54 protein-coding genes, 1 tRNA gene and 1 pseudogene (2 of these 56 only partly in view) are annotated in these 56,749 nt (G+C 65.4%); 34 read left to right on the forward strand and 22 right to left on the reverse strand.

All coding sequences use genetic code 11. From position 1 onward, the window contains the following. From C486_RS15000 to C486_RS15015, 4 genes are all read left to right on the forward strand, one after another. Positions 1-603, forward strand: partial view of an ABC transporter permease gene (locus C486_RS15000; protein ID WP_008457557.1) — the 3' portion only. It extends 549 nt beyond the left edge of the window; the window shows 603 of its 1,152 coding nt (coding positions 550-1,152); the start codon falls outside the window, past its left edge; it ends in the stop codon at positions 601-603. Further along, positions 603-1,706, forward strand: a complete 1,104-nt coding sequence (locus tag C486_RS15005; protein ID WP_008457559.1) for an ABC transporter ATP-binding protein — start codon at positions 603-605, stop codon at positions 1,704-1,706. Before C486_RS15000 ends, C486_RS15005 begins: the two co-directional genes overlap by 1 nt. Further along, complete coding sequence (locus C486_RS15010) at positions 1,703-3,043, forward strand: ABC transporter ATP-binding protein (RefSeq protein ID WP_008457561.1); 1,341 nt, start codon at positions 1,703-1,705, stop codon at positions 3,041-3,043. Before C486_RS15005 ends, C486_RS15010 begins: the two co-directional genes overlap by 4 nt. 72 nt (positions 3,044-3,115) lie before the next feature. Continuing rightward, a complete protein-coding gene (locus tag C486_RS15015) occupies positions 3,116-3,643 on the forward strand; it encodes a hypothetical protein (RefSeq protein ID WP_008457562.1) in 528 nt (175 codons plus the stop codon). 174 nt (positions 3,644-3,817) lie between these two features. On the opposite strand, the gene C486_RS15020 is transcribed toward C486_RS15015, so the two are convergent. From C486_RS15020 to C486_RS15030, 3 genes are all read right to left on the reverse strand, one after another. After that, positions 3,818-3,892 (reverse strand) — tRNA-Met (locus C486_RS15020). Positions 3,893-3,958: 66 nt separating this feature from the next. Then, the gene (locus tag C486_RS15025; RefSeq protein ID WP_008457565.1) at positions 3,959-4,405 is read right to left on the reverse strand and encodes a GtrA family protein; all 447 of its coding nucleotides are present in this window, start codon (positions 4,403-4,405) and stop codon (positions 3,959-3,961) included. Positions 4,406-4,565: 160 nt separating this feature from the next. Further along, the gene (locus C486_RS15030) at positions 4,566-4,844 is read right to left on the reverse strand and encodes an HAH_0734 family protein (protein WP_007107822.1); all 279 of its coding nucleotides are present in this window, start codon (positions 4,842-4,844) and stop codon (positions 4,566-4,568) included. 146 nt (positions 4,845-4,990) lie between these two features. On the opposite strand from C486_RS15030, the gene C486_RS15035 reads away from it, so the two are divergent. The 5 genes from C486_RS15035 to C486_RS15050 are packed head-to-tail and all read left to right on the forward strand — an operon-like array spanning position 4,991 to position 7,201. Further along, positions 4,991-5,272, forward strand: coding sequence for a 50S ribosomal protein L44e (locus C486_RS15035; RefSeq protein WP_006186272.1), 282 nt, complete (start codon positions 4,991-4,993; stop codon positions 5,270-5,272). Between the two features lie 5 nt (positions 5,273-5,277). Next, complete coding sequence (locus tag C486_RS15040) at positions 5,278-5,451, forward strand: 30S ribosomal protein S27e (RefSeq protein WP_008457568.1); 174 nt, start codon at positions 5,278-5,280, stop codon at positions 5,449-5,451. Beyond that, positions 5,448-6,248, forward strand: coding sequence for a translation initiation factor IF-2 subunit alpha (locus C486_RS15045; RefSeq protein WP_008457570.1), 801 nt, complete (start codon positions 5,448-5,450; stop codon positions 6,246-6,248). Before C486_RS15040 ends, C486_RS15045 begins: the two co-directional genes overlap by 4 nt. Continuing rightward, positions 6,248-6,427, forward strand: coding sequence for an RNA-protein complex protein Nop10 (locus C486_RS20395; RefSeq protein WP_008457572.1), 180 nt, complete (start codon positions 6,248-6,250; stop codon positions 6,425-6,427). The genes C486_RS15045 and C486_RS20395 overlap by 1 nt, the downstream gene beginning before the upstream one ends. A gap of 6 nt (positions 6,428-6,433) precedes the next feature. Beyond that, entirely contained in the window at positions 6,434-7,201 is a 768-nt protein-coding gene (locus C486_RS15050; protein WP_008457574.1) for a proteasome assembly chaperone family protein, read from the forward strand. 97 nt (positions 7,202-7,298) lie between these two features. Here C486_RS15050 and C486_RS15055 read toward each other — a convergent pair whose 3' ends face one another. Beyond that, a complete protein-coding gene (locus tag C486_RS15055) occupies positions 7,299-8,078 on the reverse strand; it encodes a DUF7839 domain-containing protein (RefSeq protein ID WP_008457576.1) in 780 nt (259 codons plus the stop codon). A 130-nt stretch (positions 8,079-8,208) separates the two neighbouring features. Here C486_RS15055 and artA point away from each other — a divergent pair, with 130 nt between their 5' ends. Both artA and C486_RS15065 read left to right on the forward strand, forming a co-directional pair. Beyond that, positions 8,209-9,279 (forward strand): archaeosortase A, encoded by a 1,071-nt coding sequence (gene artA / locus C486_RS15060; protein WP_008457578.1) that lies wholly within the window; start codon positions 8,209-8,211, stop codon positions 9,277-9,279. Beyond that, on the forward strand, positions 9,272-9,988 hold the full coding sequence (locus C486_RS15065) for a metallophosphoesterase (RefSeq protein WP_008457580.1): 717 nt from the start codon (positions 9,272-9,274) through the stop codon (positions 9,986-9,988). The genes artA and C486_RS15065 overlap by 8 nt, the downstream gene beginning before the upstream one ends. Before the next feature lie 420 nt (positions 9,989-10,408). Here the strand turns inward: C486_RS15065 and C486_RS15075 are convergent, their stop codons facing one another. Together C486_RS15075 and C486_RS15080 are read right to left on the reverse strand one after the other, a co-directional pair. Then, on the reverse strand, positions 10,409-11,764 hold the full coding sequence (locus tag C486_RS15075) for an NAD(P)/FAD-dependent oxidoreductase (protein ID WP_008457584.1): 1,356 nt from the start codon (positions 11,762-11,764) through the stop codon (positions 10,409-10,411). 138 nt (positions 11,765-11,902) lie between these two features. Continuing rightward, positions 11,903-12,916, reverse strand: coding sequence for an MBL fold metallo-hydrolase (locus C486_RS15080; RefSeq protein WP_008457585.1), 1,014 nt, complete (start codon positions 12,914-12,916; stop codon positions 11,903-11,905). Positions 12,917-13,134: 218 nt separating this feature from the next. Here C486_RS15080 and C486_RS15085 point away from each other — a divergent pair, with 218 nt between their 5' ends. Then, positions 13,135-13,656: an ArsR family transcriptional regulator gene (locus C486_RS15085; RefSeq protein ID WP_008457586.1), complete on the forward strand. Its 522-nt coding sequence runs from the start codon at positions 13,135-13,137 to the stop codon at positions 13,654-13,656. Positions 13,657-13,758: 102 nt separating this feature from the next. Here C486_RS15085 and C486_RS15090 read toward each other — a convergent pair whose 3' ends face one another. Together C486_RS15090 and gatB are read right to left on the reverse strand one after the other, a co-directional pair. Continuing rightward, positions 13,759-14,244: a DUF6789 family protein gene (locus tag C486_RS15090; protein ID WP_008457587.1), complete on the reverse strand. Its 486-nt coding sequence runs from the start codon at positions 14,242-14,244 to the stop codon at positions 13,759-13,761. A 222-nt stretch (positions 14,245-14,466) separates the two neighbouring features. Next, positions 14,467-15,963, reverse strand: coding sequence for an Asp-tRNA(Asn)/Glu-tRNA(Gln) amidotransferase subunit GatB (gatB, locus tag C486_RS15095; RefSeq protein ID WP_008457588.1), 1,497 nt, complete (start codon positions 15,961-15,963; stop codon positions 14,467-14,469). Between the two features lie 113 nt (positions 15,964-16,076). Between gatB and C486_RS15100 the strand changes: the two genes are divergently transcribed. Further along, the gene (locus C486_RS15100; protein WP_008457589.1) at positions 16,077-16,322 is read left to right on the forward strand and encodes an AbrB/MazE/SpoVT family DNA-binding domain-containing protein; all 246 of its coding nucleotides are present in this window, start codon (positions 16,077-16,079) and stop codon (positions 16,320-16,322) included. Then, positions 16,323-16,756 (forward strand): annotated as a pseudogene (locus tag C486_RS20405) (type II toxin-antitoxin system VapC family toxin). Here the strand turns inward: C486_RS20405 and C486_RS15115 are convergent. After that, positions 16,757-18,832: an AMP-binding protein gene (locus tag C486_RS15115; protein ID WP_008457592.1), complete on the reverse strand. Its 2,076-nt coding sequence runs from the start codon at positions 18,830-18,832 to the stop codon at positions 16,757-16,759. Positions 18,833-18,994: 162 nt separating this feature from the next. On the opposite strand from C486_RS15115, the gene C486_RS15120 reads away from it, so the two are divergent. From C486_RS15120 to C486_RS15150, 6 genes are all read left to right on the forward strand, one after another. Continuing rightward, the gene (locus C486_RS15120; protein ID WP_008457593.1) at positions 18,995-21,646 is read left to right on the forward strand and encodes a PAS domain S-box protein; all 2,652 of its coding nucleotides are present in this window, start codon (positions 18,995-18,997) and stop codon (positions 21,644-21,646) included. A 151-nt stretch (positions 21,647-21,797) separates the two neighbouring features. After that, positions 21,798-22,112, forward strand: coding sequence for a DUF7518 family protein (locus C486_RS15125; protein WP_007107798.1), 315 nt, complete (start codon positions 21,798-21,800; stop codon positions 22,110-22,112). Positions 22,113-22,198: 86 nt separating this feature from the next. Continuing rightward, positions 22,199-25,771 carry a chromosome segregation protein SMC gene (gene smc, locus C486_RS15130; protein ID WP_008457594.1) on the forward strand — a complete coding sequence of 1,191 codons (3,573 nt, stop codon included), beginning with the start codon at positions 22,199-22,201 and terminating at the stop codon, positions 25,769-25,771. Further along, positions 25,764-26,873 carry a segregation and condensation protein A gene (locus C486_RS15135; protein WP_193787476.1) on the forward strand — a complete coding sequence of 370 codons (1,110 nt, stop codon included), beginning with the start codon at positions 25,764-25,766 and terminating at the stop codon, positions 26,871-26,873. The genes smc and C486_RS15135 overlap by 8 nt, the downstream gene beginning before the upstream one ends. Before the next feature lie 189 nt (positions 26,874-27,062). Further along, positions 27,063-27,800: an NAD(P)/FAD-dependent oxidoreductase gene (locus C486_RS15140; RefSeq protein ID WP_008457596.1), complete on the forward strand. Its 738-nt coding sequence runs from the start codon at positions 27,063-27,065 to the stop codon at positions 27,798-27,800. A 504-nt stretch (positions 27,801-28,304) separates the two neighbouring features. Next, positions 28,305-28,499 (forward strand): hypothetical protein, encoded by a 195-nt coding sequence (locus C486_RS15150; RefSeq protein WP_008457597.1) that lies wholly within the window; start codon positions 28,305-28,307, stop codon positions 28,497-28,499. A gap of 18 nt (positions 28,500-28,517) precedes the next feature. Here C486_RS15150 and C486_RS15155 read toward each other — a convergent pair whose 3' ends face one another. Next, complete coding sequence (locus tag C486_RS15155; protein ID WP_008457598.1) at positions 28,518-29,450, reverse strand: Vms1/Ankzf1 family peptidyl-tRNA hydrolase; 933 nt, start codon at positions 29,448-29,450, stop codon at positions 28,518-28,520. 29 nt (positions 29,451-29,479) lie between these two features. Next, positions 29,480-29,872, reverse strand: a complete 393-nt coding sequence (locus C486_RS15160) for a DUF5802 family protein (protein WP_008457599.1) — start codon at positions 29,870-29,872, stop codon at positions 29,480-29,482. Between the two features lie 391 nt (positions 29,873-30,263). Between C486_RS15160 and C486_RS15165 the strand changes: the two genes are divergently transcribed. Beyond that, positions 30,264-31,394, forward strand: coding sequence for a hypothetical protein (locus C486_RS15165; RefSeq protein WP_008457600.1), 1,131 nt, complete (start codon positions 30,264-30,266; stop codon positions 31,392-31,394). Positions 31,395-31,470: 76 nt separating this feature from the next. Continuing rightward, positions 31,471-32,130, forward strand: coding sequence for an ArsR/SmtB family transcription factor (locus C486_RS15170; protein WP_008457602.1), 660 nt, complete (start codon positions 31,471-31,473; stop codon positions 32,128-32,130). A gap of 7 nt (positions 32,131-32,137) precedes the next feature. On the opposite strand, the gene C486_RS15175 is transcribed toward C486_RS15170, so the two are convergent. The 4 genes from C486_RS15175 to C486_RS15190 form a co-directional block, all read right to left on the reverse strand. After that, positions 32,138-32,770: a hypothetical protein gene (locus C486_RS15175; RefSeq protein ID WP_008457603.1), complete on the reverse strand. Its 633-nt coding sequence runs from the start codon at positions 32,768-32,770 to the stop codon at positions 32,138-32,140. Positions 32,771-32,948: 178 nt separating this feature from the next. Further along, positions 32,949-35,291 (reverse strand): phosphoenolpyruvate synthase, encoded by a 2,343-nt coding sequence (ppsA, locus tag C486_RS15180; protein ID WP_008457605.1) that lies wholly within the window; start codon positions 35,289-35,291, stop codon positions 32,949-32,951. 135 nt (positions 35,292-35,426) lie between these two features. Continuing rightward, positions 35,427-36,326 carry a PhzF family phenazine biosynthesis protein gene (locus C486_RS15185; protein ID WP_008457608.1) on the reverse strand — a complete coding sequence of 300 codons (900 nt, stop codon included), beginning with the start codon at positions 36,324-36,326 and terminating at the stop codon, positions 35,427-35,429. A gap of 103 nt (positions 36,327-36,429) precedes the next feature. Then, positions 36,430-37,782, reverse strand: coding sequence for an alpha/beta hydrolase (locus C486_RS15190; RefSeq protein ID WP_049910612.1), 1,353 nt, complete (start codon positions 37,780-37,782; stop codon positions 36,430-36,432). Positions 37,783-38,303: 521 nt separating this feature from the next. On the opposite strand from C486_RS15190, the gene C486_RS15200 reads away from it, so the two are divergent. Both C486_RS15200 and C486_RS15205 read left to right on the forward strand, forming a co-directional pair. Further along, complete coding sequence (locus C486_RS15200; protein WP_241432513.1) at positions 38,304-39,374, forward strand: hypothetical protein; 1,071 nt, start codon at positions 38,304-38,306, stop codon at positions 39,372-39,374. A 96-nt stretch (positions 39,375-39,470) separates the two neighbouring features. After that, positions 39,471-39,977 carry a hypothetical protein gene (locus C486_RS15205; RefSeq protein WP_008457616.1) on the forward strand — a complete coding sequence of 169 codons (507 nt, stop codon included), beginning with the start codon at positions 39,471-39,473 and terminating at the stop codon, positions 39,975-39,977. A 343-nt stretch (positions 39,978-40,320) separates the two neighbouring features. On the opposite strand, the gene thiC is transcribed toward C486_RS15205, so the two are convergent. Continuing rightward, a complete protein-coding gene (gene thiC / locus C486_RS15210; protein ID WP_008457618.1) occupies positions 40,321-41,766 on the reverse strand; it encodes a phosphomethylpyrimidine synthase ThiC in 1,446 nt (481 codons plus the stop codon). A 134-nt stretch (positions 41,767-41,900) separates the two neighbouring features. Between thiC and C486_RS15215 the strand changes: the two genes are divergently transcribed. The 5 genes from C486_RS15215 (at position 41,901) to trkA (ending at position 46,691) form a co-directional block, all read left to right on the forward strand. Beyond that, entirely contained in the window at positions 41,901-42,599 is a 699-nt protein-coding gene (locus tag C486_RS15215) for a phosphoribosyltransferase (protein ID WP_008457620.1), read from the forward strand. Between the two features lie 138 nt (positions 42,600-42,737). Beyond that, positions 42,738-43,466, forward strand: coding sequence for a sporulation protein (locus tag C486_RS15220; protein WP_008457622.1), 729 nt, complete (start codon positions 42,738-42,740; stop codon positions 43,464-43,466). 126 nt (positions 43,467-43,592) lie between these two features. Then, entirely contained in the window at positions 43,593-44,447 is an 855-nt protein-coding gene (gene mtnP / locus C486_RS15225; protein ID WP_008457624.1) for an S-methyl-5'-thioadenosine phosphorylase, read from the forward strand. 145 nt (positions 44,448-44,592) lie between these two features. Further along, complete coding sequence (locus C486_RS15230; protein WP_008457626.1) at positions 44,593-45,114, forward strand: SRPBCC family protein; 522 nt, start codon at positions 44,593-44,595, stop codon at positions 45,112-45,114. Between the two features lie 239 nt (positions 45,115-45,353). Continuing rightward, the gene (gene trkA, locus C486_RS15235) at positions 45,354-46,691 is read left to right on the forward strand and encodes a Trk system potassium transporter TrkA (protein ID WP_008457628.1); all 1,338 of its coding nucleotides are present in this window, start codon (positions 45,354-45,356) and stop codon (positions 46,689-46,691) included. On the opposite strand, the gene C486_RS15240 is transcribed toward trkA, so the two are convergent. Both C486_RS15240 and C486_RS15245 read right to left on the reverse strand, forming a co-directional pair. Then, on the reverse strand, positions 46,675-47,760 hold the full coding sequence (locus tag C486_RS15240; RefSeq protein WP_008457629.1) for an NAD(P)/FAD-dependent oxidoreductase: 1,086 nt from the start codon (positions 47,758-47,760) through the stop codon (positions 46,675-46,677). The genes trkA and C486_RS15240 overlap by 17 nt on opposite strands. A gap of 77 nt (positions 47,761-47,837) precedes the next feature. Continuing rightward, positions 47,838-48,572: a histidine kinase N-terminal 7TM domain-containing protein gene (locus tag C486_RS15245; protein WP_008457631.1), complete on the reverse strand. Its 735-nt coding sequence runs from the start codon at positions 48,570-48,572 to the stop codon at positions 47,838-47,840. 136 nt (positions 48,573-48,708) lie between these two features. Here C486_RS15245 and C486_RS15250 point away from each other — a divergent pair, with 136 nt between their 5' ends. From C486_RS15250 to C486_RS22595, 5 genes are all read left to right on the forward strand, one after another. Next, a complete protein-coding gene (locus C486_RS15250; protein ID WP_008457634.1) occupies positions 48,709-49,488 on the forward strand; it encodes a prephenate dehydrogenase/arogenate dehydrogenase family protein in 780 nt (259 codons plus the stop codon). Further along, positions 49,485-51,035, forward strand: a complete 1,551-nt coding sequence (locus C486_RS15255; RefSeq protein ID WP_008457635.1) for a small ribosomal subunit Rsm22 family protein — start codon at positions 49,485-49,487, stop codon at positions 51,033-51,035. Before C486_RS15250 ends, C486_RS15255 begins: the two co-directional genes overlap by 4 nt. Before the next feature lie 51 nt (positions 51,036-51,086). After that, positions 51,087-51,908, forward strand: coding sequence for a 5'/3'-nucleotidase SurE (surE, locus tag C486_RS15260; protein WP_008457637.1), 822 nt, complete (start codon positions 51,087-51,089; stop codon positions 51,906-51,908). Between the two features lie 315 nt (positions 51,909-52,223). Further along, positions 52,224-52,616: a helix-turn-helix transcriptional regulator gene (locus C486_RS15265; protein WP_008457639.1), complete on the forward strand. Its 393-nt coding sequence runs from the start codon at positions 52,224-52,226 to the stop codon at positions 52,614-52,616. 282 nt (positions 52,617-52,898) lie between these two features. Continuing rightward, positions 52,899-53,024, forward strand: a complete 126-nt coding sequence (locus C486_RS22595) for a hypothetical protein (protein ID WP_008457641.1) — start codon at positions 52,899-52,901, stop codon at positions 53,022-53,024. A 63-nt stretch (positions 53,025-53,087) separates the two neighbouring features. Here the strand turns inward: C486_RS22595 and C486_RS15270 are convergent, their stop codons facing one another. From C486_RS15270 to C486_RS15285, 4 genes are all read right to left on the reverse strand, one after another. Then, on the reverse strand, positions 53,088-53,414 hold the full coding sequence (locus tag C486_RS15270) for a TRAM domain-containing protein (protein WP_008457643.1): 327 nt from the start codon (positions 53,412-53,414) through the stop codon (positions 53,088-53,090). A gap of 471 nt (positions 53,415-53,885) precedes the next feature. Beyond that, entirely contained in the window at positions 53,886-54,269 is a 384-nt protein-coding gene (locus tag C486_RS15275) for a DUF4870 domain-containing protein (RefSeq protein WP_008457645.1), read from the reverse strand. A 155-nt stretch (positions 54,270-54,424) separates the two neighbouring features. Then, complete coding sequence (locus tag C486_RS15280; protein WP_008457648.1) at positions 54,425-55,924, reverse strand: DHH family phosphoesterase; 1,500 nt, start codon at positions 55,922-55,924, stop codon at positions 54,425-54,427. Positions 55,925-55,970: 46 nt separating this feature from the next. Beyond that, positions 55,971-56,749: the 3' portion of an NADH-quinone oxidoreductase subunit N gene (locus C486_RS15285; RefSeq protein WP_008457650.1), read on the reverse strand. 760 nt of this gene lie beyond the right edge of the window; only the last 779 of its 1,539 coding nucleotides appear in the window; the start codon falls outside the window, past its right edge; the stop codon is at positions 55,971-55,973.

The raw sequence follows: 56,749 nt of genomic DNA on the forward strand, positions 1-56,749 counted from the left end.
TCGCTGGCGTTGGGCGTCGGGATTCCCCTCGGCGCGATCGCCGGCTATTTCGGTGGCCGAATCGACGAAATCATCATGCGTCTCGTCGACGTCTTGTACGCCTTTCCGTTCCTGATTCTCGCGATCGGGACCGTCGCGATCCTCGGACGGGGCTTCTGGAAACTGGTCGTGGCGCTGGTCGTCACCGGCTGGATCGGCTACGCAAGGCTGTTGCGCGGCGAAGTCCTCTCCGTCCGCGAACGGGAGTACGTAACGGCGGCCAGAGCGCTCGGCATCCCCGACCGAACGATCATCCGTCGTCACGTCGTCCCGAACGCGATCACGCCCGTCGTCGTGCAGGCGACGCTCAACGTCGGCACGGTCGTTCTCACGGCGGCGGCGCTTGGCTTTCTCGGGCTCGGCCTGGAAGCCGACACCGCCGAGTGGGGTGCGATGCTCTCTCGAGGACGGGACTCGCTGCTCCAGGGCCACTGGCACGTCACTGTCTTCCCCGGAATCGCGATCTTCCTGTTCGTGCTGGCGATCAACCTCGTCGGCGACGGCGTCAACGACGCGCTCGACCCCCACCGGGACGCAAGCGACGACCGGAGGCGGATGCGCTGATGGCGCTGCTCGAGGTCGACGATCTCGTCGTCCAGTTCTACACCGACGACGGCGTCGTCCGGGCTGTCGACGGCATCAGCTACGAGATCCGCGCGGGCGAGACGGTGGGGCTGGTCGGCGAGAGTGGGGCCGGCAAGAGCGTCGCCAGCCTGGCACTCCTCCGCCTGCTCCGTTCCCCCGGCGAGATCGTCCGCGGGGAGATCCGATTCGACGGCCGCGACCTCCGCGAGTGCTCGGCCGCCGAGCTCCGGGAGCTCCGCGGCAACGACATTGCCATGGTGTTTCAGGACGCCGACGCCGCGCTCAATCCGGTCTACACCGTCGGCGAACAGATCGCCGAGGCGATTCGCGCCCACGAGCCCGTCACTGATCGCGAGGCCCGCGAGCGGGCGATCGATCTCCTCGAGCGGGTCGGGATCGCGGATGCGACAGCGAGATATTCCGACTACCCCCACGAGTTCTCCGGCGGCATGCAACAGCGGGCCGTCATCGCGATGGCGCTGTCCTGTGACCCCGCCCTCCTGATCTGTGACGAACCGACAACGGGACTCGACGTCACCGTGCAGGCCGGCATCCTCGAACTGCTCGCGGACCTCGCCCGGGAGTCGGAGACGGCGATTCAACTCGTCACACACGATCTCGGCGTCGTCGCGGAACTCTGTGATCGGGTGCTGGTCCAGTACGCGGGCGAGATCGTCGAACGCGCGCCGGTCGAGGATCTGTTCTACGACCCGAAACACCCCTACACCGCCGGACTGCTGGCGTCGATTCCCCGACTCGGCGACGATCGGCCCCGCCTCGCGACGGTCCCCGGGACGATGCCGAGCCTGGTCGATCCGCCGACAGGCTGTCGGTTCCATCCGCGCTGTCCCTTCGCCGAGGACGCGTGTGCCCGCCGGAATCCGTCGCTCGTTGAGGCCGAATCGGGGTCCCCAGCCGTCGACGCTGGCCCCGACACACACCTCGCCGCCTGCCTCGAGTACACCGGCGACCTCGTGGGCGGGCTGGACTACGAGGTCCGGGTCCGAGACGAGAGCGAGGACGTGGCGGACGATCCGTGTCGCGAACGGAAGCCGGAGAGTCGGCGGGGTGACACGCGGTGACGACGGCCGAAGACGCCCCGCTCCTCCGGGCTGAGGGACTCGAGACGTACTACTCGACCGACGACGGTTTCCTCGATCGGTTGCTCGGCCGTGGCGAGACGGTCCGAGCGGTCGACGGCGTCGACCTCGAACTCCGTGCGGGCGAGACGCTCGGACTGGTCGGCGAGAGCGGTTGTGGGAAGACGACCCTCGGTCGAACGCTCCTCGGACTGCAGGAGCCGACCGGCGGCTCGGTCACGTACCGCGGCACCGAACTGACGGGCCGCTCGCGATCGGCCCTGCGGGAGCTCCGGACGGAGATTCAGTACGTCTTCCAGAACCCCACGGCCAGCCTCGATCCGCGGCTGACGATCGGCGAGAGCGTCGGCGAAGCCCTCGCGGCCCACGATATCGTTCCCCCAGACCGCCGCGACGAGCGCGTTCGGGAACTGCTCGAGACGGTCGGGCTGCGGGCCGGCCACGCGAGTCGGTATCCCGACGAGTTCTCGGACGGGCAGCGCCAGCGGATCGGGATCGCCCGCGCGCTCGCGGTTGAACCCGAACTCGTCGTTTGCGACGAGCCGGTCTCCGCGCTCGACGTCTCGATCCAGGCCCGCATCCTCAACCTGCTGTCCGATCTCCAGGCCGAGTTCGGCCTCTCGTATCTGTTCATCGCCCACGATCTCTCGGTCGTCGAGCACATTGCCGACCGCGTGGCCGTCATGTACCTCGGCGAGATCGTCGAAACCGGGCCGACGGCGGATGTCTTCGACGACCCGTCCCACCCGTACACGGCGGCGCTGTTGTCGGCGATTCCCGAACCCGATCCCTGCTGGGAAAGCGATCGGACCGTGCTCGAGGGAGCGGTGCCGTCGCCGACGGACCCGCCCGCCGGCTGCCGGTTCCATCCCCGCTGTCCGAGGGTCGTCCCGCCCGCGGCCTACGAGTTCGAGGCCGACGCGTTCCGCGCCGTGATGGCGTTACGGACCCGCCTTGCACAAGCGGACGCCGACGCCGGACGCGAGGCATTGCTCTCCCGCCCCGATGACCGCGCGGACGTCGTGGCGGCGCTCCGGGACGCCTACGGGCTTCCCGACCGACTTTCCGATCCAGACGCGGACGCCGTGCTGACGGCCGCGCTCGAGACCGCCGCAGCCGGCGACCTCGACGAAGCACGACGCCGTCTCGCGTCGGCGTTCGAGACACCCTGCGAGACGACCGCGCCGGTGTTGGAACCGGGGACGGCCGACCACCCGATCGCCTGTCATCGGTTCGACGACCGAATCGCGGGCGACGCCGGGTCGGACGAGAGCGACACGAATTCGGACGACGCCCACCAAGGTCTCGCCGATGACTAGCCCGATCACCGACGTACAAACCGGCTGCAGAGCGCGGCCCGTGAGAATGGCTGCCCGACGAGAGAGCCCGCGATGAGACGGATCTACGAGTCTCGCGCGCTCGAGCGGACGACCGACGACCCGTTCGCCCCCGACGAAGACGAGTCCCGGGACGGACCGCGAACGATCGACTGGGCTGCGTTCAGCCACGCGTTCACGCCAACAGCGCTGCGCCATCGGGCGCTCGAGGTCAGCGTGTCGACGGACGCACAGCGATACGAGTCCGGCGACCCGGTCGCAATCACGGTCACGTTCCGCAACCGACTCCCATTCCCGATTCGGCTCCGCACGGAGTCGCCGAACCGCTGGCACTGGACCGTCGACGGCCTTCGAGCGGCGTCGAAACTGCCGCGTGCGGTTCCGGATCGACCCGCCGCGTTCTCCTTTACCCGCGGCGAACGCAAGACGTTCCGACGGCAGTGGCCCCAGCGCATCCGGGTCGCCGACGACGAGTGGGAGCCCGTCGATCCCGGCACCTACACGATCGCGGTCCGGATCGCGCGGGCCGACGCGGCCGATCGCGGACTCGTCGACAGCACGACCATCGAGATCACGGATTGACGCGCCGGCTCGCTCGAGCATCGGTGTCGGGGGGTCTCACCCCTGGCCGTGCTCGTCGGTGACTCCGAAAAGTATGCAAGAGGGGGTTGAACCACGGTCGCGGCGATGTCGCTTCTCGGTTCAGACAGCTACGGTGCTATGGATGACGTTCACGGGTTCGTTCGCGCCAAAACATAGCGGGAGGTAGATTTGAACTACCGGTCTGCGGGTTATGAGCCCGCCGGAATCTCCTGGCTATCCCATCCCGCTATCACATCATACCCGAGTGCACTAGTTAAGGGTTGTGATTCGGGTGCCGTATGCGGGTTTGTACCGCTACTCCTGGTGAACCTGCCAGGTGTAGAGGCTCTCACAGGTGTAGTTGACGAAGAAGCCGACGCCGATCCCAACCACGTTCGCGGCCACGTACCAGACATCGAACTGCCGGACCAGAACGCGCAGGACGGCCAGCGTCACCAGAAACCCGCCGAACCGGACGCCGTTCGAGCGGAGAAACCGCCTCGCCAACGGCCTCAATCCGACCTGCCCGTAGTCCGCGAACGTCCACCGTTCGTTGATCGCGAAGATAATCGCGATCCCGGGCTCCCAGGAGAGGATCTTCGCCACGACCGGTCCGAGAAACGTCGCCTCGACGAGCACCACGAAGACCACCATATCGACGGTCGCACCGACGGTCCCCACCCCGACGAACTGGGTAAACCGCGTCGTCGAAAGCAGCGCACGAACCCGCGTCCGGATGGCCTCAGAGAGTGAATCACTCATCGTCGTGTTCGATCTCGAGCGGGCCGGTCGTCGTCTCCCGGGTCGCGGTCGGGAGACGGACAGCCACTCGCGGGACCTAGTCGTCCGCATGTTAGCCGCGGAAAGAAAAACGTTCTGAGACGACTCGAGGAACGGGCCGCCGACCGAGCCGCGACGGCGCTCAGACTGCGAGATCGCTTTTCGCTCGGACGACTTCGACATCGTCGGCGTCGACGCGGTCGACATCGAGGAAGTGGGGCGTGAAGTTTCGCTTCTCGTAGTCCTCGTACTCGTCTTCGCTGCCGACGGTACACCAGAGTTGGACCCGATCGGGACCGTGATACTCCCCGTTCCGATTGATCCCGAAACAGACCACCTCGGAGTCACCCTCGTCCCCCTCGTACCGAACGATGGCCCCGTTGCGGATTCCGGGATCGCCGTGAATGATGAGCTGCTTCATGGACGGTCGTTCACAGGAGAGCGGATTAAACGCTTCGGACCCGGGAGTCGCCGTCCGCATCGAAACGACAGCCGGCAGTAACGAGCGACGACGAACCAAACGGGTTTTAAACAGCGCTATCTTAGGCCACGGCAAGTGAGATAACTATGCAGATGCCACGTCGATTCAATACGTACTGCCCGCACTGCAACGAACACCACGAACACGAAGTCGAAAAGGCCCGAACCGGCCGCTCCTCGGGTCTGAAATGGGACGCTCGCCGCACTCGGCGGAGCACCTCGAGCATCGGTAACTCCGGTCGCTTCTCGAAGGTGCCAGTCGGCGAGAAGCCCACCAAGAAGACAGACCTCAAGTACCGCTGTGGCGAATGCGGCAAGGCCCACCTCCGCGAGGGATGGCGTACCGGCCGACTCGAGTTCCAGGAGTGATTCCAATGGCAGGAAATTTCTACAGCGTTCGATGCGATGACTGCGAGAACGAACAGACCGTCTTCGGCAAGGCCTCCTCGGAGGTCGCCTGTGCCGTCTGTGGCACGACGCTCGTGCGGCCGGCCGGCGGGAAAGCCGAGATCGAACACGAGATCGTTGAGACAGTCGAGTCACGATGAAGTACAGCGGCTGGCCCGATCCCGGCGAACTCGTCGTCGGTAAGATCGACGAAATCGAGGACTTCGGTGTCTTCGTCGATCTCGAGGAGTACGAGGACAAGCGCGGCCTGATCCACATCTCCGAAGTCGCGAGCGGCTGGATCAAGAACGTCCGCGATCACGTCCGCGAGGGCCAGATCGTCGTCTGCAAGGTCCTGGACGTCGACGAGGGGTCCCAGCAGATCGACCTCTCCCTGAAAGACGTCAACGATCACCAGCGCTCCGACAAGATCCAGGAGTGGAAAAACGAGCAGAAAGCGGACAACTGGATGGAACTGGCCTTCGGCGAGGAGATCGCCGACGAGGACTACACCGCGATCGCCAACGACCTGATCGCCATCCACGGCGGGCTCTACGAAGGGTTCAAGCAGGCCGCGATCCACGGCACTGAGGCTCTCGACGACACCGATCTCGACGACGACGAAATCGCATCGATCGTCGAAACGGCCCGCGAGAACGTCTCGGTGCCGTACGTCAACGTCACCGGCTACGTCGATCTCGAGAACCCGACCGAGACCGGCGTCGACGGCATTCGCGAGGCCCTCGAAGCGGCCGAAGGCAACGGTGAGGTACCCGAGGAAGTCGATCTCGAAGTGAGCTACGTCGGCGCACCCGAGTACCGCATCACGGTTCGAGCGCCCAACTACAAGACCGCCGAATCCCAACTCGAGGACAGCGCACAGCGAGCGGTCGCGGCGATCGAAGGCCACGGTGGGGCGGGCGAATACCACCGCGAGCGCCGGACCGACGACGAGTAATGAAATCCGACATTCGGGTGTGCTCGGCGTGGCGCGAGGCCCACGACAGCCCGATCTATACCCTTGCCGATAGCTGTCCCGACTGCGGTGCGGACACGGAAAACAGCGCTCCAGCGCCGTTCGATCCGAACGACCCACACGGAAAGTACCGACGCGCTCTTAAACGTCGCCGCCGCTGATACGGTATGGACGAACTCGAGATCGACGCAGTCGCCGAGGTCGAACTGGACGACCCCGTCCTCGTCGAAGGGTTGCCGGGTGTCGGACACGTCGGCACCCTCGCGGTCGAGCACTTACTCGAGGAACTCGAGGGCGAGAGCACGCTCGTCCGGCGGCTCTACTCTCGGGAGTTCCCGCCGCAGGTCAGCATCGAAGACGGTATCTCGGAGTTGACCTGTGCGGAGATCCACGCCGTCGAGGTTCCCGAGGGCCGTGATCTCCTCTTGCTGACCGGCGATCATCAGGCACAGAGCAACGCGGGTCACTACACGCTGACCGACGCGTTCCTCGACATCGCCGAGGCGTTCGGTGCGACCGAGGCGTACGCGCTCGGCGGCGTCCCGACCGGCGAACTCATCGACGAATACGCCGTTGTCGGGGCCGTCAACGACGAGTCGCTGCTCGAGGCGCTCGAGGACGCGGGCGTCGAGTTCCGCGAGGACGAACCCGCCGGCGGCATCGTCGGCGTCTCGGGGCTCCTGCTTGGACTCGGCGATCGCCGCGGCTTCGAGGCGGCGTGCCTGATGGGCGAGACCAGCGGCTATCTCGTCGATCCCAAGAGCGCCCGCGCGGTGCTGGAAGTGCTCGAGGACGTACTCGGCGTCGAACTCGAGTACGAGTCCCTCGACGAACGGGCCGACGAGATGGAGGAAGTCATCGGCAAGATCCAAGAGATGGAGCAACAACAGCAGATGGACGTGCCGACGGACGACGATCTGCGTTACATCGGCTGACAGCAGCGCCGGACGACGCGTCGCGAGTCTTTTTCTGAACGGGGAGCGCTCGCCGTCGCGTGGCTCGCGTATCCGCCGGAGCGAACGGCCGATCGACTCAGCCTTCGAGCACTTCGTAGGAGACGTCGGCGTCCCGGAGCGCGTCGGTGACGCGGCCGACGGCGTCGGTCGTGGCCACGGCGGTGACCTCGAGTCCATGGTTCGCGGCGTCGGCCGCAACCTCGCCGACGGCGAACGTGACGTCGGGATCGGCAGCCGTCTGTCGGCAAGCGACGATGGCTTCGACGCCCGCGGCGACCACGATATCGGCATCGTCGCAGGCGTCGGTGACCGTTTCGTCGTCGATCGCGCGGCTGCCACCGGTGCGGATCGAGGGGACCTGCAGAACGGTGACGGAGCCGGGAACGAGGTCCATGACGCCTTCGAAGCTAGTGACGCCGACGTCGGTTCCGGCCGCGGCGTCGGTCGTCGCGATGCCGGTCGCGGGTCCGTCGCTGCCCGGCGTGGCGTGGAGCAGTCCGTCTTCGACGGTCAGCGAGACGGTTTCGCCTTCTTCGATGTCCGTGGTCGCGATGTAGGCGTCTTCACTCATCGCGCCGAGTACGTCTCCGGTGACGTGGTCGGCGAACCGGCGGACGTCGTCGGCTGCCCGGAAGAGCCAGTCGACACCTTCACGAGTGACGCGATAGCGCGATCGGCCTTCCTTCTCGACTAGGCCGTCGTCGACGAGCTCGCGGATGTACTCGCTGACGGCCTGGCTCGTCACGCCGACTTCCCCGGCGATCTCCCCCTGGCTGACTGCGGGCTGGCGCTCGGCGATCTGAACGAGGATCCGGAACCGCGTCGCGGCCCGCTTGTTATCGAGGACGTCGACCATGTAGCTAGCGTTTTCTCGAGCGACGGAAAAAGGTACGCGGTCGGCGGGTCGGCCGCCCGGACGCTCCGCCCGCCCGAGCGTTCCGAGGCGTCAAGTTGATAGCGGGAGAGTCCATCGGATGTACGTGAGTATGTCGGCCCTCTCAGCGACGACCGCCGCAACCGCGCCGGCCGTCGATTTCGTAGCGACCATGTCATTCATTCCGGCAGTCGTCGGCCAACTCGGACTCTCCGACTGGGTCGCCTGGATCGCGATCGGAACCTTCGTCGCGGCGATGGTGCTGCAGTGGTCCGGTGCCGTCGATCCCGCGCGATACGTCGCCGCAGCGGCCTGGTCCGTCTTCGGCGTCTACTGGCTCATGTTGGTTCCGTACTACTACGGCCACCTGCAGAGCCCACTCGAGACGCTGTTGGCACTCGCCGCGCTGCCGCTGTGTCTCTATACCGGCTACCTCCTCGTCACGGGCCGGGAGTCGCTGCTCTTGCTCTCGAAGGCCGTCGCGTTCATGGGGCTGATCTACCTGCCCGCCGAGACGATCCCCGTCGTTCGCACATGGCTGATCGAGACGACCGCGGCACAGACCCACTTCGGGATGGAGTTGCTGGGGCACAGCCCCGGACTGACCGAAGGCGCGGACGGGTACATGAGCAAGTTCGACTTTGACCCGGACAAGACGGTCACCGGGCGGACGACCTACATCATCATGGCCTGTACCGGAATCGGTAGCATGGCCATCTTCGGCGGCCTCATCGCCGCGGTCAACGCACCGCTCAAGCGGAAAGCGATGGCCTTCGCGAGCGCGATCGGCGTCATCTGGATCCTCAATCTCTCCCGGAACGTCTTTATCGGGCTGGCCTCGCCGTGGGGCTGGTTCCAGCAGGACGTGTTCATCTACATCGCGAGCGACCTGATGGGGTCCCCCGCGAGTCGGACGTCCTATCTCGTCGCCCACAACTTCATCGCCCAAACGCTGTCGATCGTCGCCCTGCTGGGCATTACCTACCTCGTCGTTCGCATCCTCCCCGAAGTCCTCGAGCCCCTCGAGGACGTCCTCTTCGTGCTGACCGGCTCCGAGTACGACCTCGCGGCCGCGCTCGGCGAGGAGGGACGCGCCGACGGCGGGGCGGATACGTCCCAGTCCGACCAGCGGTCGCCGCCCGACTCCGACACCGCGTCCGGGTCCGGGCCCGACGATGACTGACGACACCGCCGTCGATGTTCCGTTTTCGATCCACGACCGCGCCGTGTTCGTTCCCGCGGCCGAGACGCTCGTCGTCGCCGACATCCACCTCGGCAAGGCGGCCGCCTCGCGCGTCGAGGCACCGATCGACGACGGACGCGATGCCGTCGAGCGGCTTCGGGGACTCCTCGCGGAGACCGAGCCCGCTACCGTCGTGGTCGCCGGCGATCTGTTACACTCGTTTTCGCGGCTTCCGCGGGGCGTCGAGCGCGATCTCGAGCGACTGGTCGAGACCGTCGAGGCGGCCGGTGCCGAACTGATCGTTACGCCCGGCAACCACGACACGCTGCTCGAGGACGTGTTTTCGGGCACGACCGTCGAGGAGTACCGGCTGACCGACGGCGACACGGTCGTCTGTCACGGCCACGAGCGCCCCGCCGCGACGGCTGACCGCTACGTCGTCGGCCATGACCACCCGGCGCTGTCGATCGAGGGCCGCAAACTGCCGTGTTTCCTCTACGGGCCGGCGTGCCACGAGGAGGCGGCCGTCCTTGTCCTGCCGGCGTTTACGCGCCTCGCCGCCGGGACGACGGTCAACGGACTGTCCGGCCGGGACTTCCAGACGCCGCTGGTCCAGTCCGCCGACGCGTTCCACCCCGCGGTCAGGGACGACTCGAGCGGCGAGGTCCTGTGGTTCCCACCGTTAGGGGAGCTACGACGGGTGCTGTGACCGTTTGGGGGACTCCTTCCCGCTCAGGTCGACGACGCACGACCCAGCGACGCTCGAGTGCACTGGTCGACGGCACGGTCACGAGCAACAGTGTGCCGACTCGAACGCCGGCCGCATCGGCGGTCGCCACCAAGTTTTTGAAGAAATCGCTAAACGTGATCAGTACGATCGCGGCGGTGATGATCAAGATAAGGAACGCGAAGAAGATGATCGCCGCTTGTCGCCCGGTCAATGCCGTCCCTTCGAGGAAGTCGTCCATGGCCATGGCGGTTCCGTCCGTATCCCGAGGGGACGAGACGAGCCGAAGTTAGTATTTTCCCGCTCGTCGATGACTGTCGTCGGTCGACGCACGTCTCGGCGCGGCGGCGACACCAGGACGCCGCGAGTACCGGTCGCCGACCGACTCGGATGCGAGTGCAGTCACCGTGACAGGTCGTCGATCACGGCTTTGGCCGCCTGCCGACCGCTCTCCATCGCGCCCTGAATCGACGACCACTGCGTGTAGTCGCCGGCGAGGTAGACGGGACCGGCGGGCGCGCGAACGTCGGGCAGCCGGTCGTAAATCCCCGGCGGCTGGTCGAACTGCGCGAACGGGACGCGCTCGGTGTGGAGCGCCTCGAGCGCGGCGAACTGCCGGTCGGGATACCACGACTCGAGGGCGCGTTGCGTCCGCTCGACGAGGGCGGCGTCCGACGCGTCCGGGCCGCGGTCGGCGTCGCTTTCGGTCGCAGACCTGGAGTCCGCGAACTGCTCGTCGAGGTAGGTCGCGCTGAGCAGCGTCGTCCCGTCGGGGGCGTACTCGGGTGCGACCGCACTATGTGGGACGACGTGGTTCGGCCCCCGATCGGTCGCGTTCAACAGGAGTCGCCGGCCGGTCTCGAGGTCGATCTCGGCCGGCAGCGCGTAGTATTGGGTGACACACCCTCGCCCGGCGGTCGGGATCGACGGAACGCCGGTGAGGTCGCGAGCGGTCGGCGGGTCCGTCGCGACGACGACCGCGTCGGCGTCGATCGGTCCGCCGTCGGTCTCGAGCGTGACGCGGCCGTCCGCGCGCTCGGTACCGCTCAAGGCGGCGTCGTTCGCTGTGACCGACTCAACGTCGACACCCGTTCTGATCGTGCCGCCGGCCTCGCGAACGCGGGCGGCGAGTTGGGTGGGGATCGCTTCCATACCGGTCGCTGGGACCACTGTCTCGCCCGCCGCGAGCGTCCGGAAGGTGTACTCGAAGACGCGTCTCGAGGTCGCGAGCGATCGGTCGAGCGTGATCCCCCCGTAGAACGGAGCGATGAACCCCTCGATGAACGCCTCGGAGAAGCCGCGGTCGCGGAGGAACGCGTCGATTCGCTCGTCGTCGCCGGCGAACAGGGCGTCCGGCTCGGTCCGCCGAAGGTCCCACCAGAGCCGGGCGATCCGGAGCGCGTCGCCGGCGGAGACGTACGGACTGGACAGCGTCGACGGGATCGTTTCGGGCTCCCGAAGCGGGTCCGCCAGTATCGATCGCCCGGTCGGGCCGACGACGGTGGCACCCGGGGCGAACCGCCGGAGGTCCAGCGCCTCGAGATCGAGTTCCGTTCGGACCGCCGGATAAGCGGTAAAGAGGACCTGAAAGCCGCGGTCGAATCGGTAGCCGTCGCGCTCGAGGGTTCGGACGCGCCCCCCGACCGTCTCTCGGCGTTCTACCAGCGCCACGTCCACGCCGCCGCCGGCGAGGTGCCGCGCGGCGACCAGTCCGGCGAGTCCGCCACCGGCGACGACGACCTGCGGAGTCGAGCGCATGGGTGCCCATCCGGCCGGCGGCGAATAAAATGGTCGACCCAACAATGCAGGCGCGTCGACGGCGGTCCGGCCGGTCACCCCGCGAGACCGTGGAGCCGATCGCCGTTTCGGACGACTGTACCGTTGTGGTAACCCCGATTATCGTCCGCCGCTCCCGCCGCTCCCGCCGCGATGACGCCGGACCGACGGGACGACATCCTCGAGATCGATCGTCCCGTCTCGGAGCCGGTAGTCGCCGTTTTCGCACGCGAGATACCCCTCGTGGCGGAGGTGGTCGAGATGTGCGAACGCCTCTCCGGGGCCGTGAACGATGTGGATGCCCTCGAGGTCGCCAAACAGGTGGGCACTGACCGTCCAGGCGTCGGCCGGTCCGTTCGCCGACAGGAACTCGAGGACGGTTTCGGTCCGCTCGCGGTGGTGCTCGAGGATCGCCAGTGCGCGGGCGGTCGGCTCTGAAATCGAGTCACGGTGCCCGGGCCAGACCCGCTCGTAGTCGCGGTCGGCGAGCCGCGTCACGGCGGCCGTATACTTCTCGAGGGGGCGGTCGACCCGGACGTCCGCTCCACCGACGTTCGGCGTGTACACCGGGAGGACGGCGTCGCCGACGAACGCCTCGTCACCGCCGTCGAGTTCGAAACAGCAGAGACCAGCCGCGTGGCCCGGTGTGTGGATCGTCTCGAGGGTTCGTCCGCCAACCGTGAGCACGTCGCCGTCCGCGATCGGCGTCGGATCGACCGGCCGCCCCTCTACTTCCGCCGCCTCGAGAAAAGCAAGCAGTTCCGCCCGTGCGTCCTCGGGCACGCCCCACTCCTCGAGTCGGCTCCGGCGGCGGTCCTCGACGGCCGCGGTCGCGGCGGGTTGCTGGGCGACCAGCGGGGCGTCGGCTTCGTGGACGTAAACCGTCGCGTCGCTTTCGGCCTGGATCTCGCCGGCCAGTCCGGCGTGGTCTGCGTGGAAGTGCGTCAGGACGATGTCGTCGACGTCCGCGATGTCGTAGCCGCGCTCGGCGAGGCCGTCACGGAGGTCCCGACGAACGGGGTCGGTTGCGAGTCCGGTATCCACGAGTGCGAGTGCGTCAGCGTCGTCGTCGGCGAGCACGTAGGCGTTGTTTCGCCCCTCGAACTCCTCGTTGCCGAGCGAAATGCGGTCCATGTCGGCTATCGACATGCTTCCTGCTAATAACTCACGCGGTCGCGGAACGCGGTTTCCAACGACGGGGAAGCCGATCGGTCGGCCCGCCACCGTGCGGGCACCGCTCACTCGGTCACTCGAGTCTCACCGATCTCAGTCAGCGCGCTCCCGGGACCGGGACATATCTCTCGAGTTGTCCCCGCCGAGACTTATGAGACCGCGTCTCGAAGACAGTTCGTATGGGAACTCCGCCGTCCACAGCCGAGACGTTCGAGTGTCCCTCCTGTGGCAACCTCGGCTTCGGTCGGGGCGAGATCGTCTGTTGTGATCGGCCGATGGAGCGGGTGGCTGACACGGATGTCGGTGTCACCCAGCCGGAACTCGACGACGTGATGCGGTCGGTCTTCGGGATGTCGGAAACCGAACTGGACATCTGTCTCTGTGTCATGGAGGGTGGTGAACAGACCGTTTCGGAACTGGCCGAACAGGTCGAGTACGATCGGAGCGTCGTCTCCCGCCATCTCAATCACCTCGCCGAGCTCGGTGTGGTTGATAAACACCGCCGACTCCTCAAGGAGGGCGGTCAGGTCTACATTTACGCGCCCAATGACCCGGACGCTGTGAGACACACCCTCGCGGGCGCGTTCGTGACGTGGGCTCGAGAGGCCCTCTCGCTCATCGATTCGCTGAGTCGCGAAAAGACCGAAGCGATGGTCGACCGCGAAACGGAGGACGCGCAGTGGCGAATCTATCAGGAGTAGCACCGCCGTGCGTCGTTCTCGCCGGATCGGAGATATGGTCACTACTGAAACGGTCGACACGCTGACCGCACCGCCGTCATGCAGTCAGGTGTGCAGTGACGTTCAATGGCTACTGTAGGGCCCGTCTCCGAGCACGCCGTAGACGCCGCCGAGCACGAGACCGTACACGGCGTGCCAGAGCAGCGACGGCGGCGCGAAGTTGGGGACCGGCGGCGACGCGGGAGAGCCGACCGCGCTGAGCCAGACGGGCATGAGAAGTCCGGCCAGCACGACCCAGATCACGACGCCCCAGACGAGACCGAGGCCGACGACGTTCCCTATCGAGTCGACCCCAAGCACGCCGGCGAGTCCGGCGAAGGCGAGCCCCAACACTGCGCCGTGAAAGACATGAACCGCCATCCCCACGGGGACGGTCGCCGGGGGTGCCAGGAAGTACAACGACGGAATCGCCACGGCGATCACCGCCTCGTTCATCACGAGCATCAGCGCCCCCATGACGATGCCGCCCGCTACGCCACCGCCGATGCCCGCCTTCCAGTTGCTTCTGTGTGAAATCGTTCGGACACGACGACCGGTTTCGATGGCCATACCGAACGGAGGACCCGCGTTTTCATAGGCGTGCTGAGGGTGTGGGATAGGGACCCACGTTCGCGAAACACTTATAAGGTCGTCCGTCTCGAGTCGCATAGAGCGTCGAGTGGGTCCACCGCTTCGATTCTCGTCGGGCGTTCCGATGGGTGTCGCGAGCGAACTCGACCGCTCGCGGTCACCGGTGAGCCGGCGTCGCAGTCGATGGACTCGGCTCGCGGCTTAGCCCTCGAGTTCGCGCCGCAGAAGCTGATTGACGTCGCCGGGGTCGGCGCTGCCGCCGGTCTTTTGCATGACCTGTCCGACGAGGAAGTTGATCGCACCGTCGTCGCCGCTCTCGTAGTCGCCGACTGCGTCGGGATTCTCGTCGATCGCCTCGACGACGGCTTGCTTGACCTCGTCCTCGCCGGTCTTCCCCAGCCCGTCCTCTTTGACGACCTCGTCTGGCAGCCGACCGTCGTCGAGCATCGATCGCAGGACCGTCTCGCGGGCGTTCTTCGCCGTAATCTCGTCGTCGGCGACGAGTTCGACGAGCCGTTTGATCTCCTCGAGTCGCCCCTCGATCTCGGTGATCTCGATATCGCGATAGTTGAGTTCGCCCAGCAGGTTGTCCGCGACCCACGTGGCGGCGAGGTCGGGATCGAACTCGCCGGCGACGTCCTCGTAGAAGTCCGCGACCTGTTTCGTCGAGGTGAGCTTCGAGGCGGCCTCCTCGCTGAGGCCGTATTCCGTCTGGAACCGCTCGCGGCGGGCCGTGGGGAGTTCCGGAATCGCGATTTCGTCTTTCCAGCCCGAGACGCGCAGCGGCGGCAGGTCGGCCTCCTCGAAGTACCGGTAATCCTTCTCCTCCTCTTTCGACCGCATCGAGACCGTGATCCCGCGGGATTCGTCCCAATGGCGGGTTTCCTGCTCGACCGCGCGCCCGCGTTGAATCGCGTTTTTCTGACGGGTTTCCTCGTAAGCCAGGGCTTTCTCCGCGCCCTTGTGACTCGAGATGTTCTTGACCTCCGTTCGGTTCGCGGCCTCGAGGGCGTCCATCCCGATCTCGTCGGTGTCGTCGCCGTCGATCTCCGCGTCGGGAATGATCGAGAGGTTGGCATCGATCCGCAGGCTGCCGTCGCGCTCGGCGTCGAAGACGCCCAAGTACTCCAAGACCTCCTCGAGTTCGGCGAGGAACGCCCGCACTTCGCTCGGACTGCGGAAGTCGGGTGCCGTGACGATCTCCATCAGGGGCGTGCCGGCGCGATTGTAGTCGACGAGGGTGTACTCTGCCGAATCGATACCGCCGCCGCCACCGACGTGCTGGAGGCTACCCGGGTCCTCCTCGAGATGGGCGCGCTCGATCGCGACGGTGCGTCGCTCGCCCTCGACGGCGATCTCGAGTTCGCCGTCCTGACAGATCGGCTCGTCGTACTGGGTGATCTGGAAGTTCTTGGGCAGGTCGGGGTAGTAGTAGTTCTTCCGGTGGAAGCGGGTCTCTTCGGGGATGTCGGCGTCGATCGCCTTCCCGATCTTGACGGCAGCCTCGACGGCCCCCTCGTTCAGTACCGGCAGCGCCCCCGGCAGGCCGAGACAGACCGGACAGACGTTGTCGTTCGGTTCGTCGCTCGGCTCGGTCGAACAGCCACAGAAGATCTTCGTGTCGGTCTCCAGCTGGACGTGGACCTCGAGGCCGATGACGGTCACGAGGTCGCCCTGCTGGGCGGTCTGGGCAGTCATTGAAGACCGATTCGGCCCCACAGGGGTAAAACGTAACGGGACGCGCTCAGTCGGTTCCGATCGGGTAGTGTGCCACCACACTAGATTTGTCTCGTCGGTCACTACCGTCGAGTATGAGTACCGATCGGGTCGACGCCGAAAGCAAGGTCTCCGGAAATCAGGCCAACATTCCCGCGCGAATCCGACGGCGGCTCGGCATCGACGACGGCGATCGACTTCGGTGGAACGTCGAAGACGACGGAGCGGTCCGAGTGGAGGTCGTCCACCGCCGCGGCGGCTCGTTCGCTGATTTCACCGGATACGACGGTGACGAGGAGACTGACGCAACGACGGGCCACGGCGCCTGGGGAGTCGAATAGATGCCGCGTGCGGTCGTCGATACGTCGGTGCTGTTCGCTGCGAGTTACCGCCGAGACGGGGCACACGAGGACGCGCTTCCGATTCTTCGCGGGATGGAGATCAGTCCCTGCCCGAAGCCATTGTACTCGATTCCGTTCTCACGGAGACGCTCAACGGTCTGACGACACACGCCGGCCACGATCCGTCCGTCGATTTTCTCGATCGCATCGAAGAAAACGAGCGGTTCCATATCGTCTCGCTAGCAGCGGATTCGTTGGCGACAGCGAAATCGCTGTTCCGTCAGCATCACGGCCTTTCGTTCGTCGACGCGTGTATCGTCGCGTCCATGCACGACACCGATATCGACTACCTGTACGCGTTCGACGACGATTTCGATCGCATCGACGACATCACTCGGCTCGAGACCGCGACGAACCCGTCCGATCCGCACTGATTACCGCGCGTCCTCGAGTGCCTCGAGCGCGTCGGGGTTCTCGATGCTGCTCATGTCGCCGAGATCCTCGCCGGTGTAGGTCGCTTGGATGGCCCGGCGGATGATCTTGCCCGACTGGGTTTTGGGGAACTCGTCAACGAACAGGATTTCGCGCGGGCGGAACGGTTTGCCCAACTCGTCGCCGACCTGTGTGCGCAGGTCCTCGCGGAGGTCGTCCGTTTCGTCGACCCCGTCCTCGAGGACGACGTAGGTGACGACGGCGGTACCGGTGGTGTCGTCGGGCGCGCCGATAGCGGCGGCCTGTGTGACGGCCTCGTGGTCGATGAGCGCGCCCTCGACCTCGGCGGGGCCGACCTTGCGGCCGGCGACGTTGAGCGCGTCGTCGGCCCGGCCGTGGAGGAACCAGAAGCCGTCCGCGTCCTTCTGTGCCCAGTCGCCGTGATCCCACATATCCTCGAACGTCGACCAGTACTCCTCGAGATAGCGCTCGTCGCCGGCCCACAGGGATTTGGTCATCGACGGACAGGAGTCCCGCGCGACGAGGTAGCCCCGTTCGGTGTCTTCTTTGACCGAGTTGCCCTCGCGGTCGACGACGTCGATGTCCATCCCGAGGCCGGGGCCGCCGAGCGTACAGGGCTTGAGCGGTTCGGTCGGCATCGGCATCAGGAAACAGCCACAGATCTCGGTGCCGCCGGAGATGTTGATGATCGGGGCCTCGCCCCCGCCGACGTTCTCGTGGAACCAGTGCCAGGATTCGGGGTCCCACGGCTCGCCCGTCGAGCCGAGGATTCGCAGCGAAGAGAGGTCGTGGCCCTCGAGCCACTCGTCCCCGTGTTTTCGCAGCGCCCGAATTGCCGTTGGCGAGATGCCGAACTGAGTGATCCTGTGACGGTCGATCATCTCCCAGAACCGGTCGGGATCGGGATAGTCCGGCGCGCCCTCGTACATGAAGACGGTGCCGCCGAACGTGTGCGTCCCGATCAGGCTCCAGGGTCCCATCATCCAGCCGATGTCCGACACCCAGAAGAACCGATCCGACGGCTTGAGATCCATCCCGAAGTGGACCTCCTTGGGGCACTGGACCTGTACCCCCGCGTGGGTGTGGACGATTCCCTTCGGCTTGCCGGTGGTGCCCGACGAGTACAGCAGCATCGACTCGTGGTCCGAGGCCAGGGATTTCGTCTCGTACTCGTCGTCGGCCGCCCCGACGGCATCGGCCCACCATTCGTCGCGGTCGTCGGTCCACGGAATCTCGTGTTCGTTCGTCCGCTCGCGGGACCCACCGTGTCCCGCCCGCCCCTCCGCGGCGCTTCGCGCTCCGCTGCTCGAGCCGAGGCGGTCGAAAACGATCGTGTGTTCGACGTGGCCGGCCGTCGCGATGGCCTCGTCGGCCGCGGACTTGAGGAAGACCGGATCGCCGCGGCGGTAGAAGCCATCGCCGGTAAAGAGCACGGTCGGCTCCGCGTCCGCGATCCGGGTGGCGGTTGCGTCGACGCCGAACCCGGAGAAGATCGGGACCGCGATCGCGCCGACCTTGAAACAGCCATAGAGGATCGAGACGACCTCCGGGACCATCGGCATGTAGAGGCCGACGGTGTCGCCCGTGCCGACGCCGCGCTCCTCGAGCGCGTTCGCGACCCGATTCGACTGGCGGTGGAGTTCGTGGTACGTTATTTCCCGAACGTCGCCGTGTTCACCCTCCCAGATCGTGGCGACCGTGTTTCGGCGCTCCTCGTCGACGGCCGCGTGGCGGTCCACGACGTTGTGGGCGATGTTGAGTTCCCCGCCGGGGTACCACTCGGTAAACTGCGGCCCCGCGCTGTCGTCCCTGACCTCGTCGTACGCCTCATAGAACTCGATTCCGAGGTAGTCGACGAGTTCGTCCCAGAACCAGTCCACGCCGCTGTCGGGTTCGTCCTCGAGGTCGGTCGTCGTTCGCTCGATGAGTTCCTCGTAGTCGTCGATCCCGTACTCCTGCATGAACTGCCAGACGTTCGTCGATTCGACGAACTCCTGGCTGGGCTCGTGGGCGATCTCGTCGATGTCAGCGAGACTGGGACTCGTATTTCCGGGCATTGATACCCGGAGGTACGAGACAGACCATCATCAAACAACAGGTCGCCCGTCGAACGCGAGGAGCGATCGCCGTTCGACACCGCTGCTGACCGGTTCGAACGACCGAGACACGACCTGTGAGCGCCGGAGGGCTTTTTCTCGTTCGACGGCTATTGGTAGCTTATGAGTACTCGAGCGGACGCGGACGACGAGGCATTCTGGGGGGATGCCGACGACGACGTCGCGCTCCACCGGTATCGGACGCTCGTCAACGCGATCGACGACGGGCTCTACCAGCTCGATGCCGATGGGCACTTCGTCGCCGTCAACGACGTTCTCGTCGAGACGACCGGGTATACACGCGACGACCTCCTCGGCGAACACGTCTCGCTCGTGCTCGCCGATGCCGATGTCCGCCGGATGGAACGCGAACTCGAGGGGATCGAGGCGATCGACGACGCGGTCGTAACCGTCGACCTCGACGTTCGAACCGCCGACGGCGAGACGCTCCCCTGCGAACTGCGCGTCACTCCGTTGCTGACGGACGGCGAGTTCCGCGGGAGTATCGGCATCGTGCGTGGCTGTGCGGAGCGAAACCGGCAGCAGGACCACGACATCTCCGACCAGAAGGAGTCGGCAGCGGACTTGCGGGAGAGCGAAGACGCGTTTCGGTCGCTGGTCGACGCCGTCGAGGAGTACGCGATCTTCCGGCTCGATGCGGCAGGCAACGTCATCAGTTGGAACAAGGGAGCATGCAAGATCAAAGGCTACGATCGCGAGGAGATACTCGGGGACCACTTCTCGACGTTTTACACGGAGGCCGACCGGGCGGCGGCCGTACCCGAGCGGAACCTCGAGCGGGCGCTCAACGACGGCTCTGCCGAGGACGAGGGGTGGCGCGTCCGCAAGGACGGGACGCGGTTCTGGGCGACGGTCACGATCACGCCGATTCGGGACGACGACGGGTCCCATCAGGGCTATCTCAAGGTGACTCGTGATATGACCGATCGGCGGGAACGAGAACAGGAACTCGAGGGCGAACTCCAGCGCATTCTCGGGCGGATCTCGGACGCGTTCTACGCGGTCGACGACGAGTTCCGATTTACGCACGTCAACGACCGCGCCGCGGAACTCCTCCAGCGCTCGGAGTCGGAACTGCTCGGAAAGCAGCTCTGGGAGGTATTTCCCGACCTCCCCGAGATAGACCCGGTCTGGGACGCCTTCCATACAGCCCTGGAAACCCAGGAGCCGACCAGCTACGAACTCTACTACGACACGCTCGATTTCTGGGTCGAGTCGAACCTCTACCCCTCCGAAACCGGTATTTCGGTGTACTTCCGCGATGTCACCGAGCGCCGAGAGCGCGAACGCGAACTCGAGCGGACCGAACGGCGCTTCGAGGCGATCTTCGAGGACCCGAACATCTTCGTGGGGCTGCTCGAGCCCGACGGAACGGTGATCGATATCAACGGGACGGCGATGGGGTACGTTGACGCCGCTCTCGAGGACGTGATCGGTGACCACTTCTGTGAAACGCCCTGGTGGGACGAGAGCGGTCGGGCCGTCGTCAGGGAGTGGACCGACCGGGCGGCGGCCGGCGAGTACGTCAATTTCGAGATCGACCTCGCCCGGCCGACCGGGGTGGGATACACGCTCGACGGCGTCTTCAGGCCCGTGACGAACGAAGCGGGCGATGTCGTCTCGATCGTCGTCTCGGCCCGCGATATCACGGCGCGAAAGAAGCGCGAACGTGAACTCGAGGAGTCCGAGCAGCGGTACCGAACGCTTGCGGAACACTTCCCGAACGGAGTCGTGACCCTGTTCGACCACGACCTCGAGTACACGCTGGTTGCGGGACAGGGCTTCGACAAGATCCCGGTTGACCCGGCGGAAGCCGAGGGGGAACACTTCGACGACGTCTGGCCGACGGAGGCGAACAGGTCGCTCAAGCCGGCGCTTCAGGCCGCACTCGAGGGCGAGGAGCGATCGGTCGAACTCGAGTACGCCGGCCGCGAGTGGATCGTCTACACGGTGCCGATCACCGACAGCCGCGGTGATGTCTTCGCCGGGGTGACGATGGCACACGACATCACCGAACGGAAGCAGTACCAGCGGCAACTCGAGGAGACGATCGAGCGACTCGAGGCGTCGAACAAGCGACTCGAGCAGTTCGCCTACGCCGCCTCCCACGACCTGCAGGAACCCCTGCGGATGATTTCGAGTTACCTCCAACTCATCGAGAGCCGATACGCCGCCGATCTCGACGCGGACGGCGAGGAATTCATCGACTACGCCGTCGATGGGGCCGAGCGGATGCGAGACATGATCGAGGGACTGCTGGCGTACTCGCGAGTCGAGACACAGGGGACCCCGCTCGAACCCGTCGACCTCGAGTCGATTCTCGAGAGCGTGCTGGCTGATCTCCAGCTCCGAATCGAGGAGACAAACGCCGACATCGAAATCGCGGACCTCCCCCGCGTCGAGGGCGACGCGAGACAGTTACGACAGGTGTTTCAGAACCTGCTTTCGAACGCGATCGAGTACACCGACGGCGAGCCGCCGCGGATCGCCGTCGACGCCGACCGCCGGGGATCGGAGTGGCTGATTTCGGTCCGCGACGAGGGCATCGGGATCGCGCCCGGCGATCAGGACCGCGTGTTCGAGGTCTTTCAGCGCCTCCACAGCCGGGAGAACTATTCGGGGACCGGAATCGGCCTCGCGCTCTCCCAGCGGATCATCGAGCGTCACGGCGGCGAAATCCGGGTCGACTCCGAGCCGGGAGTGGGGTCGACGTTTTCGCTGACGCTGCCGGCGGTCGAGTCCGACTCGCGGTGAGGCATCCGACGGCCCGGCCATGTGCACCCGCTCAGAACTGCCGGCCCCGTGGCCGTCTCGAGCGAACTGCGCGCCGCGCCGGCCCACTACGATAAGATATCCAACACTAGTCTGACGTACGTTTATGTGCCCAGACCGACCCCTAGGGGATATGTCGAACAATCGCGTCGAGCAGCTCGAATCGACGGTTGCGGAACTCGAGTCGACGGTAGAGGGCCTGACGGACGAACTCATCGAGGCGAAGGAGCGAATCCGCGTGCTCGAGTCGGAACTCGATGCCGAGACGCCGACGCGCGTCCCCGACCGTCGGGCCGAGGAGACGGGAACGACGACGGTCGATGAGGACGACACTCCGGAGGCCGAACCCGACGAAGTCGCCGAGGCGGCGGCCGACGCCGAGGACGAGGACGACACCGTCGGCGATGAAGCGGAAGACTCAGGTAGCGACGACATCATCGTTGCGTAACTGCTGCCGACGCCGTGTGCGGGAACCGCGGCGTGGGTCCCACCGTCGACCGACGGCTGGTGGCTATACGGAGGTCTCGCAACAAGATGTATATAAAGGCGATCGTTCTCGACGATTTCAAGAGCTTCGGCCGAAAGACGAAGATTCCGTTCTACGAGGATTTCACCGTCGTAACGGGTCCGAACGGCTCCGGGAAGTCCAACATTATCGACGCCGTCCTCTTCGCGCTCGGGTTGGCTCGAACCCGTGGGATTCGTGCCGAGAAACTGACCGATCTCATCTACAACCCCGGCCACGAGGGTGACGACACCTCGAGCGGGCCCCGCGAGGCGACCGTCGAAGTGATCCTCGACAACTCGGAGGGGACACTCGAGCGCTCGCAGGTCGTCAACGCCGCGGGGAGCGATGATGTCGGCGCTGTCGACGAGATTCGCATCCGTCGCCGGGTCAAGGAGACCGAGGACAACTACTACTCCTACTACTATCTGAACGATCGGTCGGTCAACCTCTCGGACATTCAGGACCTGTTGGCACAGGCGGGAATCACGCCGGAAGGGTACAACGTCGTCATGCAGGGCGACGTGACCGAGATCATCAACATGACACCCCACGCCCGGCGGGAGATCATCGACGAAATCGCGGGCGTCGCGGAGTTCGACGCCAAAAAGGAAGACGCCTTCGAGGAACTCGAGACGGTTCAGGAACGGATCGACGAGGCCGAACTCCGCATCGAGGAGAAACGCGACCGGCTCGAGCAGCTCGCGGACGAACGCCGGGAAGCAATGCGCTACCGTCGGCTGCGACGCGAGAAAGAGGAGTACGAGAGCTACAAGAAGGCCAGCGAACTCGAGGAGAAACGCGTCGAACTCGCGGCCGTCGAAGACGAGGTCGACGACCTCGACGACGAACTCGCGGACCTCCAGCGCGAGCTCGACGAGCGCGAGGGGAAAGTCGTGCGCCTGCAGGAGGATCTCGAGGATTTGAACGCCGAGATCGAGCGCAAGGGCGAGGACGAACAGCTCCGAATCAAAAGCGACATCGAGGAGCTCAAAGGCGACATTTCCCGGCTCGAGGACAGGATCGAGACCAGCGAGGAGCAGATCGAGGACGCCGAGGCCGAGCGCCGCGAGGCGTTCGTCCAGATCGACCGCAAGCAGGAGACGATCGATGACCTCGAAGACGAGATGCGCGAGCACAAACTCGAGAAAGCCTCGATCAAAAGCGAGATCCAAGACCGGGAGCAAGAGCGCGCCGACCTCAAGGCCGAAATCGAGGCCGTCGACACGGAGTTCGACGAGCTCAAAGCCGATCTCGCGGAGCGCAAAGACGAATTAGAGGCGGCCAAGACCGAGCGGAACGACCTCCAGCGCGAACAGGATCGCCTCCTTGACGAGGCACGCCGCCGCTCGAACGCGATCAGCGAGAAAGAGGCGACGATCGAGGACAGGCGCGAGACCATTCCCGAAATCGAGAGCCAGCGAGGCGACCTCGAGCGGGAACTCGAGAAAGCCGAACGGAACCGCGAGAACATCGCCGACGTCGTCGACGACCTGAAAACCGAGAAGCGCCGGCTGCAGTCTGACATCGACGACCTCGACGACGAGATTCAGGCGAAACAACAGGAGTACGCCGAACTCGAGGCCAACGCCGGCGAGAGCGGCGACTCCTCGTTCGGTCGCGCGGTGACGACGATCCTCAATGCGGGAATCGACGGCGTTCACGGTGCGGTCGCGCAACTGGGGACCGTCCCCGGCGAGTACGCGACCGCCTGTGAGACCGCCGCGGGCGGCCGGCTGGCGAACGTCGTCGTCGACGACGACATCATCGGCCAGCAGTGTATCGATCACCTCAAGTCCAGAAACGCGGGCCGGGCGACGTTCCTCCCGCTGACGGACATGAGCCAGCGCCGGCTACCGAACGCGCCGAGCGATCCGGGCGTGGTCGGCTTCGCGTACAACCTCGTCGACTTCGACGGCGAGTACGCCGGGGTCTTCTCCTACGTTCTCGGGGACACGCTGGTCGTCGAAGATATCGAGACCGCCCGGTCGTACATGGGTGACTACCGGATGGTCACCCTCGATGGCGACCTCGTGGAGAAAAGCGGCGCGATGACCGGCGGTTCCGGCGGCGGCTCGCGGTACTCCTTTACCGGCGGCGGCGAGGGCCAACTCGAGCGCGTCGCCAAACGGATTACGGAGCTCCAGGAGGAGCGCGAGTCCCGTCGCGAGGAGTTACGCGGCGTCGAGGAGCGCCTCGACGACGCTCGCGATCGCAAGAGTGACGCGGCCGACGAGGTCCGCTCGATCGAGGCCGAACTCGAGGGGCTCGACGACGAGCGCGAGCGCGTCGAAGCGGAGATCGAGGGCTTGGAGGCCGACCTCGAATCGCTCCGCGAGGAACGCGAATCCGTCGACGAGCGGATGAACGAGATTTCAGCTGAGATCGACGCCAAGACGGCGACGGTGGAAGAACTCGAGGCCGAAATCGACGACCTCGAGACGGAACTCGCGGACTCGAAGATCCCCGAACTCACCGATCAGATCGAGGAACTCACGGCCGAGATCGACGAGCGCGAGGATCGGATTCAGGAACTCGACGCCGACCTCAACGAGTTGCGCCTCGAGGCGGAGTACGCGGAGGACGCAATCGAGGAACTCCACGACGACATCGAGGCCGCCCAGAACCGCACGGCCGAACACGAGGAGCGCATCGCGGAGTACGAGGCGGAGATCGAGACGAAACAGGCGGGGCTCGAGGAGAAACGCGAGGCCGTCGCGGAGCTGGAAGAAGAACTCACGGAGCTGAAAGCCGATCGTCGCGATCTCAAAGAAGAACTCTCCGAGGCTCGGACGAAACGCGACCAGCAACAGGACCGCGTCAACACCGTCGAGAGCAAACTCGAGGATGCACGCGAACGGGCAGGCAACCTCGAGTGGGAGATCGAAGCCCTCGAATCGGAGGTCGGCGACTACGACCCCGACGACGTCCCTGACCACGAGACCGTCCTCGACATGATCGACTACCTGCAGACGGACATGGCGGCGATGGAGCCGGTCAACATGCTCGCGATCGACGAGTACGACGAGGTCCGCAGCGAACTCGACGATCTCGAGGCGGGGCGGGAAACGTTGGTCGAGGAGGCCGACGGGATCCGCGACCGGATCGAGCAGTACGAGACCCAAAAGAAGCAGACGTTCATGGACGCCTACGACGCGATCGCCGCCCACTTCACCGAGATTTTCGAGAAGCTCTCGGAGGGGACCGGCTCGCTGCACTTGGAGAACGAGGCCGACCCGTTCGACGGCGGGCTAACGATGAAAGCACAGCCGGGTGACAAGCCGATCCAGCGCCTGGACGCGATGTCCGGCGGGGAGAAGTCGCTGACCGCGCTGGCGTTTATCTTCGCGATCCAGCGGCACAATCCGGCCCCGTTTTACGCGTTAGACGAGATCGATGCCTTCCTCGACGCCGTCAACGCCGAGCGGGTCGGCGAGATGGTCGAGGAACTCGCCGGGGACGCCCAGTTCGTCGTCGTCTCCCACCGCTCGGCGATGCTCGACCGCTCTGAGCGGGCGATCGGCGTGACGATGCAACAGGACAACGTGAGCGCGGTGACCGGGATCGATCTGAGTAGTGGAGAGGTACCGGCTGATGACTAGTGAGTCGGATACCGACTCGGACAAGCCGAGCGGGGACCAACGCGATCCCCGAGGGAGCGAGCCACGGGCCGGTGAGAGCGAACTACGACCCGACGGCGGCGACGACATCCCCCTCGATATCACCGGTCACGACGAGCGCGAGCGGCCGAGCGAGTCGCCGGGGTCCGTCCTCGAGTCGCCGGCGGATGCGAGCGCGGGCGGCGACGAGGAGCGGGCAGGCGGGTCCGCCGACTCGGTGCTCGAGTTCACGGAGGGAGAACCGGCCGAGGGCGACGACGGGGCCGAGAACGAGGACGCAGTCGAACCCGTCGAGCTGCTCGTCCAACTCGCGAAAGACGGCGAGATCGATCCGTGGGACATCGACATCGTCGACGTTACGGACACGTTTCTCGAGGCGATCGAGGACGCCGACCTCCGCACGTCCGGGCGCGCGCTGTTCTACGCGAGCGTCCTTCTGCGGATGAAAAGCGACGAGTTGTTCGCGACCGACGACCCGGACGAGGACGACCTCCCGCCCTGGGAAGCCCCCTTCGCCGACGACGGGCCGGTGGACGCGGCGGGTGACGACCGGGCGCACCCGCCCGGGTTCGATCCCGTCGAGACCCTCGAGAACGAAATGGAGCGCCGCCTCGAGCGCAAGCACGCCCGCGGGAAGCCCGAAACCCTGGACGAACTGGTCCGCGAACTCCGCAGCGCCGAACGCGACACGTGGTGGAAGGAGTCCCGGAGCTACGACACGAGCGACTCGCCGACGGGGTACGACCGGGGCGTACAGGAACTGAACTACCACGCCGGCGACGACGTCCGTGTCGACGACGAACCGACCAGCGACGACGTCACGCACACGACCCACGAGGAGGACATCGAAGCGGTCATCGACGACGTCGAAACCGAACTCGAGGCCCACTACGAGAACGGACGCGATGAGGTGCTGTACGCCGAGATCGACGCGGTCGGCGGCTCCCGCGTGATGACCTACCTCGCGTTGCTCTTTCTGGCCCATCGAGGTCGAGTCACCCTCGAGCAGGACGAACTGTTCGGCGACCTCTGGGTCAGAGACGACGCGGTGGCATCGGATACGAGCGAATCAGCCGCCGGCTGAGGGGCTGTTTCGATCGTCGTCGGTCGGTTCGGTCGCCGAGACGGGCCGCCGGTTCGTGATTGTCGTTGACCCGCCGAGGCGCGCATGCCTCGACGCGCGATCGATTCGGGTGTGGTTCGAGCCGAGCCCTTCCGCGAGCGACCGCAGCGAACGGCAACTTTCTATACTCGAGGCCGTCAACCCGGAGCCATGCGAGACGTCTGCATCGTCGGCGGTGGCGTCGCCGGCCTCACCGCATCGATTTTCACCGCACGTGGGGGACTGGATACCCTCGTCGTCGACGGCGGCGAGTCTATCCTCGCGCGCAACGCCAGCCTCGAGAACTTCCCCGGCTTCCCGGATGGGGTCGACGCCCGCCAGCACCTCCGAATGACCCGTGAGCAGGCCCGAACCGCGGGTGCCGAATTCGAACTCGGACGCGTGACTCGCGCCGAGCCGATCACCGACGGGGCGCTCGAGGAGGGGTTCGTCCTCGAGACGGAGGGTGGCGACCCCCTCGAAGCGCGTCGCGTCATCGCCGCCTCGTGGCCGACCAGCGACTACCTCGAACCACTGGACGTGGGCCGGATGCAGCGGGGTAGCAAGCACTTCGTGAGCGTCGACGAGGGCGGCCGGACGGCCGTCGACGGCGTCTACGCTGCGGGTCGGATCGCGGACGAACCCCACCAGGCGGTCGTTGCGGCCGGCCACGGGGCGAAAGCCGCCCTCGCGCTCCTCTACGACGCCGACGTTCCCTTCTATCAGGACTGGGTCGTCCCGGAGGGATATTTCACCGGCCGCGATCGCGAGGTCCCGCCCGGATGCGAGGAGATCGACGACGAGGAACGACGGCGGCGCGACGAGCGAGCCCGAGAGACGATCCGTGAGGCGTTCGACGACCCGCTCGACGAGGAACCGACGATGCATCCGAGCGTCGACCGGGACTGATCGCGCGACCCACACCTGCGCTCCGCTCGAGCGGTCGCGTCCGCGACGATCGGCGGGGTATCGACCCGGTTCACTGCGGCGGGTCACCGGTCACGAACCTGGTGGGATTCGAAGCTACTCGAGGCACCCGCCCGGCGGAGCGAACGGACTGGAGTCGCGGCCGGTCCCCGGTCAGTTCGCCGCGAGGGAACACGCAGGACTACAGAATCCTCGTTGCGCGGCCTTGGAGTCCGGATATGCCTTGAAATCGTCACCACACTGCTCGCACGTGACGGTTTCGAAGTCGGACATACTCGATCGGAGATTCGGCGTTCGAAACCGAAAACGTATCGGTGGCGAGTCGGTGACGACGATCATCCGTCCGTTCATCGGCGCTGATAATCGTCGCGTTCGATTTCGGGCCGGTTTCAGCCGTTCTCGAACGCGAGTCCGATCCGGTCTCGATCCGACCCTTGCTATGCAACGGACGATGCTATTATAGGCAGTGCCGTGGTGTAGAATGTCATGGATGGTGTTCTGAACGAGGCGACGGATAAGCTTCACAAGTACGAATCCGGCCAGTCGGATTTTCAGACGACCTGTGGCGCGACCTCGCACGTAGCACACGACCATCTCCGGCTGGTTCCCGTCGAGCAGACCGCTACCGGCGGCGACGTGAACCGGTGTGGCCGCTGTTTTGCCGACGGCGACAGTTACTGACGATCGATCGGGAGCGGCTCACAACACCCGCAGCTCCGTCGTCCAGAACGAGTGCACGGCGTCCTCGAGCGCCGGCTCCGGATCGCCGGTCGCGTCGACGGCGGCCGTCGCGGTCGGTTCGAGCCCCGCCTCCGCGGCGAGCGCGTCGACGATGCCGCGCTGGCCGACCAGATAAAGCGGCGTGTCGGCGGCCTCGCCGCCGGGTTCGTACGCGGCGAGGGCCCCCGCACACCGCTCGAGGTGAGCGTCGATCTGCCCGTCCCGAATCCGTTCGAAGCGGGCCTGGGAGAACCCACCCTTGGAGTGGGCCCCCTTGACATCGCTCTCGAAGCCGCGGTAGTCGACGCGCTCGTTGCCCTCGTAGACGCCGAGGGCGAACAGATCGGCCCGGACGAGTGCGACCGCGTGGCGGCCGGTCGGCAAGAACCACTCGCGCTTGAGGGCGAACCGATCCTGCCAGGTCGCATCGAGATCGGGGACGACCGGCGGCTCGAGGGTTACGGCGAGCAGGCCGGCGTCGTCGACACAGCACAGGCAGGGGCCGCTGTCGTCGACGAGCGCGAGCCGCTCGCCGAGGACGGACTCGAGTTCCGTGCGGACGGGCTCCGCGACCCCATCGTCGTCCACGCCTACGGTCAGCGCACCTTCCGGTCCCGTTCGAAACGACGTGAGGCGGTCGAACACCGCCTCGAGACGGGCACCGCGAAGGTGGTCGCGGTGCCTGACTGACGGCCCGCTCTCTGCCTCGTCGACCCGTTCGAGTTCGCCCTCGAGTTGGGCGATCCGGTCTTCGAGTCGATTGATCCGCTCCTCGGCGTCCTGCCTCGCGGTGGCGGCCTCGGCCCGGCGGTCGGACTCGGCCTCGTAGCGGTTCCGTAACCGCTCGTTTTCGTCCTCGAGTTCGTCGATGCGGTCCCTGAGCGATGCACGGCCAAGCAACTCGTCGAGCATCCGGCCGAACACGGGAAGCGAGCGTACTTCTAGGTTCCGGCGTTTCGCAGGTCGTCGGCCGAGCCGTCGTCTCCCGATGCCTGCCAGCCGCCGGCGAGGTCGAGCAACTGCCGGGCCCGGTCGCGGCGGGCGAGAAACACCTCCCGAAGCGACGGGGGGTTTCGAACGTCGGTTCCCTTGAGCATCGATTCGGGCACCGCGAGCGTGTTCGTCGGGACATCGGCCGCCCCGTGGACCGGGAAGTGCCGGGACTCGAACTTCATCACGAGCGGCGTATCGAGGCGCTCGAGACCGTCGCCGGTCGCGTACACTTCCTCGTTGAGCCGCTCGTGTTGCTCGCTGTGCATGAGTGCGTGCTCCCCGTCGGTGGGGGTCACGTAGAGACGTCCGAGATAATAGCTTCGGGAAAACACCTCGAACATGATAACTAATACCATGGGTTCGATGGACATAACTGTTTGCGAATACGTTTAAACAGTCGCGCTATCAGACCGTTCTCTCGGTTCTCGAGACGGGCCGGGATGATCGATCCGCAGCGTCGAGCGATCGGGCGGTCATCCCGGGACTGGCCGGCGTTTCGTTCCCCACGGGTCGTCGCTCGCTATTGATTCGTCCTCGAGCGAATGAAACGGTCCGAACGGTGAGAACCGGCCGGGCAGGCGCGACCGACAGTGGTGTCCTTCGCCGAGCGACAACGACGCGAGTTCCTGCCGCCTTGAACGCTCAAATCCCCTCTCGGCGACGTACCGGTCCAAGTAAACGGTCCGAACGAAGGTCCGTCTTTTTACTATGTTCCGGCCAACGATAGAGCCGATGACAACCACTCGGTCGGTCGCCCTCCTCGCGGCCGTCGTCGTCGGACTCACGGTCGCGCCGCTTGCAAGCGCCGCAGCCGTGGATTCGTTGACGGAGGACCACGCTCTCCACTCCGCCCGCTCCGAGACGGCACCGACGAACGCGTCCGTCGGAACGCTGCTGCAGGCGACCGCGGCTGAGACGAAGGAAACGGTCGAGACCGGGATGTTCGAAGCGGCGTACGAAACCGCGGACGACGAGAGTCAGGCGGCCATCGTCGGCGACCGGACGGCCGAACTCGAATCGCAACTGCGGTCGCTCGAGGCCGAACGCGCCGAGCTCCGGGAGCAGCGCGCGGGGCTTTCACGCGGCGCGTATCGATCCAGAATGGCGAAGTTGACCGTCGAAATCGCCACCCTCGAGCGCTCGATCGAGCGAACAACCGAGACCATAGACGACGGCAGTATCGATGACAGCGATCTCGCGACGCTGCGGGAGAACGCGACGCGACTCCGAGAAAACGCCTCGGCGGAAGCCGGGCCGGACATCGCGGCGGTCGCTCGCGGACTGTCCGACTCCGACGGGCCCCCCGGTGTCGGAGCGGGACCGCCGGACGACCGTGGCCCATCCGCCGACACGGGCGGCTCGAGCGGCGATCGGACACCCGGAAACAGGAATGGAGCAGGCCCCCCTACCGAAGCCGGAACCGGTGAGGGGACGGAGACCGGCTCCCCACACGGTGACGATGTCCCCGGAAAGAGCGGGAATACAGGGGGCGGTTCCGAGAACGGCGAATCGAACGGGGACGGAACCCCAAACCGCGCAGCAGAGGATAACGGGTCCGGCCCCGGAAACGCTGCACCGGGATCAAACGGGGACGACGACGGAAACGCTGCGCTGGGGTCGAACGGGGACGACAACGGAAACGACGGGACGAATGGGGACGGCGCTGGGTCCCAAGCCAGTGACCCAGTCGGAACCGATACCGAGTCCGGGAACGGCCACGCCGGTGGAAACGACGACGGGGGATCGACAGGACCATCGTCCGCCGGGTCCGACTCACAAGGCGGCGATCGGACGGCCGATCCCGGCGGCGGAATGGGAGGCGGCGCTGGCGGCGGGACCGATACCGGCCGTGGGTCGCGGTAACGCCCCGTCGACCCGGGTCTCCCGACAGTACGGTGAGCAGACACGCTTTTCAGCGGCGATCACTAACCCCCTCTCGATGGACTCCGCCGCGTTGTTGGATTTACTCGGGAACGAAAACCGAAGACGAATCCTTCGGTTGCTCGCCCGCAAACCGTGTTACGTGACCGAAATTTCGGAATACCTCGGCGTGAGTCCCAAGGCGGTTATCGAGCACCTCCGAAAACTCGAGGAAGCGGGACTGATCGAAAGTCGCGTCGACGACCAGCGGCGAAAGTACTTCCATATCGCTCGGAACGTCCGTCTCGAGGTGTCCGTCTCACCCTATGGCTTCGCGAGCAAGAGCGCCTATCCGGCGAACAACAGCTTCGATATCACCACCTGCCGGCACCTCTCGCTCGATGTCGCCTGGGACGACGCTGACGACCTCGACGACCTGCTCGTCGCCCTACAGGACCTCGAGCGACTCGAGAACGAACTCTCCTTGGCCCAGCGATGGGTCCAGGGGCGGCTCTGTGACGTCCTCGATGAGATCTCCGAATCCATTGGTGCCGGGCCGGAAAGCCGGATCTACGCCGACCTGCTCGCGAGCATCCGTGCCAAGCCGAAATCGGTCGACGAGCTCAGCGACGATATCGACGCTCCCCGCGAAGTCGTCGCCGAATTGCTCGAGGTGATGGCCGATAACGGGGTCGTGCGGCGAACCGAACGGGGCTGGGAACTGACGACGAACGGCTGAGAACGGTTCAATCGAGATCCTGCGAGAGTCCGGCGCGGAGATCGCGACCGAAGTAGTAGCCGAGGACGGACGCGAGGAGCCCGACGGTCGCGCCGACGGCGACCAGCGTCTGTCCGGAGCCGATGGCGGCGATGACGGCGTTGCTGAGGATCGCCGCGATGCCGCCGACCGAGACGCCGGCGACACCCACCTCGAGGTAGCGCCGCTTCGACGCGAGGAGTCCGACCGCGAAGGCGGCGGTAAACATCCCGACTGGACGGCCGGCGACCGGCAGTGCGGTTGCGCCGGCCAGTAAGCCGGCGCTGAGCACGCCCACGAGCGCGACGTACCCCTTCGGCGAGAAGTACCGCCCGAGCGAGAGCCGGGCGGTAAGCGGGGCGAACCACGACCGCAAGGTGCCGCTTTCGGACCCCTCGGCCGGGCCGTCGTCGGCGGGCGTGCCGGTCGATCCGCGCTCGAGACCGGCTTGGGAATCCAAGGGATCGGCGTCGACGGACGGAGCCGACGCGCCGGCGGACTCGGGCGGTGCGTCGCCGGCGTCAGTGCCCGTGTCCGAGAGCAAGCGGTCCGTTTCCTCTACGAGGTCGTCGGTAGCGGGAGGGTCTCGGCTCTCGGTGACCTCGTCCGAGCGGTCGCTCATACGTCAATCGACGCGTGCCCACACCATGGGCCTTTCCCAACGCGGCCCTGGGATGAGCCGGCGGTCACTGCTCCATGGGGGCTCCAACGCGAGGCGACGGCGGGACCGGTTGAAGCGGGACAGCAGCCGTCGCTCGAGACGGTCGAAAGACGGCGTGGAAAACGCAACCAGCTAGTAGTTATCTGACGGAATCGAGCAGGAGTTTCTGTTCGACGCGTTTGACCTCGTGTTGGACGTCGCGGACGGCGTCGATGTTCGCCGAAATGGAGCTAATGCCCTCGTTGACGAGGAACTGAACCATCTCTGGTTTGGAGCCGGCTTGTCCGCAGATGCTCGTTTCGACGTCGTGTTCGCGGCAGGTCTCGATGACGTCACCGATCAGTCGCAAGACAGACGGATGGAGTTCGTCGAAACGGTCGGCGACGTGTTCGTTGTTGCGGTCGACCGCGAGCGTGTACTGGGTCAGGTCGTTGGTCCCGAAGGAGGCGAAGTCGATGCCCGCCTCGGCCATCTCCTCGACCGACAGCGCGGCTGCAGGCGTCTCGATCATCGCTCCCCACTTCCGTTTCTCGGGGTCGATGCCCGCTTCTTTCATGCAGCTTTTGGCCCGATAGATGTCCTCGGCGTCGTTGACCAGCGGGAACATGATCTCGACGTTGTCATAGCCCATCTCGTAGAGCCGGTGGAACGCCTCGAGCTCGTGGGCGAAGACGTCGGTCCGGTCGAGCGAGCGCCGAATGCCGCGATAGCCGAGCATCGGGTTGTGCTCTTCGGGTTCGTCCTCGCCGCCCTCGAGCTGTCGGAACTCGTCGCTCGGGGCGTCGAGAGTGCGGACACGGACGGGGCGCGGGTAGAACTCGTCTGCGACGCCGCGGATGCCGTCGACGAGTTCCGAGATGTAGTCGTCGACGCCGTTTTCGGCGATGAACTTCTCGGGCGTCTGGTTCAGCGAGAGGATCATGTGCTCGGTCCGAAGCAGACCGACGCCGTCCGCGCCCGTCGCGGCCGCACGTTCGGCCGCCTCCGGGATCGAGACGTTGACCTTGACCTCGGTGGCGGTCATCGGCTTGACCGGCGACTGCGGACGGACCTCCTCGACGGGTTCGGTCTCCTCTTCCGGTTCGACTTCGCTCCCCTCGAGCACGGAGCCTTTGTCGCCGTCGAGGGTGACGACCTGGCCGTCCTCCAGGATCGTCGTCGCGTTGGTCGTCCCGACAATGGCTGGAACGCCGAGTTCGCGGGAGACGATGGCGGCGTGGCTGGTCATGCCGCCCTCGTCAGTGATGATCCCCGAAGCCCGTTTCATCGCGGGCACCATATCGGGCATCGTCATCTCGGTGACGATGATGTCGCCCTCGCCGACCTTGGCCAGATCGTCGAGTTTGGTGACGATTTTCGCGGGGCCGCTGACCGTCCCCGGACTCGAGCCGAGGCCGTCGACGATGACCTCGCCGGAGCCGCCCGCGTCGGCGGTGCCGGCGCTGCTGGTGTTCTCGGCGGCCTGGACGCTCCCGCTGCCGTCGGTCAGGCCCTTTGTGGGGTCGACGCTGCCGGTCGCGCTCGCGGCGTCGCTGCCCTCCTCGTCGATCGTCGTGATCGGTCGGGACTGGAGCATGTAGACGTCGTCCTCGACGATGGCCCATTCGACGTCCTGGGGCTCGCCGTAGTGGTCCTCGACGCGCTCACCGAGATCCATGAGGGAGCTGATCTCGTCGTCGGAGATGACCCGCTGGGTGCGCTTGTCCTCAGGCACCTCGCGCTCGACGGTTTGGCCGGTCGCCTCGTCTTTCTCGTGTTTGACCTTCTTCTCGGCGACGGTCACGTCCATCGAGCGATCCTTGCGGTCGATGACGTAGTTGTCCGGCGAGACCGCGCCGGAGACGACGGCCTCGCCCAGTCCCCACGCGGCCTCAATGATCATCGTCGGATCGCCCGTCGAGGGGTGGCTCGTGAACATCACGCCCGATTTCTCGGCGTCGACCATCTGCTGGACGACGACCGCGATGTTCACCGCGGAGTGATCGAAGCCCTGTTCCTGGCGGTAGTAGATCGCCCGCTGGGTGAACAGCGAGGCCCAACACTCCCGAACGCGGTCGAGCAAGTCCTCCTCGGTGACGTTGAGGAACGTTTCTTGCTGGCCCGCGAAGGAGGCGTCGGGCAGGTCCTCAGCCGTCGCCGACGACCGAACCGCGACGAACGCCTCACCGTCGCCGACCTCGCCGTAGCTCTCGAGGATCTCGTCGCGTAACTCGTCGGGGAACGGGGTCTCGAGGATGAGTTCCTGTGCGCGGTCGGCGGCGTCGGCCAGCGCGGTCGAGTCGTCGACATCAACGTCGACGGCCGCGAACAGTTCCTCGTCGATTTCGGCTTCTTCGATAAACGATCGGTAGGTCCCGGCGGTTACGACGAATCCCGGTGGAACGGGCAGCCCCGCGCCCGTCAACTCACCGAGGGAGGCACCTTTACCGCCGACCTGCTCGAGGTCGCCGGCACTGATCTCGTCCAGCCAGAGTACAGCCATCTCTAGAGAGTCCCTCAGTGGAACGAATAAAGAAGGTTGCGAACGGGCGCTCCCAGCCGAAACTCGGATCTGAGTAAATCACGCGCCGGTGCAGGCGACCGACGGGGACTCCCGCGCCCGACTCCGACCGCGCGGTCAGGCTTCGAGGATTTCGTCCTCGTCGGTCTCGGGAACGGCCATCGAACCGTCGAGCACGGTCACGCCGCGGCCGCCGACACGGACGGCGTCCCCGAGGCGAACGCGAACGATTCCCGGCCGGTCGACGTAGTGGCCCTGCTCGAGTCGGAGTTCCGCTGGCAGGTCGCCGTCGAACGCGCCGAAGCGATCGAGGTACGCGCTGACGGCCCCGCTTGCGGTGCCGGTGACGGGGTCCTCCGGGACGCCGGCTCCCGGCGCGAACATCCGCCCGTGGACCGTTGACTCGGCCTCGAGGGCGTCGAACGTGAACAGATAGACGCCCGTCGCGTCGACGGCGTTCGTCAGCGCCTCGACCGCCGCCAGGTCCGGGTTGGCGTCGCCGACATCTGAGAGGTACGTGATCGGGACGATCAGGAACGGGAGGCCGGTCGAGGCCACCGCGAGCGGAATGTCGTCGCTCGCGCCCTCGAGCGCGGCCCGATCGACCCCGAGCGCGTCGGCCACGCGGCCGTATCCGATATCGACCTCGCGAATCGACGGCTCGTCCTGTGTCATCCAGATCGTCCCGTCCTCGTCTACGTCGATCTCGAGTCGGCCGACGTTCGTCTCGAGGGCCGTCGTCCCGGGCTCGAGGCCCTCGTCGCGGAGGTGGGCGAAGGTGCCGATCGTCGCGTGCCCACAGAGATCGACCTCCTGGGTCGGCGTGAAGTATCTGATCCGGCGGTCTGCGGTCTCGCTCGAGCGGAGGAAGGCAGTTTCGCTGACTGCCATCTCCGCAGCGATCGCCTGCATCTGGTCGCTCGAGAGGCCGTCCGCGTCCGGGACGACACCGGCTGGGTTCCCCGTGTGTGGGTCGTCGGTAAACGCGTCGACCTGCAAGATACGAGTTGTCTCCATACGACATAGGTTGGACGACTGTCGTATGAATCCTCGGTCCTCAAAGCCCCAGTTCGTCTTCAGGAGTCGCCTGTCAGTTCAAACCGGGGCGACTTTGATGCAATTACACGTCGTCGATCCAGCCGACGAAATCATCGACGACGCGTTCGGCGACGTTGTTCCGAACGAAGGACTCGAAGACGACGGCCGGTCCCTCGCCCGGCATGAGCAGGTGATTGAGGCCGTCGTAGGTCTTGAATTCGGGCACTGACCGGTCGCCGAGTTCCGATCGCCACAGCTCGAGGTCGTCCTCGACAGTGACTTGGTAGTCGCGGTCGCCCTGCAGGAACAGCAGCGGCGCGTCGAGCTTGCCGGCGACTTCGATGTGATCGTAGGACTCGAGGCTCGCCCAAAGGGCACCGGGTAGCCCGACGATAATTTCGTCCGGATCGTAGTCGCCGTCCCGGATCCGAGCGACATCGTCGGACCACTCCTCGTATCGTTCGCTCATTCCCTCCCACGTTCGATCGCCGACCGTCGCCTGATGCTCCAGCTGGTCGAGGACCATCTCGTGGAACGGGCGCGCCGGGGCGGCCAACCCGGCGACGCCGGCCAGATTCCCGTCTCGGTCGGCGATTCGTGGGGCAGCCATGCCGCCCATACTGTGACCAGCAACGACGATCCGGTCGCCGTCGACGCCGTCGACCGTTCGGAGACGCTCAATCGCGACCAGCGCGTCGTCGACGGTGACGCGATCGAGCGTATGGTCCGCCGGCGCCACCTCACACGTGTGGGTCCGCTTATCGTACCGCAGGGTCGCGATCCCCTGCGTCGCGAGCCCGTCGGCGAGATCCTTGAACATCCGCGTCGCGACCTGTTGGACATCCCTATTTGCCTTCCCGGAGCCGTGGACGAGAACGACTCCCGGGACGTTGTCACCGTTGGACGGTGTCGTGACGGTCCCGCCAAGCGAGCACTCGTCGGTTTCGAGGTCGATATCTCGCTCGTCGACCGCGCTGGGGTCGACGTAGGTCGGTCGCTCGTAGGCGTCGTTGAACGCGAACTCGAAGATACGGGACTCGGCGTCGAAGACCAGACGAAGCCCGTGCTCGCCGTGATCGAACGCCATCGTGACATCGATGGTATCGTGGCCGCTCATCACTGTCTCCTCGGTGGCAGCGATCCCGTCGAACGCGCCGCCGACTGCCGTGTATCCAAGCCAAATCTGCTCGAGTTGGCCGACACCTATCTCTTCCCGGACGGACGGCGCGAACCGCTTGAGGGCGCTCTCGAATCGCGCGTCCGCGAGGTCATTGACGAACGACATCGCCACGTCCGTGACCGGTTCTGACCGGTTGGCATCGGTACCCTGCTCGCCGTCCGACTCCTGGGAGAGGAAATCGGTACAGCCCGCCACGGCCGATAATGCTGCTGTCGATACTGACGTCACCACGGTGCGGCGTCGAACGGGGGGCATCGATAACGGATCCGTCAACATTGCCTCAGATAAGCGTACTGTCCGTTCTCGATTACTGTTTCGGGTGTTGATAGATGGTAGACGCTTTTCACCGAATTCTCATCAGCGAGACCACCTTTCCGGCCCGATTCAGTCGTCGCCGGACTCATCGAGCGCGGCCTGACCGGTGTCTAGCACGTCACCGACGCGCCTCATAACCGACATCGACCTCGCGAAGGCGGGGGTTGTCCTTGGTCGTTCAGACAGTGCCGTCATCGTCACTCCCGGGGGGAGTGATTCCCGACTCGAGACTCTCGTCGGAGAGGGAGGCAAGACGATCGATCGGCGCAGAACGCAGGCCGTCCTTGTACAGTGGGTGCATTACTACAACCGACGGAGACTGCGTCAAGTCCTCGATGGAAAGACGCCGATCAAGGAGATGCAGAACAACCAGTGATATAGTTATTTTCTCATCATTAATATATGTTTATATATAGTGGATATAGATTAGATTTATACTGCTGGTGAAATATCTAACTGACATGTTGGATGAAAACCCAACTCGTCGCAAGACGCTGCAAATATTCGGCGCTGTTGCGTTCGGCGGTACCATGTCTCTCGGAGCAACGCCAGTCCAAGGAACGAACGATGGTAGTCGCCCTGTTCTGGCCAGCGGACGGCGCATCATTCGTCGGATCCCCATGGACGATGGATTTCTCCGGAAAGTGAAATTCGAGGTCGAAGAGACGAATCCCATCTCAGTCGAAGTGCGAGACGGAGAAGTTACAACGAACACCGAGTCCGGAAGTTACAACCCTGCTGTCAAGCCAGGTAGTACGGTTGACCTCGGGAGCGACGAGATGACCATCGATGAACAAGCGATCGAAGTTCAACTTTCAGGGCAGACTGATGTCGATAGTGTTCTCGAGGGGACCGGATTAGAGATAGCCCGGCAGGATGATCCGGACGTAATCAAATACAAAGATACAACAATTTTGGGAACTGTCGAGCAACACTACGCTCAGGAGATGCGGACACGGGGTGCAGTGTTAGCCGACGATTCCGTCTCCCCGCAGGCGGAATCGAACCCGCTGCTTGCTGCGGAGTGTTCGAAGTACACGTACAATGGAGACGACCCGTCCGATCCGGATGACCTCGCCGAGCGAACAGCACCGATCAATGTCGCGTGGGATACTGGAAACGATGCATCGGACATACAGGCAGAGATGCAGAATGTGGGCTGGGAATCGCCATGGCCGTCCGGTGATAAATACATCTTCGAGGACGAATCTACCGTCAAGGCGCAAGACGAACATGTAAAAAAGAATATCTCTCCTGATGTGGTGCCAAATCAGTATCACGTCCGAGCGTATGATCTGTCCGGCGTTGATAATCTAGCGGTTATCGGGGCGGGTCATAGAGACCCGGTGGATCACAATCAAGGCTGCGAATGGGTCGGAATCGGCTGTGATGTCAACTGGAGAGTGTCAGAGACGCGCGAAGAAGTGTCGGATGACTGGACGGACGTGTTGACAAAATGGGCGGGGAACGCAAACATTGACTCTGCATCGGGCAATTACGACTACATTCGAGGAAGTGTAAAAGGACACTGACAAGCATACAGGCTATCCTCCTGTCTGTCCAGTAACCTCGAGTGAAGACAGGTGACCGCGTAGCAACTATCTACACGCCAACAGTGCCAAACGAGTATGCAGGGTAATATTGACCCGACATTCGGGAGTAGTCCTGTTGATGCGGCCGTCTCTATCGCGCTTGCATCGTTTACCCTCCTCGGACTGTATGCCCTCCAGAAGCGAACCGATACTCCGAAAGGGGGCGCTGCAGCCAGTAGTGGTTGGTACGTCCTGATGTGTGCTCTGGTCTATCTTGGTCCGCGATATGTCCATGACGCGTTTGCATCTGGTGTCTTCACGTTTCAGTACCTCCTCTGGGTTTTCGTGACTGTCGTCCCACTAGTGGCGCTTCAGGCTGGACTTCCAGTGTACATTTTTGCAACCCGTGGAAACGCGGGCGCGTTGGTTGGATTGTTCGCTGTAACTGTCCTCACGTTTTGGGGACTACTGGGCACTGGTGGTGAGTCGGATATTCTGGTTGGGTATCCGTACGCTGTGTTTCCAATCGCCATCATCATCGTTTCAGTTACGACCGGCGTGGATGTCGTTGCCCGAAAAGTAGCAAAACGGGTTGGTATGTAAGCCCTGTCGAGGAAACGACCCATTCTTTTACTGATTTTCTGTTATCTGCTGGGGCGAGTGGATGCCAGTGTCGTCTCACCGGACACTGGTGTAATAATACACGGTTTTCAGATAGCAGATGCTATGGCAGTTTACTCACCGACCGTGCGGTCCGTCGGCCGCGTCGGTGACACACGTGAACTCGTCGTCGGGAACGGCTATAGTAGCAACTGAACGTCATTGCATACCTGATCGCACGACATCCCGTTTTGGCAGGAACTTCTCGAATATCTACCGTCCCACTGACTTGCCACCCACGTAACGGTGACGAGACATGCCGGACGATCGGCGGGGACTGAGCGAGTTATTCGTCGGCCGGTTCCTCGAGCGGGTCACCGCCCTCGTGGTCGGCCATCGGCGGCAACGCGCCCGACTCGTGGGTTCCCACGGGCGGCCGGTTGACCTCCGCGGCCGGCGAGGCCTCGAGGTCGGTCCGCGCCTCGCCGTCGATCACTTGCATCTCGCCGTCCTCGCGGGCGTCCTGATCGATCCGCATCGAGCAGAATTCGGCCCCGCACATCGAGCAAAAGCGGGCTTCCTTGTAGTTGTCTCCGGGCAGGGTCTGGTCGTGGAACGAGCGTGCGCGGTCGGGGTCGAGCGCGAGGTCGAACTGTTCGCGCCAGTCGAACTCGTAGCGCGCTTCGGAAAGGGCGTCGTCCCAGTCGCGCGCGCCGGGGCGTTCGGTGCCCACGTCAGCGGCGTGGGCGGCGATCCGATATGCTGCGAGGCCGTCGCGAACGTCTTCCTCCTCGGGAAGGCCGAGGTGTTCCTTCGGCGTGACGTAACACAGCATCGCCGCGCCGGCCTGGGCCGCCATCGCGGCACCGATGGCGCTGGTGATGTGGTCGTAGCCCGGCGCGATATCGGTCACCAGCGGCCCGAGCACGTAGAAGGGCGCACCGTCACAGACCTCCTGCTGGCGCTGGACGTTCTCGGCGACCTTGTGCATCGGGACGTGGCCCGGTCCCTCGACCATCACCTGGACGCCGTGGTCCCAGCCGATGCGGGTCAGTTCGCCCAACGTGTCGAGTTCGGCGTACTGGGCCTCGTCGCAGGCGTCGGCCAGACAGCCGGGCCGGAGACTGTCCCCGAGGCTGAAGGTGACGTCGTGCTCGGCGAAGATGTCACAGAGTTCGTCGAAGACCTGATAGAACGGGTTCTGTTCGCCGTGTTCCTCCATCCACTTGGCCATGATCGAGCCGCCCCGCGAGACGATCCCGGTCTTCCGTCCGTCGGTCAACGGCAGGTGTTCGACGAGGATACCGGCGTGGATCGTCATGTAGTCGACCCCCTGTTTGGCCTGCTTCTCGACGATCTCGAGCAGCAGGTCTGTCGTGATATCTTCGGGACTGCCCGCCTGCTTGACGGCCTCGTACAGCGGCACCGTCCCCAGCGGCACCGGCGAGTGTTCGATGTGGGCCTCCCGAATCTCGTCGAGGTCGCTGCCGGTGCCGAGGTCCATCACCGTGTCCGCGCCGTAGTGGACCGCGGTGTGGAGTTTCTCGAGTTCCGTCTCGAGGTCGCTGGTCGTCTCGCTGTTGCCGATGTTGGCGTTGACTTTCGTCGCGAACTCCCGGCCGATAATCATCGCGTCGAGCGCGTCGTGGTGCTTGTTTGCCGGAATGACCGCCTGTCCTGCCGCGACCTGCTCGCGGACGAACTCCGGTTCGCGATTCTCTCGCTCGGCGATGCGTTCCATTTCGGGCGTCACCGTTCCCTCGCGGGCGGCCTGGATCTGAGTCTGCGGCATCGATAACTAGGTTGTATTACTGAATTATAAATTACTATCGGCTCCGTCCGAGGCGGCGGGACCCGTTGGCGGCGCGGCCGGTTTCAGCCAACTTAAGGGGGCCGCGCTCGAGTCACCGGGTAGGTGGCCATCAGATGTCCGATCTACCGGACGATTTCGACTGTACCATAACCAACTGGGAGTACATTTACGGCCTGTGTCGGGACGTCAGTGACGACATTCGCGACGACGAGTTCGAGCCCGATGTCGTCGTCGCGCTCGCTCGAGGTGGCTGGTTCGCCGGCCGCTGTCTCTGTGACTTCCTCGGGCTGGACGACCTGACGAGCCTGAAGATGGAACACTACGTCGGCACCGCCGAGAAGGCCGGCGAGCCGACCGTCCGCTACCCCATGCCCGAGGGCAGCGTCGACGGCAAGGACGTGCTCATCATCGACGACATCGCCGACACCGGCGGCTCGATCCAACGGGCCTACGAGTACGTCGACGACCGCAACGCCGGCGAGGTTCGGACCGCGACCCTCCAACTGTTGGGTACCAGCGAGTTCCGGCCCGACTACGTTGGCGAACGACTCGAGGAGTGGACCTGGGTCGTCTATCCCTGGAACTTCATCGAGGACATGGTCGATCTGATCACCAGTGCGATGGAGAAAGCGGACCAGGAGACCTTCACGATCGAAGAGCTTCGTCACTTCCTCAACGAACACCATGGCATCGAGCGCATCGAGATGGAGATCGCCCAGCCGGATCGGCTGTCCGAAGTCCTCGCCGAGATGGAACGGCGCGAAGTCCTCGAGTCGGTCGGCACCGACGAGTGGGCGCTCACGGCCGACTAACGCACCGAGTTTACGTTCGCAATCCCGTCGAGCGAGACGCCCGTCGTGCTGCCCGACCGACAGGAGTCGTCGTGCCGGCATCCGTCCGGTGGTGTCAACGAGATAAATATATATGCGACGGTTGTGACACCCCGTCGTATGAAAGGCGTGCTATCCAGCCTCGGTATCGGTGCCGCGACGGTCGATACGGTCTTGCCGACGACGCTCACGGCGGGCGAATCGGTCGACGCGCGCGTCGACATCACCGGCGGCAACGACACACAGGAGATCGACGACATCTACTTCGCGCTCGCGACGCGGTACGAGACAGACGAGAGCACGAGAACGGCGAAGATCGAGACGATCCGCGTGGGCGACTCGTTTACCATCGACCCCGACGAGGAGCGGACCCGAACCGTGTCGATCGACGTTCCGGTCCACACGCCCGTCACGATGGGGACGACGAGCGTCTGGCTCGATACCGGCCTCGACATCGACTGGGCGGTCGACCCGGACGACCGCGACGCCCTCGAGATCGAGCCCGATCCGCTCCGCCGGGCGTTGTTCGATGCCGTCGACTCGCTCGGCTTCGTGCTCCGGACGGCACAGTGCGAGGCGACGGAATCGCTGTTCGCCGATCACCGCTTCGTCCAGGAGTTCGAGTTCGTCCCCCGATCGGGCCCCTTCGCGGGCGACCTCGACGAACTGGAGATCGTCCCCCTCCCGGCGGACGACGGCTTCGAGCTACTGCTCGAGGTCGACCGCCGCGGCGGCCTGCTTGCGGAACAGTTCGATGCCGACGAGCGCCACGAGCGCCTCTCGCTGCGAGCCGGTACCGAAGCCGATCTCGCGGAGCGGTTGCGAGTGGCGATCGAACGCAATTGCTAACCTCGGCGGTTCGCACGCGGTCTCGGTGTCCTCGTCGCTCTTCGCCGCCCGCTGAACGCGAGCGGTCACAGCGGTCCGGAGAGCGGAACCAGACCGTTTAGGACGCTGGTCCGACGAGACCAGTACATGACGATCGGCGTTATCGGCGGGAGCGGTATCTACGAGGCACTGCCACTCGAGAACACCCGGAAAACGGCGGTTTCGACGCCGTACGGTGAGCCGAGCGAGGCGGTCACCCTCGGCGAACTCGGCGGGCGGGACGTCGCCTTCCTCCCACGCCATGGCGAGGACCACCAGCATCCCCCGACCGACGCCTCCTACCGGGCGAACATCTACGCGCTCAAATCGGTCGGCGTCGACCGCGTCATCGCCACGAACGCTGTCGGGAGCCTGCGTGAGGACCTGCCGCCGCGGTCGCTGGTCGTTCCCGACCAGATCTTCGACCGAACCAAACACCGCACGCCCACCTTCTTCGGCGACGGCATGGTTGTCCACATGGGCTTTGCCGATCCCTACTGTCCCGAGATGGCGGCCCACCTCGCTGAATCGGCCCGCGAGGCAACCGACGACACGCCCGTCCAGGAGGACGGTACCTACGTCTGCATCGAAGGCCCGCAGTACTCCACGCGAGCCGAAAGCGAGTTCTACCGCGAGCAGGGCTGGGACATCGTCGGTATGACCGCGGTTCCCGAGGCGAAACTCGCCCGCGAGGCCGAACTGAGCTACGCCACCGTCGCCGGCGTCACCGACTACGATGTCTGGAAGGCGGACAGCGAAGTCACGCTGGACGAGGTCCTCGAAAACGCGGCGGCCAACCGGGACGCGATCAACGCGGTCGTCGAGCGCGCCATCCGAACGATGCCCGACGACTTCGAGAGCGAAGCCTGGAACGCGCTCGAGGGGACGATCAACACGCCGCCGGAATCGATCCCCGAGGCGACCAGGGAGCGCGTCGACCTCCTGGCCGGCGACTACCTGTAGCGAGTCCCCTCCGATGCAGTGTCGCGGTCGTGACCGGCGGGGCAGTCGTCGCTCGCGATCGAGCGCGGTCGGTGACGGAGCGACGCCGGTCGACTCCGAGCGAAAGTATGGCAATCCTTACTTTCGAACCCGTCGTACGGCCGGTGTGGATAGAATTCTCCTCAGTACGCTCGCCCACCGGTCGCCCGAGGAGGTCTTCCCGTACGTCCGGTCCTTTACTGACTACCCGCGGTACACGGACCACCTGAAGGAGGTTCGAGTCGAGGGCAACGGCGACGCCGGCTCCGTCTACGACCTCGAGTTGGCGTGGTGGAAGCTCAGCTACACCGCCCGGTCGCGGGTGACCGACGTGTCCGCCCCCAGATCGCTCACGTGGCGGTTGATCAAGGACATCGACGCCCGCGGCGAGTGGCGCGTCGACCCGGAGCCGGAGTCCGCGCCGCCGGACGCGGAGACGGCGAGCCGGATCTACTTCGAGGCGATGTACGACCCGCATTCGGCCGACACGAACGCCATCTCGCTCCCGCGGTTCGTCTCGCTGGACTGGGTCGTCGAGAAAGTCCAGCCCAAACTGCTCGGCGAGGCTCGCACGGTCGTCAAGCGGCTGGTTGCCGACATCGAGGGCCGCCAGCGAGACGTGGAATTGACGGTCCACGAGATGCCGTGACCGACCCTTTGCCGCCTCACGTTCGCTCACGGATCGCTCACCGCTTTTCTGCTCACGGGCGTTTCGCTCACGGCTGTCCGGCGGGGGACGTCCCGTCCCCGTGTTGAGCGCTCCGGAGATCGCGATCACGATCTGCGTCCCGAATCAGGCCGAACTCACTTACTGCTCGCGACCGAGACTGCGGATATGAGCGGACTCCGGTCCGACTCGAGACAGCGCGCACCGCAGGTGAGGGACCGATGCGCGTGATCGTCGTCGGTGCGGGGGAAGTCGGATCGAACATCGCCGCGAGCCTCGACGACGACCACAACGTGGTCGTCATCGATACGGACCCCGATCGTGTCGGCGCGATCACGTACGCCTACGACGTGTTGGCGATTCGGGGCGATGGCACCTCGATCGAGACGTTGCGGGAGGCTGGCATCGCGGACGCGGATCTGGTGATCGCGAGCACCGACGTCGACGAGACCAACATCGTCATCTGCGGGGCGGTAAAGGCCGTCGGTGAGCCGTTCACGATCGCCCGCGTCAAGAAGACGAACCTGCTGCGTACCTGGGAGCAATCACAGGGTGCGTTCGGCATCGATTTCATGGTCTGTTCGGACTTGCAAACCGCTGAGACGATCGTCCGAATCGCCGGCTTACCCGGCGCACACGACGTCGAAACCTTCGCCGGCGATCTCGTCCAGATGGCCGAGTTCGAAATCGAATCGGCCAGCCCCATCGCCGGCGAGACGGTGTCCGAAGCCGATCGGTTCGAGTCGTTGACCTTCGCCGGGTTGCTGCGCGACGACGATATCGTCATTCCACGGGGAGACACGGTCATCAAGGCGGGGGATGCCGTCGTCGTCATCGGGTCACGGGAGAGCGTCCGCGCCTTCGCGGGCTCGCTGACGCCCGAGCCGACACTCGAGGACGCAAACGAGATCGTCATCGTCGGCGGGACCGCGATCGGCTATCAGACGGCCCGACTCTTCGAAGCCGACGGGCTCGAGCCGCGACTGGTCGAACGGGACCCCGGGCGGGCGCGGGAACTGGCCGAGCAACTCCCGGGAACGATGGTCCTCCGGAGCGACGCGACCGACATCGATTTCCTCGTCCGGGAACACGTCGACGAGTCCGACATCGTCGTTGCCGCCCTCGAGAACGACGAGAAGAACCTACTCGTCTCCCTGTTGGCAAAGCGGATCGGGGTCGAACGAACTATTGGACTCGTCGAGTCCGGCGAGTACGTCGACCTCTTCGAGACGGTCGGGATGGATGTCGGCGTCAATCCCCGACTCGTCACCTCCGAGGAGATCACCCGGTTCACCCGCGAGCAGCGGACGGAAAACGTCGCGATGCTCGAGTCCGATCGCGCCGAAGTCCTCGAGATCGAGGTCGACGACGGGAGCGTGCTCTTCGAGCGGCGGATTCAGGACGCGATGGCCGACCTTCCGGACGGGGTCGTCGTTGGGGCGATCGGCCGTGCGGGGAGGCTGATCACGCCTCGCGGCGAGACGGTCGTCGAGGACGGCGACCACGTGGTCGTCTTCGTCGAGACCGCGGTGATCGACGCCGTCACGTCGGCGGTGTAGCGCCGGCCGCAGTGCGGTCCACGATCCGATCGGCCACCTCGAGGCCGTTTCGGAGCGCCGCGTGGAGTCTGGCGTCGCCGGCAACCCAGTCGCCGAGACAGTACAGCCCCTCGGCCTCGGCCAGTTGGAGGGAATCGCGGTCGACGCCGTCCTCGGGTAAGGCGTACCGCCACCCCTGGTGATCGGTCCAGTCCGGTTCCTGCACCCGTTCGTCGCCGAGCAGGTCGGCGGCCAGCGCCGCGAGCCGCTTGCGGTTCCGTTCGTGGGGCTCGTCGTAGTGGTCGACCGACCACTCGTGGTTCGCCTGGACGATCAGCAGCGACTCGCCGTCGGGGACGTGGCCGGGTTTGCACTCCTCGCGGCCGATCCAGCCGATGTCGTGTTCTTTGTCCGTATTGACGAGCGCGTAGTAGGGCCGGTCGAGTTCGAACGGGTAGTGGAAGACGCCGGTCCAGATCGTCCGGAAGGGAACGTCGTCGATGGCCGCCGCGAGGCGGTCGCGCACGTCGGCGTCCCACTCGGCCGAGCGAAGCAGGTCGACGGTCTGGGGTGCCGGCGGGTTCAGGAGGACGACATCGAAGGGTCCCCAGCGACCGCCGTCGGCGTCCGCTAGGTACCAGTCGCCGGCATCGTTCCCGCCATCGCCCTCGTCGGCTCTGATCAGCGTCTCGACGCGCGTCTCCCGTTCGACGGTCGCGTCGGTCCGTGCGAACAGCCGCTTTGCGATCTGGGTCAGCCCCTGCCGGTAGGTCCACTTCCGTCCGCCGCGGTCGTCCCCCTCGGAGACGGTCCCGTCGCTATCGAAGGTCCAGACCGGTGCCGCGATGTCGACCAGCCCCTCGGTATCCAGGGTCTCGGTCAGTAGGTCGACGACCCGCTCGTCGCCGTTTTTCACGTAATTCGCGCCGTAGTCGTAGACGATGCCATCCCGCCGTCTCGTCGCGGCTCGGCCGCAGAGGCCGCGGGATTTCTCGAGTACCGTTATCTCCGTCTCGGTCGCGGCGTCATCGAGGGCCGCGGTCGCGGCCGCGGCGGCCGCCCCCGCACCAACGATGCCGACTCGTACCATAGGGGATGGTTGGGGCTCGAGCTATGAAACGTCGTGGGGCGAGCCCACGAATTTTGGCGGCCGATCGGTGCGTGCGGTCACTGGAGCAGGTCCCCGATCCATCGGTACGGGCGCGGCAGTCGGAGATACCGTTTCTGTTGGGCTTGCACCCAGCCGATCGTCGTGAGGGAGCCGGCGACCAGCGGTGCGACCGAGGCCGTCCCGGCGACGAAGACGTTGCTACCGACGATCGCCACGGTCGTCGCGGCCCCGACCATGGCGTAACTGCGCGTGTACCGGATGTCGGTCCCGCGTCGCCACGCGCGGCCGAAGAGAATCGTCCCTGTTCCAAACAGGGCGACGAGGAACGCCGTATGCAGCCAGTAGCCGACGTTGGGTTCGATGACGGTAAATCCCAGGATATCGGCCGAGCCGCCTGCGATCTCCCAGTACAGCGCGTGTGCCGGGTTGGTGATCGCGAGCGTAATCTCGAGACCGGCCAGCAGTGCCACGAGCCGATAGACCACCCCTCGATAGGGCAACAGCGGCGTGCTACTCGCCGTACTGGCGAACAGCAACCAGCCGACCCCGGCCAGTATCGCACCCAGCGTCGCGATGCTGAAGAAGAACCCTTTCACGATCGGGCGCGGGTCGATCACCTGTGCGGCGAACAGGCCATTCCAGACCGCGACGCCCATCAGGAAGACGATATACGAGAGGCCGTTATCGCGGTCCCGATAGGCAATCGCGGTCGCCAGGTACGGATACGTCGTCAGGACGACGAGTACAGCCCCAGTTGCGAGCAGCACTGGTACCAACTGGGCGACGTTCATACACCCTTTCTCAGTGGCATTGACTTGTATATTCTGGCAGACAGTCGCCGCCGCTCGACCGCCGGCCCGCGATCGGCGACTCACTCGAGTCGGTCGATCGAACGGCTTTTGCAACGTCGGCAGGTAGGAGCGGTCGATGGACGTATTGATCGTCGGCGCGGGGTCGATGGGGACATGGTTCGGGGAGGCCGTCGACGCTCCGATCTCGTTCGCCGATCTCGATCCGGACGCGGCGGCGGCCGCGGCCGATGCGGTCGGCGGTGACGTCGCCGCTCTCGAGAGCGAAACGACGTACGATGTCGTCTGCCTCGCGGTGCCGCTGACCCACGTTGCCGACGCGATCGGGGAGCAGGCCGGGCGGGCCGAGCGGGCGATCATCGACGTGTCGGGCGTCATGGAACCCGCAGTCGAGGCGATGGCACGTCACGCACCCGATCTGGAACGCATGAGCCTGCATCCGCTTTTCGCGCCCGAGCGGGCACCCGGGTCGATCGCCGTCGTTCGCGATCGATCGGGCCCCGTGACCGACGCCCTCCACGCGGCCCTCGAGTCGCGTGGGAACGCAGTGTTCGAGACGACTGCCGCGGAACACGACGCGGCCATGGAGTCGGTTCAGGCGGCGGCCCACGCCGCGGTTCTCTCCTTTGCGCTGGCCGCGGAGTCGGTTCCGCCGGGGTTCGAAACCCCGATCTACGAGGGGTTGCGACGACTCGTCGAACGGGTGACCGGTGGCACGCCACGGGTCTACGCCGACATTCAGGCGACGTTCGACGGTGCGGACGCGGTCGCCGACGCGGCCGCGGCGATCGCGGCCGCCGACACAGACGACCTCGAGTCGCTGTACCGAGAGGCGACGGCGGGCTGGCAAGAGCGACGCGACGATGGGCGACACGATACCGGGGGTGACACCGAGTGAGCGACCAACGCGAATCCATTCGATCGAACGCGAAGTACCTGCGTAACGTCCGGCCGATCGACCCCGACGAGATCTGCGAGTACGTGACGGGGAACCCGCATCCCGCGGTCGTCCGACAACACCTCCGCGAGGAGGCCGCCGCCCTCGGGCTGATCGAACGGGACGACGGCACGTTCGTCCCCGTCGGCGACGAGCCGGTGCGGCCACGTCGGGGACCGGTCGAACGCCTCCCCGCCGAGTACGAGCGCCGACTCGAGGACCTGCTCGTCGAGCGGTACGGTCCCGACTGGGAAACCGGCGCGTCCGGGGACCTGCTCCGGTCGACGATCCGCCGTTTCAAGGCCGACTACCTCGACGGCCGGTCGGTCGACTACGACGACGACGTCGCGGCCGGCTACGCGATCTACCACCTGCCGGGCTACTACGCGGCGATCCAGTACGCGCTCGACGACCTCGCGGACCGCGGCCTGCTCGATCGAACCCTCCGCGTCCTCGATCTCGGTGCGGGCGTCGGCGGCCCCGCACTCGGGCTCTGTGACTATCTGCCCGCCGACGCCCTGCTCGAGTACCACGCAGTCGAGCCCAGCGCCGCCGCGGATGTCCTCGAGGAGTTGCTCGCCGAAACGGGACGGAACGTCCACCCGACGATCCACCGGACGACCGCGGAGGCGTTCGATCCGAGCGAGGCCGGCAGCGGCGACGGGTTCGATCCCACCGCGCCCGACGACGGCTTCGATCTGATCCTCGCCTGTAACGTCTTAAGCGAACTCGAGGACCCCGTCGCCGTCGCGCGGTCGGCCCTCGAAACGCTCACGCCGACGGGGACGTTCCTCGCGATGGCACCCGCGGACAAGAACACCAGCGTGGGCCTGCGCGAGGTGACACGCGACCTCGAGGACGAACGGCTCTGGGAGCGGACGGCCATGGCGTTCGACGCCGAGAGCGGCGGGAACGCGGAGACGTACCGCCGCGGCGAAGTCACCGTCTACGGGCCCACGGTACGGCTCTGGCCCGGCGAACGGCCCTCGGATCGCGGGTGGTCGTTCGATGTCCGCCCCGAACTCGAGGTCCCGGCGTTCCAGCGCCGCCTCGACGAGGCGACGCCGGACGGCGACGATCACGCGCCCGGCGAGTTCGTCAACGTCGACGTGCAGTTTTCCTACGCGCACCTACGACTCGACGGCCGGCGGCGGATCGACATGCGCCTCGAGACCAGCGAGTGGGCGCAGATGGCCGAGATGGAACGCCACGTCACTGAGCGGATCGATCTCGTCGCGGCGAAACTCAGTCGATCGCTGAGCGACGGCAACGGGAACGGCGGTCGCGGGAGCGGGCGGTCGAACCCCCTATTCAAGATCAGCGACGGCAGCGAGGACACCGACCACTACGCCGTCGTCACGACGGAGACGGCGCTCAACCGGCCGCTGCTCGAGGCCGACTACGGCGATGTCTGCTCGTTCGAGGGCGTCCTCGCGCTCTGGAACGACGACGAAGGTGCGTACAACCTGGTCGTCGACGAGGAGACCATCGTCGACCGGATCGCCTGAGTCGCGCCCGGAAGCGGTGGGCTTTTCGCGCCGCCGGCCAACCGGGGTGACATGAGCGACGACTGCGAGATCCTGTTGACCAACGACGACGGGATCGATAGCACCGGTATCAGGGCCCTGTACGACGCCCTTTCCGAGCACGCCAACGTGACCGTCGTCGCTCCGGCCGACGACCGGAGCGCCTGCGGTCGGTCGCTCTCCCACGAAGTCGAGGTCGACGAGCGCGGGCTGGGGTATGCAGTCCATGGAACGCCCGCCGACTGCGTCGTCGCCGGCCTCGCCGAACTCGGGCCGTACCCCGATCTAGTCGTCGCGGGCTGTAACAAGGGCGCGAACCTCGGAGAGTACGTTCTCGGCCGGTCGGGTACCATCAGCGCAGCCGTCGAGGCTGCGTTCTTCGACGTGCCCGCGATCGCCACGTCGCTGTACGTCCCCGTCGACGACACTCCCTTCAGGGAGGTCGACGTAACCGCCGAGGAGTACGCCGAAGCCGCGCGCGTCACCTCGTATTTCGCCGAAAACGCACTCGAGGCGGGTGTCTTCGATCACGCGGCCTATCTCAACATCAACGTGCCGCTGCCCGACGGCGATCCCGCGCCGATCGAGATCACGCGCCCCTCGAAGCGCTACGAGATGGACGCCGAACGCGACGGAGCCCACGTCCAGCTTCACGACCGCGTCTGGGACGACATGGACCCCGACTCGCTCCCCGATCCCGACGGCACGGATCGCCGCGCCGTCGTTGAGGGTCGCATCAGCGTCTCGCCGCTGACCGCCCCTCACACGACGAACCACCACGAGGCCCTCGACGCGCTCGCTGACGCCTACCACGACGCCGTCGGACCGACCGATGACGGGGAGCAGTGGCTCTAGGGGAGATCGCTCCCGCTGTCGACGGCTCACGGGCCGTTGCACCGTTCGCGTCGTGAGGCGTCCACTCCCGTGATTACCGGAGTCTCGCCCGTCCGAGAGTGCCATCGGTCGCTCGAGTCGGGTTCGTCGGCGAGCCTGTCGGTCGCCGAAAGTGATAACTGACTTGCGGGTCGCAAGGGGGTCGCTATTCGACGACGGGGCCGTCACGATAGTCACACCGTACTCGACGGAAATCACTCATGACCCGTACAAAACATAACATCAAGGTAGGTGGGCGTTCAAGTTGTGGCCGTCCCAACGGAGCGTGATCCATAGATGGTATTCAAGACACTCTGGGCTCGTCTGTCGTCTCTCTGGAGCGGGTCGAGCGACGATTCACAATCGGACGAGTCCGCGACGCCCACGGAGGAATCGAGCGAGGAATCCGAGGACGAAACGTTAAGCTACGCCGAAGAAATCGAGTACGGCGTCGACGAACGCGACCTCCCAGACGAGGACAAGGTTCTCAGACTGCTCGTCAAACGCGGCGGCCGCGTCGACCAATCGACCGTCCGCGAGGAAACCGGCTGGTCATCGGAGCGCCTCGAGGACGTCATCGACCGCATGGAAGCCGACGACCAGATCAGCGCGATCACCGTCGGCCGCAAGCGCGTGATCTGCCGGCGCGGGTTCGAACCCAAGGGCTATCGCGGCCATCTCAACGAATAACTCACTGCTCCGTGTCCGACGATCGGGACCGATTTCTCGTGCCCGCTCTCCGGGTCGCACTCGAGCGACTGCCGACTGGGACACCGCCGCTCCCGACTCCGATGGGCTCACGCCCGATGACGACCAGATCGCGGTGACGGGGGACCCGTCCGCACGCTCGAAGCCGCCGGCGACACCGACCTCGAGACGCGGGTGCCGCCGTCTCCCGCGAGCGTCGGCTCGTTACGACCGTCTCCCTAAACGGACCATCACGTTTAAGCGACCGAGTTACGATCACCGCCTATGGACGACGAATTCCTCGACGGCGAATCGCTCACCGGACGGCAGGCGGGACTGATCTTCGTCGGCTTCCTCAGCTTCATCATCCTCTCCGGGGTCGCCCTGGTACTCCTCAGAGGCCTGTTCTAACTCCCGGCCGTCAGTCGACAGACTCGAGTCGGCCGATGAGCGACCGGTTCTCCACGGGTGAGCTTACGCTCCGGTTTCGACGAGATCCGCTTCCCCATGGGTCCCCTCGACGGCGGTCACGCGAACCGTGGCCTCGATCGCTGCGATATCCGCCTCGAGAAAGAGGACGAAGCCGCTTTCGGTCTTACAGACGAGCGTGCCGTCGGACTGTCGGTCGACGATGTCGACGGTGACCTCGTCGCCGACAGCGGGTTTCCCACCGAGGGAGTCACCGCATCGCCAGCACTCGGTGTCGTACTCCGCTGTCCCTTCCGGCGCGTTGTTCGCCCCGCATCGGGGCGTCTCACACTTGATGAACGAGTCGTGTGTCCCCGGCTGATAGCGTCCCACGTCGCCATCGATGCGACTGCGTCCTAAAAGGGTGCCGCTGGCTCGCCGTCACGGCCGCGGTCGATGACGACTGCAGTGTCGCTGTGCAGTTCGTCTCGTTTCACGCTGACGGCGGTCCGAAACGAAGGGGAGGCGAACGTCAGGACACGTTCACGGACCCCCGCTACCGGCCGAGAGAGTGCTTCGTTGTCGAATCCGAAGTCTCGGCCTCAGCGGCTGGAGGTGGCCTTTTGCGCGGATGAGCGCGTTGTTCACGGCTACTTTCGGTGATGAACCACGGTCGTGGGCACGGGATTCGATAGCACGTGCTGCGATCGCGGCCCGTGGTTAGCTGAGTCGAATGAGGTGGTTGTTTCGCTAAGTGACAATACTGCTTGACGAACTCGAGGAGGGCGACATCCGGACAAGACTCGGCTTCACGCTTCTAACGCGGTGATATCGACTGAGGAGATCGCTATTCAACACAGCATCTCACACGAGTTCGGGGACGATGGGATACTCCCACGATTCTCCGTTGAACGCTTTCCCCGTCGCCACGAGGCAGACGACGAGATTGGCGATACCGAGCAGCAGTAGTCCGAACAATCCGAGCAGTATCACGAGTCGAGAAACCACCGCCCCGACCGTTCCGACGGACTCGAGACCGACGCCGATGAAGACAACGACCGCGCTCGCGTTCCACGCGATGAAGAACGGAATGTGCCAATTCAAGGCGTTTTTCGCGTTCCGTCTATCGAAATCGGTACTCGAGACGAGGTATACGAGTCCCACTCCGAGGACTGAGAAAAACAGCCCAATACCGTGTACGCCCGCGCCTAGCCACGTTCTCCGCTCGGGATCGACCGCTGTGGACATGGCTCCATTGACACGTTTTCGCTTCGGAATCGTAAGTCCACCGGCACCCTGACGCATCGCAACGGTGCCCGAGCGAGTCCGGACCACCCGCTGCCGGCGCGAACGCGTCCGCGTTCGTCGCGAGACACGCTGGCGATCGGCTCGCGACTATCGCGTCAGACCGACTCGCCGTCTTCCGACTCGCCGCGTTGAGTGAACAGCCACTCGCTGGTCTGCGTGTAGGCCCCGACCGGAACCCCCGGCTGCGTCTCGATCGCCTCGAGAAATCGGTTCGTGATCACTTCCTCGACGACGCTGACGATGGACTCGATCTCCGCCTCGTCGTCGGCGCTGCCCAGAATGCCGATCTCGAGTTGTGCGCCGGCCATGTCGGCGTGGCCGCCGGCGCTGCCGATCCGGTCGAACGCGTCCCGAAGCGTCTCGCCCAAGTCGACGTCCGCCGCCCGCGATCGAGCCGACAGGAAGGCCATCTCATCGGCGAAGCCGAAGACGAGCGTCGTGTCGACGCCGTCCATCGCGAGTAACTGATCGGCGGCCTGGGGCAACGCGTCCCGGTCGCCGATCCGTCCCACGCTGGCGACGGCGACCGAATCGCGCTGGATGCGGTTCTTGATCGCTCGGGCGATCGTCTCGAGGGTCTCGCCTTCCAGGGAGGGTTGTTCGATTCGACGCAGGAGCGACGTATCGACCCGGGGCCACAGCACCGATGCGGCCCGGAAGTCGGCCGGAGACACCTCCCGAGTGAAGTCGTTCGTATCGACTCGAATCCCGTACAGCAGCGCCGTCGCCGTCGCGGCATCGATCTCGATATCGAACCGCTCGAGGTACTCGGTCAGGATGGTGCTGGTCGCGCCCGCACCCTGTCGGAGGTCGACGAACTCGCCGGGAACGGGGCCGCGAGGCGGGTGGTGATCGATGACGATGTCAGTGTGGAGGTCGCCCGGAAGCTGGTCGTTGACGCCGGGCCGAGAGTGATCGACCAGCGCGAACGCCGAATACTCCGCGATCGAGTCGTCGGCGGCCATGTTCCGCAGGTTCAACTCGAGAAGGTTGACCATCGCCCGGTTTTCCTGATGGGAAATCTCGCCGAAGTAACAGGCGTCGGCGTCGACGCCGACCGACTCCGCGAGCGCGACGAGTGCGACGGCGCTCGCGAGCGCGTCCGGATCGGGGTTGTCGTGGGCGATGACCGCCAGCCGGCCGTCGATACTCGCGAGTTGCTCCCGGAGTTCGATGGCGGCTTCGGCCGACGGACTGGCCGTCTCGTCGAGGACGCGATCCGCGAGTGCGGTCGTTGGATCGACGACGCCGTCCGCCAGTTCGTCGAACCGGTCGCGGTCCGCTGCCGTCGCGTTCCCGCCCAGATACGCCACGATCGACGCGTCGGGGAAGCGATCCCGCGCACCCCGAAGTGCGGCCCGGTTGACGTCGGTGCGGTCGCTGCCGACGAAGATCACGTCCGGCGGTTCGACGTTCGCGATGGCGGCGGGGTCGGCCGGATCGGCACTGCGGGCCGGCACGCTTTCGTCACGCAGTGTCTCGACGACGCTCTCGTCGGCAGTAATGACGAGGAGTCGGTCACCGTCGCGCCCGGACAGTCGTTCGGTGACCTGTCGACAGACGGTCCCGAAGCCGAGCACGAGCCGAAAAACCATGTATCGCCGCTTGCGACCGCGACGGGTAAAAGCTACCGGGTCGTCGTCAGGCGACGACCGCGGCGGCCGCCTCGAGCGCGGCGTCGGCGACGGGACCGAACGCCGGTAGGAGGACGACGGTCATGACGGCCGCGGCGATGATCGCCGCGTAGAGGCCGGTTGGCTGGGCGAGGCGGTCGCGATCGAGAAGCGGCTCCTCGATCCAGAGCGACTTGACCAGCCGTGAGTAGTAGTACAGCGAGAGCGCGCTGTTGATCACCAGCGCGGCCGCGAGGACGAGCAAGACCGTGTTGTCCGCCGCCGCGTTGATGAGTTCGGTATAGAGGAGGTACTTGCTCCAGAAGCCACTGAACGGTGGCACGCCCGCGAGGCTGAACATGAAGACCGCCATCGCCCCACAGGCGAAGGGCGCTCGTTCGGCGAGGCCGTTGTAGTCCTCGAAGGTCCGCCCGACACCCCAGTGTTCGGCCAGCCCGACGAACAGGAACGCGCCCGTGTTCATGAAGCCGTAGACCAGCAGGTGCATCATGGCCGCGCCCATGACGAGGTCCCCGCCGTCGGCCGAGAGGGCCGCGAGCCCGATCAACACGTAGCCGGCGTGGCCGATTGAGGAGTAGGCGAGCATCCGCTTGACGTTCTCCTGGGTCGCTGCCGCGAAGTTCCCGAGCGTCATCGTGACGATCGCGAGGATGGCAAACACCAGCGTCCAGTCGACGCCGATGATGCCGGTCGTCGCCTCGAGCGGGAACGCGGTCGTGAACACACGGAACGCGAGCACGAAGCCGGCGGCCTTCGAGGCCGAGGAGAGAAACGCCGAGATCGGTG

Origin of the sequence: Natrinema gari JCM 14663 (assembly GCF_000337175.1) — an archaeon.
In the GTDB taxonomy this organism is placed as follows: domain Archaea; phylum Halobacteriota; class Halobacteria; order Halobacteriales; family Natrialbaceae; genus Natrinema; species Natrinema gari.

Coding starts and splice junctions, on each gene's coding strand:
- C486_RS15005 (WP_008457559.1), top strand. CDS start 603: ATGGCGCTGCTCGAGGTCGACGATCTCGTCGTCCAGTTCTACACCGAC.
- C486_RS15015 (WP_008457562.1), top strand. CDS start 3,116: ATGAGACGGATCTACGAGTCTCGCGCGCTCGAGCGGACGACCGACGAC.
- C486_RS15025 (WP_008457565.1), bottom strand. CDS start 4,405: ATGAGTGATTCACTCTCTGAGGCCATCCGGACGCGGGTTCGTGCGCTG.
- C486_RS15030 (WP_007107822.1), bottom strand. CDS start 4,844: ATGAAGCAGCTCATCATTCACGGCGATCCCGGAATCCGCAACGGGGCC.
- C486_RS15035 (WP_006186272.1), top strand. CDS start 4,991: ATGCAGATGCCACGTCGATTCAATACGTACTGCCCGCACTGCAACGAA.
- C486_RS15040 (WP_008457568.1), top strand. CDS start 5,278: ATGGCAGGAAATTTCTACAGCGTTCGATGCGATGACTGCGAGAACGAA.
- C486_RS15045 (WP_008457570.1), top strand. CDS start 5,448: ATGAAGTACAGCGGCTGGCCCGATCCCGGCGAACTCGTCGTCGGTAAG.
- C486_RS20395 (WP_008457572.1), top strand. CDS start 6,248: ATGAAATCCGACATTCGGGTGTGCTCGGCGTGGCGCGAGGCCCACGAC.
- C486_RS15050 (WP_008457574.1), top strand. CDS start 6,434: ATGGACGAACTCGAGATCGACGCAGTCGCCGAGGTCGAACTGGACGAC.
- C486_RS15055 (WP_008457576.1), bottom strand. CDS start 8,078: ATGGTCGACGTCCTCGATAACAAGCGGGCCGCGACGCGGTTCCGGATC.
- artA (WP_008457578.1), top strand. CDS start 8,209: ATGTCGGCCCTCTCAGCGACGACCGCCGCAACCGCGCCGGCCGTCGAT.
- C486_RS15065 (WP_008457580.1), top strand. CDS start 9,272: ATGACTGACGACACCGCCGTCGATGTTCCGTTTTCGATCCACGACCGC.
- C486_RS15075 (WP_008457584.1), bottom strand. CDS start 11,764: ATGCGCTCGACTCCGCAGGTCGTCGTCGCCGGTGGCGGACTCGCCGGA.
- C486_RS15080 (WP_008457585.1), bottom strand. CDS start 12,916: ATGGACCGCATTTCGCTCGGCAACGAGGAGTTCGAGGGGCGAAACAAC.
- C486_RS15085 (WP_008457586.1), top strand. CDS start 13,135: ATGGGAACTCCGCCGTCCACAGCCGAGACGTTCGAGTGTCCCTCCTGT.
- C486_RS15090 (WP_008457587.1), bottom strand. CDS start 14,244: ATGGCCATCGAAACCGGTCGTCGTGTCCGAACGATTTCACACAGAAGC.
- gatB (WP_008457588.1), bottom strand. CDS start 15,963: ATGACTGCCCAGACCGCCCAGCAGGGCGACCTCGTGACCGTCATCGGC.
- C486_RS15100 (WP_008457589.1), top strand. CDS start 16,077: ATGAGTACCGATCGGGTCGACGCCGAAAGCAAGGTCTCCGGAAATCAG.
- C486_RS15115 (WP_008457592.1), bottom strand. CDS start 18,832: ATGCCCGGAAATACGAGTCCCAGTCTCGCTGACATCGACGAGATCGCC.
- C486_RS15120 (WP_008457593.1), top strand. CDS start 18,995: ATGAGTACTCGAGCGGACGCGGACGACGAGGCATTCTGGGGGGATGCC.
- C486_RS15125 (WP_007107798.1), top strand. CDS start 21,798: ATGTCGAACAATCGCGTCGAGCAGCTCGAATCGACGGTTGCGGAACTC.
- smc (WP_008457594.1), top strand. CDS start 22,199: ATGTATATAAAGGCGATCGTTCTCGACGATTTCAAGAGCTTCGGCCGA.
- C486_RS15135 (WP_193787476.1), top strand. CDS start 25,764: ATGACTAGTGAGTCGGATACCGACTCGGACAAGCCGAGCGGGGACCAA.
- C486_RS15140 (WP_008457596.1), top strand. CDS start 27,063: ATGCGAGACGTCTGCATCGTCGGCGGTGGCGTCGCCGGCCTCACCGCA.
- C486_RS15150 (WP_008457597.1), top strand. CDS start 28,305: ATGGATGGTGTTCTGAACGAGGCGACGGATAAGCTTCACAAGTACGAA.
- C486_RS15155 (WP_008457598.1), bottom strand. CDS start 29,450: ATGCTCGACGAGTTGCTTGGCCGTGCATCGCTCAGGGACCGCATCGAC.
- C486_RS15160 (WP_008457599.1), bottom strand. CDS start 29,872: ATGTTCGAGGTGTTTTCCCGAAGCTATTATCTCGGACGTCTCTACGTG.
- C486_RS15165 (WP_008457600.1), top strand. CDS start 30,264: ATGACAACCACTCGGTCGGTCGCCCTCCTCGCGGCCGTCGTCGTCGGA.
- C486_RS15170 (WP_008457602.1), top strand. CDS start 31,471: ATGGACTCCGCCGCGTTGTTGGATTTACTCGGGAACGAAAACCGAAGA.
- C486_RS15175 (WP_008457603.1), bottom strand. CDS start 32,770: ATGAGCGACCGCTCGGACGAGGTCACCGAGAGCCGAGACCCTCCCGCT.
- ppsA (WP_008457605.1), bottom strand. CDS start 35,291: ATGGCTGTACTCTGGCTGGACGAGATCAGTGCCGGCGACCTCGAGCAG.
- C486_RS15185 (WP_008457608.1), bottom strand. CDS start 36,326: ATGGAGACAACTCGTATCTTGCAGGTCGACGCGTTTACCGACGACCCA.
- C486_RS15190 (WP_049910612.1), bottom strand. CDS start 37,782: ATGCCCCCCGTTCGACGCCGCACCGTGGTGACGTCAGTATCGACAGCA.
- C486_RS15200 (WP_241432513.1), top strand. CDS start 38,304: ATGTTGGATGAAAACCCAACTCGTCGCAAGACGCTGCAAATATTCGGC.
- C486_RS15205 (WP_008457616.1), top strand. CDS start 39,471: ATGCAGGGTAATATTGACCCGACATTCGGGAGTAGTCCTGTTGATGCG.
- thiC (WP_008457618.1), bottom strand. CDS start 41,766: ATGCCGCAGACTCAGATCCAGGCCGCCCGCGAGGGAACGGTGACGCCC.
- C486_RS15215 (WP_008457620.1), top strand. CDS start 41,901: ATGTCCGATCTACCGGACGATTTCGACTGTACCATAACCAACTGGGAG.
- C486_RS15220 (WP_008457622.1), top strand. CDS start 42,738: ATGAAAGGCGTGCTATCCAGCCTCGGTATCGGTGCCGCGACGGTCGAT.
- mtnP (WP_008457624.1), top strand. CDS start 43,593: ATGACGATCGGCGTTATCGGCGGGAGCGGTATCTACGAGGCACTGCCA.
- trkA (WP_008457628.1), top strand. CDS start 45,354: ATGCGCGTGATCGTCGTCGGTGCGGGGGAAGTCGGATCGAACATCGCC.
- C486_RS15240 (WP_008457629.1), bottom strand. CDS start 47,760: ATGGTACGAGTCGGCATCGTTGGTGCGGGGGCGGCCGCCGCGGCCGCG.
- C486_RS15245 (WP_008457631.1), bottom strand. CDS start 48,572: ATGAACGTCGCCCAGTTGGTACCAGTGCTGCTCGCAACTGGGGCTGTA.
- C486_RS15250 (WP_008457634.1), top strand. CDS start 48,709: ATGGACGTATTGATCGTCGGCGCGGGGTCGATGGGGACATGGTTCGGG.
- surE (WP_008457637.1), top strand. CDS start 51,087: ATGAGCGACGACTGCGAGATCCTGTTGACCAACGACGACGGGATCGAT.
- C486_RS15265 (WP_008457639.1), top strand. CDS start 52,224: ATGGTATTCAAGACACTCTGGGCTCGTCTGTCGTCTCTCTGGAGCGGG.
- C486_RS22595 (WP_008457641.1), top strand. CDS start 52,899: ATGGACGACGAATTCCTCGACGGCGAATCGCTCACCGGACGGCAGGCG.
- C486_RS15275 (WP_008457645.1), bottom strand. CDS start 54,269: ATGTCCACAGCGGTCGATCCCGAGCGGAGAACGTGGCTAGGCGCGGGC.
- C486_RS15280 (WP_008457648.1), bottom strand. CDS start 55,924: ATGGTTTTTCGGCTCGTGCTCGGCTTCGGGACCGTCTGTCGACAGGTC.